Genomic DNA, 49,296 nt, shown 5'->3' with positions numbered 1-49,296 from the left:
GTCCATAACAGTTGTGCTGGCGACAATAGCAAGAGTGAACCACCTGATCCCTTCCCGAACTCAGAAGTGAAACCTCTTAGCGCTGATGGTAGTGTGGGGTTACCCATGTGAGAGTAAGTCATCGCCAGCTCATTATTCTAAACACCCCCTGATTACTCAGGGGGTGTTTTTTTATGCGAGGGTGAAATATCGGAAGTTAAGCATGAAAAGGAATATTGTAAAATTTCGGGTTTTAAGGTTCAGAATTGAATTTAGTATCTTTTATATACATCATTTACAGAAATAATCCGCATAAAATGGGCTAAATATTAAAGTGTAGACATACATTTACAGATTAATTTGTATTTATTTACATCAAACTGTGCTATAAAAATATAATTCGGCACAATTATTGCTTATAAGATGCGTTATTGCATAGGGGTAAAAGATGAAGTTATCGGTTGGATTAAAAGTTGCGAATTCGCTGTCATTAACACCGCAGCTGCAGCAGGCCATTCGTTTACTTCAGCTTTCTAGTCTAGAGTTGGAACAAGAAATTCAAGTCCAGCTAGACAGTAATCCGCTTTTAGAAAAAATAGAAGAACAATCAAGCATAGAAAGTATCACTACATTAACTGAAATTGAGCAGGACCGTAAAGATTTAACCAATGAATTGAATGCCAATCATTTACCAGACGATCTGCCGGTAGATACTGATTGGGATGATGTATATACGCATCAGCCGACAAGTCTGGGCAGCGCAGAATTTGAAGAGCGTGAAGATAACCGCCAGGCGCATATGAATCTGCGTGAGCATATGCTTGAGCAAGTCAATTTATTGCATTTTTCTATGGTGGATAAACTGATTGCGCATTGCATTATCGATTCATTAGATGAGAAAGGTTTTTTAGATTGCGATCTTTCCGAAATTACGCTTTCTGTGCAGCATCTGCTGAAAAGCATGGATTATGATGAAGACGTTGAAGATGATGAAGTCCTGGCTGTTCTTAAATCTATTCAACGGTTAGAACCGATTGGTATTGGTTCCCGAAACCTAGCTGAGTGTTTAAGTATACAGCTTGAAAGTTTAGATGCTGAAGTGCCTAACCGAAAAGAAGCGTTGTTGCTTTTGCAGCATTATGAGTTATTGATTTCTAATGAGTTACCAAAATTAGTAAAGCAAACAGGGTTGAGCACGGATCAGCTTAAATCTGCAGTGGAATTGTTAAAAACATTGAAAGCTCATCCGGGTGTTGAGTTTGAAGATCGTGAATCAGATTATCAAATTCCAGATGTTGTTGTTTCGAAGAAAAATGAACATTGGCATGTTCAGCTAAATCAAGATGTTATGCCTAAATTACGAGTGAATTCTTTTTATGCGAATATGATTAAGCGTGCTGATCAAAGTGATGATAATCAGTATCTGCGGAATCAAATGCTAGAAGCAAAGAATTTTATTAAAAGTATTGATGAACGTCATAAAACGCTTTTAAAAGTTTCAACGTGTATCGTTGAGCATCAGCGTTCGTTTTTTGAAATTGGTCCAGAGGGTATGAAGCCTTTGGTGCTGCGGGATATTGCTGAAGAAGTGGAACTTCATGAATCGACAGTATCACGGGTAACGACGAATAAATTTATGCTGACACCGCGCGGCTTATATGAGCTGAAGTATTTTTTTTCCAGTCATGTAGGAACGACGACGGGCGGTGAAGCTTCTTCTACTGCAATTCGTGCCAAAATTAAAAAAATGATTGCGGATGAAAATACGCGTAAGCCTTTGTCTGATAACGCGATTGCAATTATGCTGAAAGATGAGGGCATTGATGTTGCTCGGCGTACAGTCGCAAAATATAGAGAATCGTTACATATTCCATCATCTTCTGAGCGAAAAGTCTTGATCTGATTTTTAAAATCTGACTATTCTAGAGATTCATTATGACGAAATAATGAATCTCTTTTTTATTTAAGGAACAGCCAAATGTTTTGATGTTAAATGCAGAGCTCCAGTAATTTGCACTGATCCGAACGTTTGGCTGTTTCCTGCTAATCCTAAAAAAGGTGAGGGATAGTGTTATGCAAATTACGATTCGTGGACATCATTTAACCGTTACACCTGCAATAGAACAAGATATTCGTTTAAAGTTTGCCGAAATGACCAAGCATTTAGATCAGGTCAATAGTATGCAGGTTAAGCTCAGTAAAGATCATCAGGTCGATAAGCGTTCCAGAAAAGGAAGTTTAAATCATATAGCGGAAGCGATTATCCGCTTGCCGGGGACAGAGTTTTTTGCGCAGGCGACTGCGGACGATATGTATACATCGATTAAAAAGTTGTCGGAAAAATTAAAAAAGCAGTTGGATAAGCACCGAAAAATGCAATTGATCCATGTGCCCTTGGAGGCCTAGCCCATAATTTGCACAAAAAGAGGTTTTAAATAACCTCTTTTTTTATTGATATAATGTATGTGACTAATGAATTATTTTTTTTATTTATAGTAAAATGGCAAGTTTTACACCGTTAGTCCTATAAAGAGGTCTTGTGATGAATACTGAACAGCTCACTGATATTTTAAAAGCTGCGTTTCCAGATGCTGACGTTGCAGTGAGTGGGCAAGGCGGAAAGTTTGATCTGCGCATTGTCGATGATCAGTTCGAAGGCAAACGTCCTGTTGCCCGCCAGCAAACCGTTTATGCGCCATTAAACTCGTATATCGCGAGCGGAGAGGTGCATGCTGTGACGATTCGTGCAATGACTAAAGAAGAATGGCGCAAAGCCAGTCTTTTCGGAGCTTAATAATTTAATGGATAAATTTTTAATTCAGGGCGGTGTTAAGCTCGAAGGCGAAGTGCGTATTTCTGGTGCAAAGAATGCAGCGCTTCCATTATTGGCTGCAATGATTTTAGCAGACTCTCCAATTACCCTTACGAATGTGCCAAACCTTAAAGATGTCAATACTTTAGTGAAGCTTATTGGCGGATTAGGTGTGCAAATTTCATATGAAGGCGATACCGTTAAAGCGGATACGTCAACGCTTGATAATCAATTTGCACCGTATGAGCTCGTAAAAACCATGCGTGCATCTATTTTGGTGCTTGGCCCATTGCTTGCGCGCTACGGCAGTGCAAAAGTTTCACTTCCAGGCGGCTGTGCAATTGGTTCACGCCCTGTCGATCAGCATTTAAAAGCTTTAGAAGCCTTAGGCGCCGAGATTGAAGTTGAGGCAGGCTATGTGCATGCCAAAGTTGACGGCCGTTTAAAAGGCGGCGAAGTTATCTTTGATATGGTCACTGTTGGCGGTACTGAAAATATCTTAACTGCTGCTGTATTGGCTGATGGCGTGACCACAATCCGCAATGCCGCTCGTGAACCTGAAATTACTGACCTTGCGCAAATGCTGATAAAAATGGGCGCAAAAATCGAAGGCCTAGATACAGATACATTGGTCGTGACTGGTGTGGAAAGCTTGCATGGCTGTGAATATGCAGTGGTTGCTGACCGTATCGAAACAGGTTCATATCTGGCTGCTGCAGCAATTACAGGCGGCCGTGTGAAAACCACGCATACCGATCCCAATCTTCTCGAATCTGTATTGGATAAATTTGAAGAAATGGGTGCGGAAGTCACTCGCGGCGATGACTGGATTGAGCTGGATATGTTGGGCAAACGTCCAAAAGCTGTGAGCTTCCAAACTTTGCCGCATCCAGAATTTCCAACAGATATGCAGGCGCAGCTGATGGCAGTAAATGCAATCGGCCGCGGATTTGCCACAATTTCTGAAACGATTTTTGAAAACCGTTTTATGCATGTGCCTGAGTTGGCCCGTATGGGAGCAAACATTCAGGTTGAAGGCAATGATGCTGTTGTGACAGGTGTAGAAAAACTTTCTGCAGCCCCTGTGATGGCAACGGATTTACGCGCTTCGTTCTCTTTGGTTTTAGCTGCCTTGGCTGCTGAAGGGGAAACGCTGATTGACCGTATTTATCACATTGACCGCGGTTATGAAGATATTGAAGCGAAGTTACAAGGTTTAGGTGCCCAGATTAAGCGAGTAAGTTAATGAGCGATATGAGAAACGATGATCCAAACTTTGACGTTATGGGCAATTTTGATCATGGTTTAACTTTAGCATTAAGCAAGGGACGTATCTTAAAAGAGACATTGCCGCTGTTGGAAACGGCGGGGATCAATTTACTGGAAGATCCGGATAAATCCCGTAAATTGATTTTTCCGACAACACATAAGCGCGTGCGTATTCTAATTCTGCGCGCATCTGATGTGCCGACCTATGTTGAGAACGGCGCTGCAGATTTAGGTGTTGCGGGGAAAGATGTGCTGATGGAACATGGCGCGCAAAATGTCTATGAACCATTAGATTTAAAAATTGCCAACTGCAAGTTAATGACAGCAGGTAAAGTGGGGATGGAACGTCCGAAAGGCCGTTTAAAAATTGCCACTAAATATGTGAACTTAACGCGTCAATATTATGCAAGCCTTGGCGAGCAGGTTGATGTCATTAAGCTTTACGGTTCAATGGAACTGGCGCCACTAGTTGGGTTGGGTGATTATATTGTCGATGTAGTTGATACGGGCAATACGCTTCGCGCCAATGGTTTAGAGCCTTTGGAAGAAATCTGCAAAGTGTCTTCACGATTGATTGTGAACAAAGCCAGCTTTAAGCGTAAGCAGCAGTTATTGAATCCGATTCTTGCTCAGCTGGAAACCGCTGTAGAAGAACGTGAAAAAGCCAAAACAGCTTAATTGACTGTGCCTTAAAAAATCCGCCATTCATGGCGGTTTTTTTATCAGCCTGATGCAGGCTTTATTGATTTAAACATAGATGCTTATTGATAAAACTTGGCAAATGAGTGTGTATTTGCCGTCCACAAAGTAGCTGAAACAAGGTAAACTAAAGTTTTCCAATTCAAACCTTGTGGGTAAATTGATGCGACGTTTATCGACTCAAGATCAAAGCTTTAAACAAGACTTTGCGGACTTGTTGGCTTTTGAGACAGTTAGTGATCCTGAACTTTTAAAGACCGTTGACCAAATTATTGCTGATGTCCGTCAGCATGGTGATGCTCACGTTCTTAAACTCACTCAACAGTTCGATAGACATCCTGCGCATCAATTTTCAGATCTAGAACTGAGCCAAGAACAGCTAAAAACCGCCTTTGATGGTTTAAAAGCTGAAGTGCGTGAAGCTTTGGAGCTGGCAGCCAGCCGCGTACGTGAATTCCACCAAGCGCAGAAGCAGGATGGCTGGACCTATGTTGATGCTTTAGGCAATACTTTAGGCCAAAAAGTAACGCCTTTAGACCGCGTGGGGATTTATGTGCCGGGCGGTTTGGCATCATATCCATCTTCTGTATTGATGAATGCTGTGCCTGCACATGTTGCGGGTGTACCTGAAATTATTATGGTCGTGCCTGCGCCAAATGGCGAGCTGAATCCTTTAGTCTTGGCTGCTGCGTATTTGGCCGGTGTACACCGCGTCTTTACGATTGGCGGTGCGCAGGCGGTGGCCGCTTTGGCTTACGGTACAGAAACGATTCCATCAGTGGATAAGATTACTGGTCCAGGAAACCGATTTGTCGCTGCGGCGAAGCGTGCGGTGTTTGGTCAAGTCGGCATTGACATGATTGCTGGCCCATCAGAAATTCTTGTTTATGCCGAAGGCGTGAATAATGCAGAATGGCTGGCGATGGATTTGCTGTCGCAAGCAGAGCATGACACTGTGGCGCAAGCAGTCTTCATTACCCCAGATGCAGAATTATTGAGTGCGGTTGAGCAAGCCATTGAAATCCATCTTCAAGCTTTGCCTAAGGCGGAGATTGCGCGTACGTCAATCGCGAACCGCGGCGCATTGGTGCTGGTCAAAGATCGTGCTGAAGGTGTGGAGCTGATTAACCAAGTTGCCCCAGAGCATTTAATGCTATGTTTGGATGACGCTGAAGCCATGGCTCAAGATATCCGTCATGCGGGCGCAATTTTCATGGGACGCTATACACCAGAAGCAATCGGTGATTACTGTGCAGGTCCGAACCATGTTTTGCCAACGTCGGGTACTGCGCGATTCTCCTCGCCATTGGGTGTTTATGATTTCCAAAAACGCTCAAGCTTAATTATGTGTTCTGAGCAGGGTGTCAAAACTTTGGCGAGAACGGCAGATATCTTGGCGCAAGAAGAAAACTTGGATGCGCATGCACGTTCTGCTCGTTACCGTTATCAATAAATAATTTAAAACCTCTCCCTGTCCCTCTGCTAAAAGAAGAGGGAAATTGCACGATGAAATTGAGATAAGCTGAAAGATCATGCAAAAGTGAAATCCCTCTCCCACAGGGAGAGGTTAGGAGAGGGCTAAAAGAGATAGGAAAATGTCGATTACGAAAGAACAAATGCGTTTTTGGAGCCCTGAAGTACGCGAGCTAGAGCCGTATGTACCGGGTGAGCAGCCAAAAATTCAAAACTTACTCAAGCTGAATACCAATGAAAACCCTTATCCGCCATCACCAAAAGTGGTCGAGGCTGTTCAGGCGGTATTGGTGAATTCAGCTGATGCATTACGCTTATATCCAGATCCTGAAGCTTCAGCATTAAAACAGGCGATCGCTAAACAGCAAAATATTGCAGTGGAGAATATCTTTGTCGGGAATGGTTCCGATGAGGTGCTTGCACATATTTTTAAAGCTTTTTTCATTCAAGAGCTGCCTGTTTTATATCCTGATATTACCTACAGTTTTTATCCCGTATATAGCCAATTCTTTGGGCTGAAAACTAAAATTCTGCCGCTGAATGATCGTTTTGAAATTATTGCAGATGATTACAAACAGCCGAATGGCGGTATTATCATTACCAATCCCAACGCGCCAACCAGCATAGATTTGGGATTGTCTGCGATAGAGGAAGTGCTCCGAGCAAATCCAAATTCTGTGGTGGTGATTGATGAGGCCTATGTCGATTTTGGTGCTGAATCTGCTGTCCAGTTGGTGGAAAAATACGACAACTTGGTGGTCTGTCAAACAACATCTAAGTCTCGCTCTTTAGCAGGGCTGCGTGTTGGCTTTGCGATTGCTCAGCCGCATTTAATTGCCGCGCTTGAAGCTGTAAAAAACAGCTTTAACTCTTATCCGATTGACCGTTTTGCTATCGCTGCAGCTGTGGCTTCATTTGAAGATCAGGCTTATTTTGAAGCGCAAAATGCTAAAGTGATTGCGAGCCGTGAAAAATTGGTCGGGCAGTTAGCTGAAATCGGCTTTGACGTGCTGCCATCTAAGGCGAACTTTATTTTTGCTACATTGCCATCAAAAGATGCGGGTGAATTAGCTGCCGCGCTGCGTGAGCAGGGAATTATTGTGCGTTATTTCAATAAGCCGCGCATTAACCAATTCTTGCGGATCACCATTGGTACAGATGAGCAAAATCAGCGTTTAGTAGATACTCTAAAAAACACCATCTTGGTTTAAAACAGCGCTTTAATCAAAAAAGCCTAACTTATGTTAGGCTTTTTTATTTTATGAAGATTCGGGATGATGCCATGTATTCAGCAGGTCCAGCATGGCTGACACTTTATCAAAGCATTCCTGATATTCGGCATCGCAATCAGAAGCAATGGTAATGCCGCCGCCAGCCCATAAAGAAACTTCATTCTGATATTTTTGAATAGAGCGGATCAAAATATTCCAAGAACCTGTTCCGTCATCATTAAAGTAGCCTAATGACCCGCAATACGCGCCGCGCGGAGCACCTTCAAGTTCATCAATAATTTGCATTGCACGAATTTTTGGCGCGCCTGTAATGGATCCTCCAGGCAACGCGGACATCAAGACGTCAAATGGATTAACCTCTTCTTTGAGGGTGGCGGTGACTTCACTGACCATATGATGCACTTGCTTAAAGGATTCAATATTGAACAATTGAGGTGTTTTAACCGTCCCGGTTTCTGCAAAAATACTGAGATCATTACGCAGTAAATCCACAATCATGACATTCTCAGCTTGATCTTTTTCAGACTGCTGCAAAGTCAATTTGGATTGCTCATCCAAAAGAGCATCTTGATATCGCGGCATCGTGCCTTTAATCGGCTTTGTAACGATTTTACGATTGGCTTCAAAGTCAATGAATAATTCTGGTGAACAGCTCAATAACTCAAAATCATCAACACGCAGGTAGCCTGAATAGGGTGCATCCGTGAGCTTCCAAAACTGCTCAGCAGCTGAGAGGAGGGAGCCCGTCGCATTTGCCGTAAATTCTTGCGTCAAATTGATCTGATAACAGTCTCCAGCCTTGATGTATTCTTGCACTTGCTCAAAAGCAGTATTGTATTGCGCTCTGTCCCAGCGGGCTGTGCAAGGGGTATTTAAGCTAAAATTTGAAACATCCCGATTGTTGAAGGCAGATAGAATCAATTCTTCGATTTCTGATATAGATTCAGCTGGACAATGCAAGGTCCAGCCATCCTTGGACCAAGCGAGATAAATACTGAAACGCCCTAAAAACAGGCTGGGCTGGCTTTTCTCGGACAGCTGGATTTGACGGGAAGCGCCATGATCATAACTGATGAACCCGATGTAGCCGCCCTTAAATTTTTTGTCATCGTTTGTTTGCGAACTGTTGTAATGGATTGCTGGAAAATGATCCGCTGGGAATTTTTGATAACAATTAAAATCTTGTTTTACAAAATGGAAAAGTTGAGAGTTTTGTAAGATAAAATATTCGTCTGCACACAACGCAATGACTGGGAATCCATTATTTTTTAAATAAGCCACATGCGTAAGCGATGCTAAAGCCTGCAATATTGAATGGGCTTTAACATTATGATTAAAAATATTTTTTTGAGAAATATTGAAGCTATGCATGATTCACAAAAGCAAGGAGCAGGTGGCTGATGGGCTTAGTGTATACCATTAGATTATAAATATTGATTTAAATACCGTTTATCGGCAATCAATACATTGCGACCAACAGCAGTTGAACAAAAAATGACACAGATATAATTTAGTCAAGCGAGCACTACTCAAGGAAAGATGTAACGGCTGTCACAAAACGAATAATCAGCTGTGTATATCGAGTGGTTGACAATCAAAAAAATAATACTCTTGGGAGAGTAAAAGATGAAAAAATTCACTCAACTTGCTTTAGTTTCTTCTATAGCAATCAGCGCAAATGCAATGGCAATGCAAGCAATGGACGATGCTGCGCTAAGTGCTTCAACAGGTCAAGACGGTATCAATATTGGTATCGGTATTTCAAAAGTAACTATTGATAAATTATTTGTTCACGATAATGACGGTTTGAATGGTACACAAGCCAATGCTGGCGCAATTGTGATTAAAGGCGCTAGCGATGCAAATAAAAGTGCAATTACACTAACCAATGGTCAAGCGTATTCTAATGCTGACTTTGGTGTGTATGTGGGTGCGAACTACTCAAACGCTGGCGCTTACCTCCTTGCATCAAGAAACTTGGCTGATTTGCAAATCGATTCTGATGCGGGTACTTCAGCGAAAGGCGGCGCATTCCTGAATATTGCAGCGCAAGTTTCTGGCTTGGAAATTCACTTGGGTGAAATTGGTGTAACTGCATCAGGTACAGCAGGCAGCGGCACAAATGCTGGCACAATCCGTCGCGGTGGTGATGATACTAACTACAATGCAATTTTAAGCGGTTTATCGATTAAAACAGGCACAATGAGTGCAAATGTGCAGTTGGGTGCTGCTCCGCAAGGTGCAATGATCAAATTAAATACCACAATGATTGGCGGTTTGGAAATTGCAAATCTAGGTATTTTGGATAACTCGACAAAACTTGGTACGGGTGATGGTTCTTCAGCTGCCAATCGTGCTGCTGGCGTAATTCATCTTGACAGCATTAAAGTTGCCAATACTGGTAAAACTGATCTAGACATTAAAGCGAGTGTAAATGTTATTGGTGCAACTGGTACAACTGCAGCTGATAAAGGTTATATCCGTATTATCAATGAAGATACAGGCGGTATTGATAACTACGTAAAAGGTATTCATTTGGGCTCTAAGACTGCGGGTTCAATCGGTGATGTGGAAATTCAAGGCTTGCGTACATATTACAGCCCAGCAGCTGGTCAATATACAGCGGGTTCTGTGTTGACAATCTCTGGCCGTTAATTTCAAAAATAGAAAAGCGCGTGATGATCACGCGCTTTTTTTATATAAAAAAGATGAAACAAGTCAAAAAAAATCAAAAAATACTGTTTTATTTTTGAAAAAAAAGGTATCTTGCATATTACATGGAAGTAGAGCATAAGCTCTAAAAAATAAAGATAATAAAGGCACATCATTGCCGATAACTAAAAGTTAGAAGATATGTTAGAGATAGCACTAGGCTCGGCATTGATGTATTACTTTGCCAAAGAGTCTTTCGACATCAAGGAAAAGCCAGCAGGTACAGTGTATTACACTGAAACGCTTGATTCCCGTAATGATTCCTTCACACGCCTGCATCGTGAAACTGTCAAAATAAAGCCAGCCATTGAAGATCAATTCCGCGGTATTGTCCGTCAAGCCTATGATTACAGCTGCGGCTCTGCAGCCTTAACAACGCTGTTAAATGGCTATGTTGGTACTCAATTGACCGAACAGCAGATCATGAATGGGTTGCTGAAGTATGGTGAAACGGAAAAAATTGTTGAACGCCGTAGCTTTTCTTTACTTGATATGAAACGTTTTGTTGGGGCATTGGGTTTGGAAAGCGGCGGTTACCGCGGTGAATTTTCAGATCTGGTCTCTCAAGGCCAGCCAGCAATTGTCCCTATTTCCTATGCAGGATTTAAGCATTTTGTTGTATATAAAGGCTATAAAAATGGCCGAGTTTATGTCGCTGACCCTGCATTAGGCAATATCAGTTTCGATGAAACGCGTTTTAAAGAAATTTGGGAAAATAATACGCTGTATCTGATTAATGTTGCGCCTGAGCAGCGGAAAAATTTATTGGCGATGCAAGAAAGCGATATGCGGCATGTCGATGATGCCACTGTAAACCGTTATGCATTTGTAGATATTCAATATCCTCAGTTTTATATGAATAAGATTGCAGATAAAGCATCGACAATCCGTTTGGATACGAATACGAATAAAGATTCGGACAATTATGGAAAGCAAGAATATAACTATTTACGACTCTACTATAAGAGTAAATAACTTTTAAAAAGTAAATTGAACGTAAAACGTAATTAAAAAAATAAATGCGGTGGGATGGAACATGAATAGTAAATGGATGAACAGAACCTTATTGGCAATGAGTATTCAGCTGGCGATGGGCGCTGCATATGCAGCAGAAGAATCAGCAGTCGGCGAATACGAACAAGCTGAACAGCAAGAAGAAACTGCAGCTGCAGATACATCTCTTGGGGGATATGATGCAGTAGAGGAAGTGAATGCAGATGCTCCTGCTGAACAGGCAGCTCCAGTCAACAACACTCCAGCGGAAGCTTCTAGTGCACTACAGCAGCAGGCTGGGGATGCGAGTCAAGAAACTAATCTGCAAGAAGTTTTTACATCAAATGAACGTCAGTATTCATTAATTAAGAAAAGTGAAATATCTTCTTTTTACGATATTGATTATACCTATTATCGCGATACTCAGCTGGATATGGAGATGGCAAATGGCTCTCTCTATCAGTTACGCGTTCAAGAAAATGCAACACATTCAATTACCAATACATTTACTTTTCAATATGGTGTATTGGACAATTTAACATTCACGGCATCTTTGCCCTTAGTTGCAAAATCGGACTTATTAAAAGATACGTCAACAGCTGGATTAGGCGACATTTCCTTAGGCGCGCGCTGGGAACCATTCCCGCTCAAAGCAGGCCGTCTGCCGTTGATCTTATTTGGCAACCTATCAACAAAAACAGGCGATAGTCCATACGAAGTAAATGCAACGTCAGATTTGGCCACAGGTAAAGGTTATTACTCTGTTGGCGTAGGCGCCAGCACACGTAAATATATCGATCCTGTTGTGCTTTTTGCATCAGTATCTGCAAACTATGGTTTGAAAGAAACAGGACTGAATCAGCGCCGCGGCTCTCGAACAATTAATGAATTTGATCCAGGCATCAGTGGCGGTTTCGCTTTTGGCTTTGCATATTCATTTAACTATGATGTGTCAATGACGATGTCCTATCAGCAAAGTTTTAATACAGGTGCTGAATTTAGCTATAACACGGGTGAATCATACTCTCCAGCAGATCAAACCAGTTCGACCTTGGCAATTTCATTAGGTGTGCGTGTATCTCCAGATACGATTGTGAATGGAACTGTCGGTCTCGGTTTAACAGAAGATGCGCCAGATGTGTCCTTGGGATTATCTTTCCCGCTGGATATCTTAGGTTTTGGTAAAAAACTTCGCTAAGAGGGCTGTTGCATGAATAATATTCGGCTCAGCCCACTCGTTACAGCGATTTTATTAACGGGCTGTTCCAGCGCTGCATTTGCACAGCTGGGAACCAATTTATCTGTAGATGTGCGTTCTTTATCCATGGGTAATGCTGTAACAGCAGATCCTCCAGGTATCAGCGCTGTTCATTTTAACCCTGCAGCGTTAACAAAAATTGAAGGCTTACAGACCGATGTACAAGGGATTTTGGCGAACTTTGATGTTAAGCGCCAATTTTCAGTGCCGGCAGGCTATAACGTATTTGGTTATTCTGATGATCCATTGGTATGTAATGATGGTCCAGAAGTCTCTTCTGATTTATGTACAGATTTTAAAGGTTCAGTCAGCGGTGATGTAGAGTACGCCAGCCTTTATGTGCCAGTTTTGAAAAAGATGGTCGATTTGGGTGAAGGCACGCCTTTGGCTGCGCCGACAGCAGCGATTGCCTATAATCCGCCTGGCTCAAAAATGACTTTTGCTACAGCCATCTATGCGCCGCTCATTGCAGGCTTTGGTGCTGAAAATGGCAATGCTGGCAACTACATGGGGCAGCAGGTTGCGCTTGAGCGTATTACCTATTTATCGCCAACCATGGCTTTTCAGGTAAATGATGAGCTTTCCATTGGTGGCGGTATCGGCATGTCATACCAAGCTATTGGTATGAAAACGGACTTACGCTTTCCAAATGAATTAATCGGCATGCTGCGCATGATCGATGAAGTGGTATGTACACCGTTTAAAGATAACTCAGACATTATTACCGATATCCTGCTACTCGGGATGTGTAATGCGCAGGAAGGGATGAATCCTTTTGGCCGTTTTGGCCAGCTTGAATTAGCAATGGAGCAATCGCTCAGCCCAAGCTATAACCTTGGTGTGCTGTGGGAACCTCGTGAAGATTTCAGTTTTGGTATGGTTTATCAAAGTGCATCTAAAATGCGCTTGAAGGGTAAATATCATATTGATAATGCTAAAGCGCCACAGGAATTAATTAAGGGCATGATGTCCTCACCAACAGGGCAAATTTTAGCTGCAATTTTAGGTTTCCCAAGCTCTGTACCTGCCAGTGAGTCTGGTTTGGTTTCGATGGATTTTGAGTATCCGCAGCATTTTCAAGCCGGCATTAAATACAATGTGATGCCAGACCTGCAAGTCAATTTTGATGTTGGCTGGACCGATTATCGGGCATGGGACAAGTTCAAGTTTGAGTTTGACCGCCAGATTTCAGCTTTAAAAATTGCCAAACTGCTGTCTTCTGATATTAGTGATACCTCTTTGGCTTTGCCTTTAGGTTTCACTTCGCCATGGAATTATGGAATTGGGATTGAATACACCGCGACAGACCGTTTGAAACTGCGTGCAGGTTATGAGCCGCGTACCAGCGCAATTCCTGATGGTAAGCGAAATACCATGATTCCGATTAATGGCGCGCAATTATTTGGTTTGGGAGTGGGATATCGCTTTGATGCGGATACGGATCTAGATTTGTCTATTGGCTTTTTACGCAGTAAAGATAGTATCCCTGCAAACTCCAGTAGCTTGGCGAACCAGACTGGGGTCAATAATATATTGCTGAACCCTTATGCCGGTTTAAACGTAAAGACGGATACAAAAGTGACAATTCTAGGATTGAACTATAGAACACGATGGTAGGAAAGGCTGAAGAATGAAAAGGAATTTGTTCATAAAGTCGGTGCTTGCATTGAGCTTAATGCAGGCATCAATCGCTTACTCTGGCGCATTTCATACCATTATCGGTCCTGATGGGCGGCCGATGGTGGTGCAATTGCCAGATGCTCCTGTGAAAAAAAAGGTGGTTGTACAAAAAACTGAGGCTGTGGAGCACGGTTCGCAAAATTTAAAGAACGTAGAAAAAGCGTTGATCACTCAGTCGAACGCAGTTTCTCTAGATACAGAAGTGCCGGATGAAGTCGTGGTTTCTACTCCACATTTTGAGCCTACGCCTCATATCTCAGCAGCTCAAGAGCAAAATTTACAGCAGGTAGCGCAAAAATTAAAAGCAGAAAAGGCGAATGTTTCTGTCGAGGCGAAACCGAATAATCCATCTAAAGCGGCTGAGGTGAGTAAACAGCAAAGTAAAGTATCAAACGAAGCCACATTAAAAACCGTTGCAGAGCAAGATCTTCAGCAACCTTTGCCTACGTTGCAAATTGAAAAAAATATAGCTAAAACTGAGTCTCAGGCAGCGCCAGTCAAGGCCGACTCTAAACCAGAAACTATTGAAATTTCACATGCAGTTATTCAATCCATTCAAAAAAATGAACAGCCTAAGAACTCGCCATTTAAAGTATTGCCGCAAGATTTAGTGAGAAAACCTGAATCTGCCGTTCAGTCAGTTTCATCCAAAGAGATGAGCACTGGCTTTTCAGCAATGGATGGTGAGCAGTATGTAAATAGTGAGTATCTTGAAGATAAAGAATTTAACTTAGATGGTAAAAAGCGCTTTTATGCTATGCCGGAAGGTGTGATAGACAACAAAATTGGCGCGACCCGCATGCAGATGGTGGAGCGTGAAAAAGGAGTCAGTAAGTCCGTAATTGAATCCATGTTTAAGCGTAATCAGCCCGTGGATACAGGGCCGATAACCCTTGCAACGACATATTATCGGGTGTCTAAAGCTGAAGCGGTCTCAGGTTTAGGGCAGCAATGTTTTCAAGAAAAACAAACGAAAAATGCTAAAAATTTAAAAGCGCATGCGGATGCTAATGTATGGCCGCGTGCGCCGCTTAAAGCTCAGTTTGATTTTGAAATTGTTAAAATTGATGCGTCTATTCAAAATATTCAGATTAAATCCTACGCATCAAAACAGAATAACCCAACATTTTATTGGCCTTTTGTGGTGTTTCTTGATGCAAAAGGCTGCGTACTGGAAGGCGCTGGCGGATACAAAAATAAAGACGGGCAGGAAAATAATCTCCGTCATGAAAGTATCGAAGGCGTGATCCAGATCCCTGAAAAAACACAATACATTTTAATGACACCATTAGCTTCAGCCATTGATGTTGAGCAGCGTGCATTAACCAATTATGGACAATTGAAATTAATAGCAATCCGTTAAGGACAGATTAGAGAATTAGAATGAAAAGTAAAAAAATATTACCTTTTGCATTGACTGCTGTATTTGCTGCCTTGAGTGGATGCGGCGGTGAAAGCGCCAATGTGATCCCAGAAAAGTATGACACCAGTACAGAAAATGGCGCATGCTCAAGTAATTCAGAAGGCTGTATGGAGTTTGTATTAGACTATCCATTTGACGGTCTAAACTTTACCTGTTCAAGTGATACGACTAATAAATTCATCACTTTATTTGATTCAAATGAAAGTGTGTCTACTGGCGCATGTAAAATTGGCGACACGGTCAGCTTCTATTTAATGGGCGATGCTGAGAAAAAGATAGATCTAGGAAAAGTGAATCTGAGCACGATTTCAAATGTCGCCAGCAGCACGTCACCGCCGCGTTTAACGCTGCTGGATATTGCTAAGGGCATAAACGGACAAGTTGCAGCTGAACTCAACCCAAATGATGCAACCGTTAAAGTCGCCATGCGTCTAGCAAAAATTATTCAGGCCATCGGGTTGAAAGATGGAAACCTGAATTCTGCTGCTGATATTCAGCCTGTTTATATGAATGCAATCAATAGAACTGGTCTGGAAAGCATTAATAAATCTATTACGACCACGGATATTACATCTCTGAGTGACGCAGATTTTAATGCGCTATTCAGTCCTTGGCTGGATTTAACAACGGTCAGTGATAATGATGCATTTACAGCTGTTTCTAAGTTGGCCAATATGTCTGTTGCGGCGGTATTCCAGCCTGAATTTGCATTGTTTTCCACCTCGCAAACCGTTGTTGCCGGTTTAAGCGGTTCAAACGGCTTGGTTGGCTGCGATAAAGCGGTATGTGATCCAGCAGATAAGACGAAGTCAAACTCTTTCGGCCATTTTATGCTGATTACAGACCGTCAGGGGATGACCTTCGGCAGCGGCCTGCAGTGGCGCGGTCAAATTACAGACGAATTAGAGACTATCGGCGGCGTCAATTTACATATGATGCGGAATATTAAGCCGAAACAGATGACAGCAACGCAGCAGGATAACTGGATTGATCCAATCACGCATGAAATTGACCGTAAACGTCAATTCGGTTTTAGATTTGATGTGGCGGAAGCCAATGCAGAACCGCTGAAAATTACTCAAGGCACTTTGCTGGCAGATAAGATGGTTGCGGGTACAGATGGAACCATTTACCGTGCGCTTGCAGGATTATCTTCTTCGGCTACGATTACCGACCAAGATCGTGCAAGAATGGGCTTATGGTCGCAGCGCGTAAATGGCATTGATTATAAAGGGACGATTGACCTTTATAAGCAGTATCCAATCAGTTATCTAGATAAGTCGGTCTTTAAAACAGCAGTCAATGCAGCAGCAGGTCAAAATTACTTTTTTCCGCTTTATGCAGACATGACCTTTAAGTTTAGCAATACCGATATTAAAACGGTGAAACTAGGTGTAGTCATCGACAGCAATGGCGACATCCGTACCAATATCCGTCCGAATGTGCCTGCAGATGTCTTTAATACTTCAAGCTCAATTATTGATTTATCAACGGATGATGCGACAGGCTGTCAATCAGATACATTGGCCTATCCAGAGTTGATGCAGGACAGTAATCATACTCAGCAGTACCGGATAGGTACAGTATCCCGCGCTTTTACCAGCGGCTATACAGCTAGTCCAAACGCGCTGTCGCTTCGTATGATTTTAGCGGATGCTGCTTTTGGTAACTTAAATGGCGCTTTAATTGGCATGAATACTACGATCAGAACATCGAAGGATTCGAGTGAAAGTGTGGTTGTTGGCGGCGCTTTATTAAAAGTGAGCAGTCTGATGAATGCTGATGCCGGTACTAAGCCGCCATCAATTGCATTTTCAGATTCGAATGGCAATCCTGTAAAATGGGGCAACACTTTTGCAAGCTTTAACTCTATTTACAATCAGAGCAATACCAAGGATACAGAGTCTAAGGAATTAGCAAAATTGGCAGGCGGTTCGATCAGTTTTGAGCTGGCGCCGTGCTATAAAGTGCTGAAGAAATAATAAAAAAGCCCATCAGATGATGGGCTTTTTTTGCATTTGGAATACATTTAGCCAGTATGGTCTAAACGTGTTCCAAGCGTTTCTAAATGCGTGGTAAATATGCCGCTTTTACGGTCTTCAAAATAATGTCTGAGAGTACGTTCTACACTCGGGAATGCTAAATCATTCCAAGGAATCTCATCTTCGCTGAAGAGGCGCGACTCAATAGTTTCTTCACCTGAGCCAAATTCGCCTTCGATCAGGTCAGCTTTGAACAGCACATAAATTTGCCCAATCCGCGGAATATTGTACATGCAGTACAGCTGCTGAATCTGGACTTCAGCTTCGGCTTCTTCACGTGTTTCACGTGCAGCGCCTTGCTCCATGGTTTCAAATAATTCCATATAGCCGGCGGGTAAAGTCCATAGGCCGTAACGCGGCTCGATTGCACGCCGGCACAGCAGCACTTTATCTTGCCACAGCGCTAAAGCGCCGCAGATGACCTTGGGATTTACATAATGAATATTGCCGCACTGAGTGCAAACACGGCGGACTTGATGGTCACCCAGAGGAATTTTTTCAGCTGTTGCGCCGCCGCAGTTTGTGCAAAAGTTCATATTCAAGGTCAATGATTCAACTTGATGTCAGCATAACTTAAAAAATGAACTTTGACATCATTTCTCAGGCAAGGGCTGTAAATTTGAGCTATGATGAAATCAATGATAGAACAAAGAGAAACATGGATGTCGGATCGGCGATTAACACAAAAACTGCAGCAAAGCTTACGGTTTTCACCGCGGGTGCAATATGCGCAAGCGGCTGTGTTAATTGCGATTACAGATGAAGACGATCCGAAAGTGCTGCTGACGCGCAGATCTGTTTATTTGTCTAATCATGCAGGCGAGGTGTCGTTTCCTGGTGGAAAGCGTGATCCCAATGATACCAGCAATATAGTCGTGGCACTGCGCGAAGCTTATGAAGAAACGGCTTTGAATCCCTTTGATGTCAAGCTTCTGGGGGATTTGCCCATGCAAAAGGCCAGAAACGGCATGCTGGTTAAACCCGTGGTTGGATTGATTCCGCCAAAAGTGGAATTAATTGCGCAGCCGACAGAAATTGACCGGATTTTTTTTGCGTCGATGGAACATTTGATGCATGCGCCGCCGACGCCCTACGAGGTGCGTTATGCTCATCAGTCACTGTATTTTCCAAGTATGCGTGTTGAAAACGAAATTGTCTGGGGATTGACTGCGCGCATGTTGATTTCGCTGTTTCAATACGGTTTGGGCTACCATAAAGAATGGCCTTTTTTAGTCAATTCGCCTGCCTTTAAAAAGCCTTAATTGCCGCTTAATCAGGTTTGTTTTTTTCAGTTTTGTCTTAATTATTTTTTAAATTATTCGAGCATTCAAGGAGGAATGATGCTGTATAAATTTGAAGGTCATGTACCTAAGGCCATGCATCAGCCATGGGATGGCTGGGTGGCGGACAATGCCACAGTGATTGGTCAAGTTGAGCTTGGGCAAAAAGTCAGTGTTTGGTTTGGTGCGGTGATCCGAGGCGATAACAGTAAAATCAAGCTGGGTGACTATAGCAATGTTCAGGAAAATGCAGTGCTGCATACAGATGCGGGTATTGAAATGCATATTGGCAATTATGTCACGATTGGCCATCAAGCCATGCTGCATGGCTGTACTATTGGGGATAACACCCTGATTGGGATTAATGCAGTGGTTTTAAACCATGCTGTGATTGGCAAAAACTGCATTATTGGCGCCAATGCGCTGATCCCTGAAGGTAAAGTGATTCCAGACAACTCTGTGGTGATGGGGTCACCGGGTAAAGTGGTGAAAACATTAGATGAAGCTGCTGAAGCTAAACTGAAAATGAGCGCTTTGCATTATGCTGCGCATTTTCCTAAATTTAAGCATTTAGAACCTGTGCAATTAGATTGATATCAAACTAAAGATGAATTTTCAGCCCAGATATTTCTGGGCTTTTTGATGCGGATTTTTTGTATCTCTAGCGGGAACATCTCGCGAAGCTGCTGCGAGTGGAGTATCATTAAGCCCGTTTTTAAGTTTGTTTTAATTAAGGTTGTGCATGAACGTCCTGGCGCTGGAAACTGCCAATGAGCAGTGTTCCGTCTGTATTGCAGATGAAAATCAAGAGCTTTATTTCCAATTCGATGGTCGGGCGAAAGCACAAACACAAACCGTGCTGCCATTAATTGAGCAGGGCTTAGCGCAGACAGGCATTGAACTGGCCAAACTGAGTGCAATTGCATTCAGCCGCGGACCCGGTTCATTCAGCGGTGTGCGGATTAATGCAGCCGTGACGCAAGCGCTGGCATGGGCGAATGATTTGCCTGTCGTTCCTGTTTCGACACTGCAGGCGCTGGCTCAGGCGGCTCACCGCGTTGCAGGTTTGACACAAGTGACTGCCGTACTGGATGCGCGCATGCAGGAAGTGTATATCGCCAGTTATCAGCTGGATACTCAAGGCATTATGCAGCCTGTCGATGAAGAACAATTATTAAGCTATAGCGAGGCGGAACAAGCAGTTAAATTTACTGTGATTGGTTCCGGTTCAGCTTTGGTTAAGCCAGAACAAATACAATACAAAGACATTAGCGCTAATGCTCAGGATATCGCGACAATAGCGCGTGCTGATATCCAGCAGAAAAAATGGGTCAGCGCAGAATATGCGCTGCCTGTTTATTTGCGTGATAATGCTTGGAAGAAAATCTCAGAACAAGGCAAACCTCATTAGGAATTTGTATGGATCTTTTACTGCTGCTTAAAGCAGCAATCATGGGTATTGTTGAAGGTATTACCGAATTTTTGCCTATTTCGAGCACAGGTCATTTAATTCTGGCGTCAGAATTAATGAACTTCTGGACCAAAGAAAAAAGCGATGTTTTTGTTATCGCGATTCAGATGGGTGCTATTGCCGCTGTAATCTATGAATACTGGTCTCGTCTTTGGGGCGCAGCGACGGGTATGTTTACGGGCGAAGAAAAGGGCCGCCGCTTGGGCTTTAGCCTGATTATGGCTTCGATTCCTATTGTTCTGGTTGGGCTGACATTTGGTCAAGCAGTCAAAGAACTGCTGTTTAATGATGTCGCTGTTGCAATAGGCCTGATTGTAGGCGGCTTTATTATTATCTGGATTGAAAAAAATCCGCCGAAAGTGAATGCGCAAGAAGTCGAAAATATCAGTTATAAAGAAGCGATTTGGATTGGTTTGATTCAGGTGCTTTCGTTGATTCCAGGAACTTCACGTTCTGGAGCAACGATTATTGGCGCAATGTTCTTGGGTGTTTCGCGTAAAGCAGCCACTGAGTTTTCATTCTTCCTCGGGATTCCTGTGATTATTGGCGCAGGCCTGCTGGATTTGTACCAAAGCTATCATGTATTCCAAAGCAATGAAGACTGGGCTGTTTTGGCGACAGGTATTATTGTTTCATTTGTCTCTGCACTTATTTTGATTCGTGTATTGGTGGCATATGTTGCGAAGCGTGATTTCATGGTGTTTGCCTGGTACCGCATTGCCTCAGGTCTTCTGATTTTATTGTTTGCATTTACAGGCTGGAAATTATGGTAAGCGATATGCGCTTATATACAGAAGCCGAGTTTGAACCGAAAGCACAGCAGTTCTCTGCTGTGCTTTCTTCTCGTGGGGTTCAGCTAAATATTGAAGTGGTCGAAAAAGTGAATGCACGTTTTCTGCGCTTGAACCCTGAAATAGCGCTGTGTGTAGATGCTGATGGACTTTGGCTGTGCGCCAATGGCATGAAGATGCAGCCGGATTGGAAAGCTGAAACAGGCCGTTTAAAACGCGCATCATTAAAATCTGAAATGATTGCCCGCGCATGCAACCTTGCAGAAAAGCCACAGCTGATTGATGCAACTGCAGGTTTAGGGCATGACAGCCTGCTGATGGCGCATTTAGGCGCACAAGTGACTTTGCTGGAACGCCATCCAATTTTATTTACTTTGCTGGAAGACTCACACCGCCAAGCGATGCAGGATCCATTTTTAAGTGCGGTCGCATCGCGCATTCATTTGGTTTTTGCAGATTCTGCAGATTATCTGCGTGAGCAGGCCGAACAGCACAATGTAACAGATGTAGTGTATTTAGACCCGATGTTTCCGCAGCGTGACCAAAATCAGCAAGCCATTAAAAAGCAGGCGCAAGTGAAAAAGCAAATGCAGCTGCTGCATATGCTGCTGCCTGAAGACGGTGAAATGGATTTAGGCGATAACCTATTGTTACTGGCGCAGCAAGTAGCCAAACGTGTGGTGGTCAAACGGCCTCGATTAGCGGTATTCTTAGCAAATCAGGAACCTCAGCATCAATGGCAGGGGGATGCCTGCCGCTTTGATGCCTATTTTCAGCATGGTCTGGTAATTTAATGTGAGCAAGGCTTCTAAAACTCCATTGATTTGCTATATTGTTGAAAAATAGCATTGATAAAAACTGCATCAGGCATACACTTGCTAATGCGATAAGCGAGCCACCCACTTCATAAGATTTATATGATCGACTTCAAACCTTCCATCAATTTTTGGCATGATTTTAAAGGCAACCAAACTGCGGGGATCTGGCTGTTTTTGGGGTCGAGGCGTTCGCTGCAAATCGTTCATCCATCCATCATGCAATTGGTGTTTTGGGGGATTTTGGGCGGCTGTGCCAATACGCTCTTCAGCTGGCTCAGTACAGGCCGAGTCGGTGAATTTAACCCGCAGGGTTTGATCAGCTATGCACTGTGGCCGTTTATTGCTTTAATTGTCGGGATTTTTCTGTCGCAGCGGGTTAATAATCCGCGTTTGATGCTGGTGCCTGCATTGCTGTGGCTGGTCTTAGACACGCATATCATGCTGTTCCAATGCCTGATTCAATATCTGGGCGATTTAGATTATCTGCCGTATTTCCTGTACGACTACATTCCGACCTTGTTCATCATCCTGTTCGTGTGGCAAAGCCTTGCTGTGGTTTGGGTATTTTCGCGTGAGCTGAAATGGCCGTGGTGGGAACGTGCGCTGATTATGCTGGCAACCCTGTTCACGTTGGTGGTTTGGCAAATGTCTGTTAAAGACCAGCCAATCTGGAAAGTGGAAGAACTGCCGCCAAGTTTTGCAGAAGACGCCTTTTATGCTCAGAGCAAATTGCTGAATAAGTCGCTGGATGATGTGCAGTACGGAGAGTTTGCCCAGACCCATTGGTATTTTTTGGGTGTGGCTGGCGCCAGTTATCAAGACGTATTCAAACTGGAAATTGAGCGAATTAAAGAACAGTTCGATACCCGTTTTGGCACCTTTGGCCGTTCGGTCGCATTGGTCAATCATCCTGCAACTCGTACAGAGCTGCCAATTGCATCTAAAACCAGTATGGAAATGGCGCTGCGCCGTATCGGTCAGCAAATGAATAAAGAAAGCGATGTGCTGTTTTTATACATGACTTCACATGGCCTGCCGAACGTTTTCGAAATGGAAAATGCACCATTGGATTTGGCGCAGGTTGATCCTAAATGGCTGCGTGAAACGCTGGATGCAGCAGGCATCCGCTGGCGTGTGATTGTCATTTCATCCTGCTATTCAGGCAGTTTTGTGCCTGCTCTGCAAAATGACAATACTTTAATTATTACCGCTTCAGCGGCAGACCGCCAGTCTTTTGGCTGTTCAAATGAGGCGGATTATACATATTTCGGCCGGGCTTTCTTTGATCAGGCTATGCGTGAACAGCCGTCCATTGAGGCTGCTTTTGACGAGACCAAAGCGACTGTTGCGAAATGGGAAAGCGCGCAAGGATTTGAGCCGTCTGAACCGCAATGGTCCATTGGTAAAAATATGCAGCTCATGCTGCCGCAGTTAGAACAGCGTTTATTTCCACCAGTCACTGCACCGCAAAAACCAGCTGCCGCAGCGCTAAACTAAGTCTGCCTCTTTATCCTTTCATTGCAGTGCAAACTTAATTTTGCACTGCATTCATTTATCTATCATCTTTACAACATGACCTGCTGGCGGGTTTAAACCTTAAAGTGCGCCCATTGGTGCTGATTTACTGAAGAAGAAATTTAAGAATTCATCATCAAAACTGCATTGGCATCTGCAGCATCTGCGTTAGTATGTGAGTCAGATGAAATAAGGAGCCATTCATGGAAAGGTTAGAACAACACGCTTCATTTGGCGGTTGGCAAGAGGTGTATCAGCATTCGTCCGATGTACTGAAATGCGCAATGAATTTTTCTATTTATTTGCCGCCTCATGCTGCTGGCGAAAAATTGCCGGTCATTTATTGGCTGTCAGGCCTAACCTGCAATGAGCAAAATTTTATTACCAAAGCGGGCGCGCAAAAGTACGCTGCCGAGCATCGAGTGATTCTTGTCGCGCCTGATACCAGTCCGCGCGGTGCAGCTGTTGCCGATGATGAAGCTTATGATCTGGGGCAGGGTGCAGGCTTTTATGTCAATGCGACGCAAGCGCCTTGGTCTGATCATTATCAAATGTATGATTATGTTGTGCATGAGCTGCGCGCTTTAGTCGATGCCAACTTCCCCAGCAATCAAGAGCAAAGCATTATGGGGCATAGTGCTGGCGGCCATGGCGCATTAGTCATTGGTTTGAGAAATCCAGACATTTATCAAAGTATTTCCGCTTTTTCGCCGATTGTTGCGCCGTCACAAGTGCCCTGGGGCAAAAAAGCGTTTACTGCGTATTTGGGCAATGATGAATCTGCTTGGCAAAATTATGATGCCACTGCATTGGTTAAATCCGGCGCTGCACAGAAGCCGATTTTGATTGATCAAGGGGCTGCAGATACATTTTTGGCTGAGCAATTGAAGCCTGAATTATTTGCCGATGCCTGTCAGGATGTGAATTATCCTATTACGCTGAATATGCGTGAAGGTTATGACCACAGCTATTATTTTATTGCCAGCTTTATTGAGTCGCATATCCAGTTTCATGCAGGCCAACTCAAAAAATAAGTTTGAGTTGCCGCAGGCCGATGATTTGTGATTTCTCAGTTTTTATCGTGCAAAAACCGCAACAGGCTGTTGCGGTTTTTTTATGCGGCTGAAACAGATTTCCCACAGAGCCAAGATTGCAAATGCTTTAAAATTCATTCAGTTTAGATACAAAGCCAGCGAAAACATGAATGGCGAGAAGTCAATTTTGAGAATGATGAAATACCTTTTAGAGCCAAAGGAATTAGGCCGCTGTATATAAGATTTCAATTATTAAAATAAATTTAGGTCACTTTATGCAAAATTCAGAAACTTATCCCCATCAAAGTCCAGAATTCCCCCAAAATTTTACTGAAATGCCTGCACCATATGCCTCAGAGCCTTCTGTTGATTTAGGGCTGCAGTATGCATTCCGTTTTAAAGGCACAGCGTCTGAATATTTTGGTATTTGGATCGTCAATATACTATTGACCATTGTCACTTTGGGCTTATATGCGCCATGGGCCAAAGTGCGCCGCTTGCGTTATTTTTATGGCAATACCTGGTTTATCCAGCGCCGTTTTGACTTTACGGGTTTACCTTCAAAAATTTTAATCGGCCGGCTGATTGCTTTGGCGGTATATGCGGCAATCTCTTTAGCGATGAAGTATTCAGTAGAGTTGCTGCTGGCTGGCATGCTGCTGATCTTTTTTGCTGTGCCGTGGCTAATCCGCTCGACCATCCGTTTCCGCGCGCGCAATAGCAAATTCGGCAATAGGCGCTTTTATTTTTCAGGCAGCAATAAAAGCGCCTATTGGTGTTTTTTTAAATGTATTGCCGTTTCTCTGTTGACGCTTGGGCTGTTTGTGCCTGTAGCGGTGTGGCTGTATAAGCGTGAATGCCTGAATCATTTATATGTCGGCCAATTGAGTTTTAAACTCAATGCAGATTGGCCTGCATATATGCGCGCTATGTATATGCCTGTATTGATTTTTCTGGCCGTTATGGCCGCACTGGCGGCAGTGCTGGCCTTGCTTTTTAGCTTGAGCAGCGGCTTGGGCATAGAACATTTTGCGGGCCTGTTTATGCTGGTCTATCTGGTGGGGTATCTGTTTATTTGGCCCTTAATGTTGGCTCGAATTTTTATCACCACATGGAACAGCACCACGCTGAACCGCAGCCAGTTTACGACAGACTGCAATCAATGGCGCTATGCGTGGATTATTTTGAGCAACTGGCTGGCGAAAATTATTTCACTGGGACTGCTCACACCATGGGCGGCAATCCGTTTATACAAATATCAGTCCGAATCTTTAAAGATGGTGCTGGTTGATAATCCGGATGAGTTGATGAATCAGCTGCAGCAGGACCACAATGCTATTGCTGAAGAGCTCAGCGATATCTTCGATTTAGATATTTCACTTTAAGCGCAGATGAATATGATGAATCATTTTGCAGAAGCGGTTTTTTACGATGGGGTCAGCGCTAAGCCGCAGCTGGCGCAGATATCTAAGTACGATGAAAAGCGCGTGCTGGTCAAATATGGCCTGCAGCTGGATACGCAGCGGGTCTACAGCTATGACGAAATGACCCTGATTGGCGCATTGGGCAGCATTAAGCCCATTGTTGAGCTGAAAGATGATTCGCGGATTGAGTTTAAAGATGTATTGCCAGACTGGTTTAATCTTGCGCGCAAAGATCAGTATCACACGATTTGGAAACTGGAACGCAAGCCAAGCCTAATTTTATTCAGCGTGCTGTTTGTGGCGCTGCTGGTGTTCTCTGTAGTGAAATGGGGGATTCCCGCGGCATCGTATCAGGTAGCGCAGCATTTGCCTGCCAAAACCATGCACAGCTGGGGCGATCAGGCAGAAAAATATGTTCTAGACATGACACAGCCTTCGGCATTGCCTCAAGCGCGTCAGCAAGAGCTTAAACAGAAATATCTGCACATGATTGCAGGCGGACCGCCGGCAAAACTGATTTTCCGTGCTGGCGGACAAATCGGTGCAAATGCCCTGGCGATTCCGAATAACACCATTATTGTGACGGATGAACTGGTGAAACTGGCTAAAAATGATCAAGAGTTGCTGGGTGTGCTGGCGCATGAGCAAGGGCATCTGGTAGAGCGCCACAGCATGCAGCAAGCGCTTTCCAGTTTAGGCTTCAGTGTGATTGCTTTAATGATTACCGGTGACAGTTCAGACTTGATTACTACCTTGCCAGCGACAGTCATTGGTGCAAGCTATTCACGTGACTTTGAATCAGACGCAGATCTATATGCTTTAAAAATGATGGATCAGCAGCATATTTCAACCATACATTTCGCCAATTTTTTACAGCGTTTGGCAGCCGATAGCGGTGAGGAAGTAAGTAACAAACGTTCACTGCTGGATTTTTTAAGTTCACATCCCGCAACGCATGACCGTATTGAGGCTGTAACAAAATATCAGCCACAGCATCCAGCGCCATAAAACGAGCAACATGACCGGGCTGCATCAAGTTTTGCCCAAAACTTGAATGCGGAGCATCGCAGCGCCTACCATGCAAATTGGATTTAAGAAGAGCGCTGCCACTGCGCTGTTAATTCTTCCTGACCCATGCGGATTAAATGATCCAGCACAACTTGCTCTAAACGGGGCAGGTCAGTGTCGGGCTGCAGCGCAATAATTTCTACAGCTAGCGCATTCTTTACAGGGCTTAGCTGCACAGTCGCGCTGGGCATGAAAATTTGAAAAAGATCTTCAGATTCAGCGACTTCAAATTTATGCTTCCAATGGTTCAATAAGCGTTTAGCAATGCGTGCCGCTTGTTCTGTGGCGATGTTGGAGCGGGTGGATTGGGTCATGCTTTACCTAGCGTTGAAATTTATATCAGTACTTCGAACATAAAGGATTTATGTCAATTTGGCTATTTAAAACTGTAATGCGCAGGATTCGTCTGGCGGCGCGCTCAGAACAATGCGCTGTGCAGGCAAGCGCCTCTGAGCCAGTTTTGCTATACTAGGGAAAATATCATTCTTCCATAGCCAGGTTCGTCATGTCCAAGCCATTCCTTATTGCGCCTTCAATTTTATCTGCAGACTTTGCCCGCTTAGGCGAAGAAGTTGAAAATGTATTGCAGGCAGGCGCTGATGTTGTTCACTTTGATGTGATGGATAACCACTATGTGCCAAATTTAACTTTTGGTGCCGGCGTGTGCAAAGCGCTCAAAAATTACGGCATTAAAGCGCCCATTGACGTGCATTTAATGGTGTCGCCGGTCGACCGCATGATTGGTGATTTTTTGGAAGCGGGCGCAGATATTATTACTTTTCACCCTGAAGCTTCAGATCATATTGACCGTTCGCTGCAGCTGATTAAAGCCGGCGGCGCAAAAGCGGGTTTGGTCTTTAACCCAGCAACTCCACTGCATTACCTAGACTACGTGCTAGACAAAGTTGACCAAATCCTGCTGATGAGTGTGAACCCTGGGTTTGGCGGTCAAAAATTTATTCCAATGACTTTGGAAAAATTACGTGAAGCGCGCAAAATTATTGATGCCTCTGGCCGCGATATCCGTCTAGAAGTGGATGGCGGAGTGACCCCAGCAAATATCCGTGAAATTGCAGAAGCGGGCGCTGATATGTTTGTTGCCGGTTCTGCAATTTTTGGCAAACCGGATTATAAAGCTGTCATTGATGAAATGCGTTCTGAATTGGCAAAAGCTGGCGCTTCTGAAGTTTAAAATCTATGGATAAATCTGATACAGCTTGTGGATAACTTTATGGATAAACATATGGATATCTATGTCGATAACTATATGGATAACTTGAATAAATAATAAACAACTGTACATCAAAGGTTTATTAATTAGACTTTATATGTATAAAAAGGACTCATTTGAGTCCTTTTTTAAGCGTTAAAAGTATTTGAATTACTGGCTATTTATTCAGCTTAGCTTAAAAATAAGCCTGTTTAAAATATAACTATATTGTTTTAAATGATTTACAATCCTGTCTAAAGCTGGCCTGTAAACCAATACAAGCCGTTGTGCATAAGCGCACAGTTCTTTATGATAGATAGGACATTCAGGTGCTGTGGAAAACTGCATGGTCATTGGCATAAGTGCTCATTGGCTTATTTGGCAGTTGGCTGATCCATGGTTTGGTTTAAAGCAGAGGCGTTATCATTTTGCTGAAATATTTGCGGCGGTATACCAGCTTTGCATTTCTAATGGCTTTGGTCATTGGATGGAGCAGTGTTGCCTTCGCAGTACAAAAGCCTATTCATACGCTGATGATGAATCCATCGATAGTGCTTCAAATAGAAAAAGAATATTCGCCGCAAAATGCAGTTTCGCAAAAGCCTGAACATCAAATGGCATTGCATCAAGCAGCGGGCTTAGATTCATCAGAATATTCTGCTACAGCTCAAAAGCATGCCGCACATGCGCAGCAGACAGAGCAATCTGTTCCACAGGCTCAGGCGGCCATGCCTCACCAGATGCTGGCAGACTGTAATGACAGCAAAACGCAAACAAAGCCGCATTGTTTAAGTGATTTGGCGCAAAGCAAGGGCAGTGCATCATGTGCAGACTGCGCTTTATGGCATTGCCAAATGACCTCTCAGTCTTTACAGGCTCAAACCTTACAGCTGGCTATGCCTGCCTTAGATCAATTGTCCGAACAGCCCAATACTATTCTTCAAGTTCAGCATCTGTCAGGTTACTGGCAAGCGCTGTTTCGCCCTCCTAAAGCTTAATCCGATTTTAGAACACTTTATTTTCAAAGTTTATTCATAAAATTAGGATTGAGTCATGTCTAATAAATCTAGCCAAAGCTTGCTTGCAGGGCTTTGCATTGTGTCGTCTTCATGGGCTTTTGCTGCCGTGAAAGAATATCAGCTCAATATTGATGAAGGCACTGTGCGTGTCACAGGCAAGCCCTTGCAAAGAATTACGGTCAATGGTCAGTTTCCAGCGCCATTACTGGAGTTTGAAGAAGGTGATGATGCGGTCATACGAGTAAAAAATCATCTTAAAACCAAAGATTCTTCGATTCACTGGCATGGGCTGCTCTTGCCGGGCCTGATGGACGGTGTACCGGGGTTTAATGGTTTTAAAGGCATCGCGCCAAATCAGGAATTTGTCTATAAGTTTAAAGTCCGTCAGAGCGGGACGTATTGGTATCACGCGCATTCTAAGGGTCAAGAGCAAGATGGTTTATATGGCGCATTGGTGATTTATCCCAAAGGCAAGCAACCTTTAGCACAGCATGAAAAAGCTGAGCGTGACTATGTGGTGATGCTGTCAGACTTTCATGCGCAAAGTAGCGATCAAATTCAGAATAATCTGAAAAAATCGGCAGAGTACTATCAAGATCGGCGTGAAACTTTGGGTGATGTTTGGCAGCAGACCAAACGTGATGGTCTAAAAGCCATGTGGTCTGACCGCAAAATGTGGAACCAGATGCGTATGTTGAAAACTGATTTGTCAGATGTTACGGGTTATACATTTTTGGTGAATGGTAAAACGCCTGAACAAAATTGGACAGGGCAGTTTAAGCCAAATGAAAAAGTCCGCCTGCGTTTTATCAATGCTTCGGCTATGTCATTTTTTGATGTGTGGATTCCACATTTAAAAATGACTGTGGTCAGTGCGGATGGACAGCCTGTTAAGCCTGTACCTGTAGATGAGTTCCGCATTGGCGCGGCAGAAACATATGATGTGATTGTGGAACCGCAAGCCAATCAATATCAAATTCAAGCAGAGTCAATTGACCGCTCAGGTTCTGCTATTGGGACCTTGCAGAATGAATTCAGCCCTGCAAAAAAACCTTTAGAAATGCCAAAAGCACGGCCGCGTGCGCTATTAACCATGGACGATATGGGACATGGTGCGATGTCGGGTATGGATCACTCAAAAATGAATCACGATGCAATGGCTGGTATGGATCATTCCAAAATGAATCATGATTCTATGGCAGGCATGGATCATGCTCAAATGAATCATGACTCTATGGCGGATATGGATCACTCCAAAATGAATCATGACTCTATGGCGGGTATGGATCACTCACAACATCAGACATCTACTCCAGCAGATAAAGCTCAAGAGACACCCGTACAAGGCTGGGCCAATGCATCTACGCCTCAAGGCAAAAAGGCGCTGCAATACAGTGATTTGAAATCTTTAAATCCACAGCCTGATACGCGTGAAGCGCAAAGCGAATTGGTCATCCGTTTAGGCGGAACCATGGAGCGCTATCTTTGGACCATTAATGGTAAAAAATTTAGCGAAGCTGAACCCTTAAAAGTGAAATATGGCGAGCGGATTCGACTGAAATTTATTAATGACAGCATGATGGCGCATCCGATGCATTTACACGGCATGTTTATGCAGCTGGAAAATGGTCAGTCTGCGGTTGATATGCCCAATAAACACACGATTATTGTGCCGCCAGGCAAAACAGTAACCGCATTGCTTACTGCGGATGAACTAGGAGAATGGGCAATTCACTGCCATCTGCTGTACCACATGAGTGCTGGAATGATGAATAAATTGATTGTTGCCAATGTATCTGAAGGGCAAACCAATACTGCACCAATTTCAGCGCCAGCAGCGTCACAAGGAGAAGCACATGCGCATCATTAATACTATGTTTAAGACTAGCTTATTAACGGTTGCACTTATGCACAGCGCTTGGACGCTGGCTGCAACGGATACTTCAAAAAAAGCACAGTCCATGTCTCATGATGATATGACGATGATGCAGCATGAGATGCATATGTCATCAGACACTGCTATGCAGAATCATCCAAAGAGTGAAAAGCCAGTACAAAAACCAAAAGATTCTTTAAAAGCTGACACAGCTGAAAAGCAGGCACAAAATTGTTCAGCACATACAGGTCAGATGTCTACAGAAATGCATGCAAACATGCAAAAAAATGATCAGGCGCATGCTTGCGCTATGCCAGACATGAAAGGAGGCCAGCATGAACATCATTAAAATTTGTGCGCAATTTGTGCTGGCAAGTTCAGTGCTACTCATTAGCGCAGGCACGATGGCGGATGACATGCATCATGGTATGTCAGCTGCTGAGATAGAGCAGATGCCGCAAATGGATATGCATCAACATGCTGCACATGCGCAGACCGATGCTCGAAAGACGCATCAGCATGATTCATCAGCAGAACAGCAACCTAATGATTCAGCTGTTGTGTTGCCTCAAGCTCAATCCGGCATGCAGCATGACAGCTCGGCAGGGCAAGATTCAGGTTCTGCTTCTACGCATCAGGCGCATGATCACCGCAAAGAACATGGCGGCCAAATTTATACCTCTACAAGTGTGGATCAGAAATGGCAGGTCAATGGACAAGGCGATGGTGCTTTAAAGACTGAGCTGGAAAGCCGTATTGGAACAGATGAAAATAAAATTTTTATTAAAGTACATGCGGATAAAGCAGAGTCAGAAGATGCTGCATGGGATGCCAAAGTGCTGTATAGCCGTATGATTTCAGACTTTTGGGATGCGCAAATCGGCGCACGCTACCGTGCTGAAACAAGACATTTAGAAAATGATCGCACAGGCTCAGAAGAAGCGCTGGATGCGGTGATTGGCTTGCATGGCATGGCGCCGTATTTTTTTGAAACTGATGCTTATGTCTATGCAGGCGAGGACCGTTATTCTGGGTTTAGCCTGGAAACGGAGCGGGATTTATTGCTGACCCAGCAGCTGATTATCAAGCCGTATTTAGAGCTGGATGCTGTATTTAGCGATGAATCGAAATATGCCAAAAAAACAGGCTTGAGCAAGGCAGCACTTGGTTTTGAGACCCGTTATGAAATCAATAAAAAGGTCATGCCTTATTTTGAGATTGCCTATGAATATGAGAAAGGGCATAAGCAAACGGCTTGGCAAGTTTCGACAGATGCCGAACATGGCTGGCAATATGCTGCAGGTATCCGGTTTAAATTTTAAAGCAGATTCCAAAGGCAATTGAATGCATCATTGCCTTTGAATATTAAGCTATCCGCTCGCGGGTAGCTTTTTTATGTGTTGTGTTTTATTTGGTGCGTACAGTGGGTCTTAATTGGGTCAAATTTTGTAAATCTGCGCAAAAACAATGCGTAAATTGGATATAATCTAAAAATTATAGAGGGGGAACGACCTCCCTTGGTGCGGTTTGAGTCAAAGCTAAATTTTTAGTTTTGCTACTGGATCAAGAAAAAACGTCAGGACGGCCTGACTCTAACCATTGGAGTACAGTGTCATGGCTTGGATTATTCTAATTTTTGCCGGTATTTTTGAAATCGTTTGGGCCTATTCAATGAAGCTTTCTGAGGGCTTCACTAAATTAACGCCTAGCCTCATCACCTTATTTTTTATGATCCTCAGCTTTGGCTTATTGGCCTATGCCATGAAGAGCCTGCCTTTAGGCACGGCCTATACCATTTGGACAGGTATTGGCGCGATTGGATCATTTTTGGTGGGTATCTTTATTTTGGGTGAACCTGCAACAGCCATGCGTATGCTGGCGGCAGTGCTGATTGTTTCGGGCTTAATTTTGATGAAGCTTTCATCCAGTTAATCTGCGGCATCACATCTTAAGTTTTAGAATACATTTTTATTTTATTTAGATTGTTTAATTTTATATGTTCGCAGTTTCAGCAAAAGCGCATTGAGTGCGGCTTTTGCTGGCTGCATGCAGGTTTGTTTATATGGCATGGGTTATTTTAATTATTGCGGGTTTGCTGGAAGTGGTTTGGGCTTACTCCATGAAAGTCTCTGAAGGCTTCAGTAAACTCACGCCCAGCATTTTAACCATTGTTTTTATGATTGCCAGTTTTGCATTGCTGTCTTATGCCATGAAATCTTTGCCTTTAGGTACGGCTTATACGGTCTGGACGGGCATTGGCGCAGTGGGTTCTTTTGCAGTTGGTATTTTGATTTTAGGTGAGCCAGCCAATGCTATGCGCATGCTGGCTGCGGTTCTAATTATTTCAGGATTGGTCTTGATGAAGCTGTCATCTTCTTAAATAATGAGATGAGTATTTGAATCAGGCAGCAGGAACGAACATGAAGCTTTCTTATCTGTTTTTGGCATCGCCCGTCGGGCAGCTTAAACTTGTCGCGAATGAAAGCGCTTTAGTTGCCGTGCTTTGGGAAAATGAAAATCCAGACCGTGTACGATTGGCTGAACTTATTGAAGACTCTAAGCATCCGATTTTGTTGGAAGCAGTGCGTCAGCTGAATGAGTATTTTGCAGGAAAGCGTCAGCAGTTTGACCTGCCGCTAGACTTTGCAGGGACGCCTTTTCAGAAAAAAGTATGGCAGGCTTTGTTAAGTATTCCTTTTGGTGAAACCCGCAGCTATAAGCAAATTGCAGAACAGATTGGCAATGTTAAAGCGGTGCGAGCGGTGGGTGCAGCCAATGGCAAAAACCCAATTTCGATTATTGCGCCGTGTCACCGAGTGGTGGGTGCGAGTGGCAAATTAGTCGGTTTCGCGGGCGGTCTGGAAAATAAAGAAATTCTATTGAAATTGGAATCTGAGAAATAAGCTTAAGTTTATGTTATTTTTATTAAAAATATAATATGAACGAAAATGAATGAATACAACTCAGATGTTTGCACCGCTTTATTCGATGCTGTGGTGGATAATTCCGCTATTTTTAATTGCTGGCGCTTGGAAAGCGTTTAAGCCCTTTATTAAAGGGAAAGTCGGTGAACTAGTCGTATCCGCGCATGTGAAACTTTATCTTAAAGAGCCTTATATCTTGCTCAATGATTTAACTTTGCCAGATGCAGAAGGCGGAACAACGCAAATTGATCATATCGTGCTGAGTCCTTATGGCTTATTTGTAGTCGAAACTAAAAATTATACGGGCTGGATTTTTGGCGGAGCGCGTCAAAAAATGTGGACTCAGAAAATTTATAAAAAGACCTATAAATTTCAAAATCCGCTTCATCAAAATTACAAGCATATGAAAGTGTTAGAAGATGTGCTTGAAGATATTTTAGAACCTGAATTCATGCATTCTGTCATTGTTTTTATGCCTGAAAGTGAATTTAAAACGGCGATGCCTGAAAATCTTTTTCGCGGTGCTGCATGGACGGATTATGTCAAAAGTTTTCAGCAGGAAGTCATTCCTGTCATGAAATTAAAGCGTATTCAATTGCGCATTGAAAAAGAAGTGCTGGAAAAATCTTGGAAAACCAACCGCGCACATGTCGACCATTTAAGACAGAAAAATACAGGAAGCTGAGCGGAAATTTAAAGATGTTAAATGCAAGGCCAGATCTTTAAAAATCAGTGTTTCAGCAATCGCTTCTGCTAAAAAACAGAAGCGAAATTATAAGTGAGCTTATTGGTGGCTTTGCAGTTTCTGTACAATATCTTCGAGCGGTCTCACTTTTTTCACTTCATTCCAAAGCTCTTTGGCTTCAGGATAATGCTTAGACATCATGCCCAGCCATTGCTTATAACGGCCCACCATATTCATTTCTTTTTTATAAGAACCGCTTAAAAAGCGGATTTGCAACTGAATTAACTCATTCCAGCTAATCAGCGCTTCATCACTATTTTGGCGGATACATTGGGTAATATCAGGGGTGGTCACAGCGCCGCGCCCAATCATTAAATCTTCACAGCCCGATTCCAATAAGCATTGTTTGGCATCGGCATTATTCCAAATCTCGCCATTGGCAATCACATTGATTTTTAATGCTTCACGGATGGGGCGCAGCTGATCCCAAAATGCTGGCGGCGTATAGCCGTCGGCTTTGGTGCGGGCATGTACGGTCACCCATGCAGCGCCAGCATCTTCAATGGCATGGGCATTTTCCATCGTAAAATTACGATCCATATAGCCTAAGCGCATTTTGGCCGATACAGGAATATGGCTTGGCACGGCATCGCGTACAGCCTTGACCAGCTGGTATACGACTTCTGGTTCATCCAGCAGTACAGAACCGCCGCGGTGGCGGTTCACTGTTTTGGCAGGACAGCCAAAATTCATATCAATCGCGGGTGCGCCCAAGGCAACGGCGCGAATCGCATTGGCCGCCAGCATTTCCGGGTCATTTCCCAAAAACTGTACGTGTACGGGTGTACCCGCTGCAGTTTTCCCATCATTGAGCAGTTCTGGACAATAGCTGTGATAAACATGGTCGGGCAGGACAGAATTAGTGACACGAATGAACTCAGTCACACACCAGTCAAAGCTCCCGACGGATGTGAGAACATCGCGCATAATTGGGTCAGTTAAGCCTTCCATGGGTGCTAATACAAGTTTCACAGCAGCTGCCTGAACGATGAAAAAACGGTGTTATACGATGTTTTTAGGTGAATGTCTAGCTGAGAAAAGATAGTTTCGAGTAGGTGAGGAAACCCGCTTGAATGCGGAGGCAAAACCGATATGTTGTTTTGATAACACAGCATGAACTCAATATTTTGCAGAAAACTCAGTAAGATGAATTATCGGTGCTTCAAAATATAATGGATCGCATCTAAATATTTGGGGCGGATGTGTTCTTCATCTAGTGAGAGCAGATGCGGTACTGGCATCCAGAAAAAGCTGAAGATATGTCCATAATCATCTAAAGTCTGATATTGCCACTGTTCAGCCAAAATTAAACCATCAATGTTGATGGCTACAAAGTGCCAAGCTAAAGCATCAATAGGATGCTGGCCAATATAGGTACAGTGCTCAGTGCTGCGGATAATGCCGGATTCTTCAAACAGCTCACGCAGTGCGGCATCTAAAATAGCTTCATTGCTTTCTAGCGTGCCTTTGACCAGCTGGATGCCGGATTCAGGGTGCTGAAATACCAGCAATTCAGTTTGCAGTTCTGTATTTTCTCTGAGGATAAAGGGGCAGACTTTTTCCATAGGCACCTCTTTTATTTAGCGGTGTAAAATCATTTCCAATACAAATTTAGAGCCAATAAAGCCTATGGCCAATAAAAAGAATCCGAGAATTGTAAAACGGATGGCTTTTTGACCGCGCCAGCCAAATTGATAATGGCCCAGCAGCAATGCGCCGTATATGAACCAAGAAATGATACTGAATGCCGTTTTATGCGCGAGGTGCTGGCCAAAGAAATTATCAATGGTAAAGAAGCCAAACCCCAGTGCGAATGTCAGTAAGGCAAAACCTGCAATCAGCATATCAAAGAGCAGGGATTCCATCACTTGAAAAGACGGCAGCAGATTGACCCAAACGCGGCGTTTTTGTTTATTCTTTAACTCGCGGTCTTGGAACCACAGCAGTACAGCGTGAATGGTGGCCATGAGCAATACCGCATAAGCCGATAAAGACAGAATAATATGCAGGTCTAGGCCAAAGGAATTACGCGAGATAAACATATCATGCTTGCTGAATGCAAAGCCCATAATGAGGCCAGCAGCAGCCACAGGAATGCCAATTAAACTTAAGGGCAGAACTGGCCGGTAGGTGCTGAAAAGAATGCTCAGCAGCAGCATGAGTGCGGAAGTAAAAGACATAATGTTGAATACATTATAATTTACACCCATGGGTGTGAGCATATCGCTGTAGAGTACGCCAGCATGCAGCAGCAGCCCCAAGCTTAGAATTACACCGACAAACCAATGGTTGGGTACACGTTTTGACATCAAATGCATAAACAGATACCAAAAGGAAGTCGTGTATGCGATCAATGCTAAAATTGTGTAGACCAAGGGCAGGCTAATCATGTCAAACCTTTTTCAGGATGATGAAAATTCATAGATGTAAATTCGATGCGAACTACAGTATCCTATAGCATTCTATGCATAAATTTTCTATTTTAAGAAAGATTTTTTTGCAACAACCATTTTAAGCGGATTTTGCAATGTTTGATACCTTAACAGAACGACTCACGCAGAGTTTAAGAAATGTTACTGGCTCAGGGCAGCTAACAGAAGACAATATCAAAGATACCCTACGTGAAGTGCGTATGGCACTTCTTGAGGCCGATGTTGCATTGCCTGTAACTCGTGAGTTCATCGCGAAAGTTAAGGAAGAAGCATTGGGCCAAGAAGTGATGACTCAGTTATCACCTGGCCAAGCTTTTGTTAAAATCGTTCATGACGAACTGACAAAAATGATGGGCGAGGCCAATGAGAGCCTTGATCTTGCGGCTAAACCGCCAGTCGTAGTATTGCTGGCTGGCTTGCAGGGTGCGGGTAAAACCACCACTGCCGCGAAGCTTGCGCGTTTCTTGCAAGAACGCCAAAAGAAAAAAGTCGCAATGGTTTCTGCAGACGTTTACCGTCCGGCAGCAATTAAGCAGCTGCAAACGGTGGCAGGCGAAGTTGGCGCGATTTTCTTTGAATCGAGTGCAGACGAAAAACCGATTACTATTGCAACCCGCGCCATTGAACAGGCAAAAATTCAGTTTGCTGATGTTCTGATTGTCGATACTGCAGGCCGTCTGCATGTCGATGATGACATGATGGACGAAATTAAAGAGCTTCATGCGGCGATTAAGCCAACTGAAACTTTATTCGTTGTCGATGCCATGACAGGTCAGGATGCTGCCAATACGGCGAAAGCGTTTAACGATGCTTTACCGTTAACAGGTGTAATCCTAACCAAAACTGATGGTGATGCTCGCGGCGGTGCGGCGCTTTCTGTACGCGCAATTACTGGCAAGCCAATCAAGTTCTTGGGTATGGGTGAAAAACTTGACGCCTTAGAGCCATTCCATCCTGAACGTGTTGCACAGCGTATTTTGGGCATGGGTGACGTGCTGTCTTTGGTCGAAGAGCTTGAGCGTAAAGTCGACAAAGAAAAAGCCGAAAAAATGGCGAAAAAACTGCAAAAAGGCGGCAGCTTCAACTTTGAAGATATGCTGATGCAGTTTGAGCAAATGAATAAAATGGGCGGTATGATGGGCTTCTTGGACAAATTGCCGGGCATGAGCAATGCGGGTATTCAAGATGCGCTGGCGCAAGCAAACCCTGAAAAGCAAGTGAAAAAGATGGAAGCGATTATTCAGTCGATGACCATCAAAGAGCGCCGCAACCCTGACCTGATGAACCCAAGCCGTAAAAAGCGTATTGCGGCCGGCTGCGGTATGGAAGTGGTTGAAGTGAATAAGCTGATTAAACAGCATGCGCAGATGGCGAAAATGATGAAGAAGTTTGCTAATCCGTCGGGTATGGCAAAAATGATGAAATCATTAAGCGGCATGCAAAAGCAGTTCGGCGGCGGCGGCGGTATGGGCCCATTGTTTGGCAATAAAGATCAGAAATAATCTGTTCTAATAAAAAAGGCGCTTAATGCGCCTTTTTTATTTATTTCAGCTGCTTATACAGCATTAAAAAATTGATGCAATTCTTGATTTGTCATTTAAAAACAATATTTATCAACTATATTAAACTCATGCTATTTTAAACAAAGCCAGTAATACATAAGAACAAACTCGAAGATGAATAACGTGAAACAGAAGAAAGTTTACATTGTGCATGGTTATCTCGCATCACCGAATGATCATTGGTTTCCATGGCTCAGCCGTAAAGTCCAGCAGGCGGGATACTTATCTAAAAGGGTCATGCTGCCGGAGTCCAGCCAGCCCGATTTTGAAATGTGGCAGCAATCGCTTGCGCTGCAAATCCCGCATTTAGATGAAGACACCATTATTGTGGCGCATAGTTTGGGCTGTATTGCCACACTGCACTATTTAAATGAGCGTTTTAAAACGGAGGCCAAGGAAATCAAGGCCGGCATTTTTGCCGCTGGCTTTAAAGCGCCTTTAAAAGTATTTCCTGAGCTGGATTCCTTTATTGCCAAGGCAAAACTGGATAGCGCGAAACTGCAGAAATATATGCCTTTGGCGTTTTGCCTGCTGTCTTCAAATGATGCGATTGTACCGCCGCCGCTCACTTTGCAATTGGGCCATGTGCTGAATGCGCAAAGCTTTGAAGTGAAAAATGCGGGCCATTTTATGGCGGAAGACGGCTATGAGCAGTTTCAAGAAATTTGGGAACTGTTGAAGCCGTTATTGGTCAATTGATTGCTGAAACCGAAAATCCATCATCTTGGTGTACAAAAGCAGAAAGAGGGTTGCCACTTTTTGCGGTGTGGTTGTTTTTTAGTCTATCTGTGTAAAGCAAACTGAAATTTACGCTTTAGCTTCCGACACAGCTTGAATATAAACCTGCAAACCTTTCAGCAGCAGATCATTTTCTATTTCGGGCTGATAGCGCTGCAGATGTTGAGCAAATAAGGACGCATCGCCGCCAGTTAAAACCAGTTTGCTTGGATATTTATCCATGACTTTTTCAATGGTGCTGAGCAGGCTGAGCAAAATACCGTGATGTACAGCATCGATGGTATTGCGGCCAGGGCTGAGCTCATCAAAAGAAGCATCTGGAATTTTAATGCCTTTGGTGTTCTGAATCAGTGAATCCCGCTGCAAATATAAATTAGGCAGAATGTAGCCGCCCAAATGCGTAAAGCCATCCGTTAAATCAATGGTTAATGCTGTACCGCAGCTGATCACACAGTATTTTTGCTGCGGATCATGCACCACTGCCAGCATTTGCAGCCAGCGGTCTATCCCGAACTTGCTGGTATCTTCATACGCACAGCGCAGGCCTGCAAACTCTGCATGCACCTTGGCAAACACCACAGGAATTTGCAAAAACTTCAGAATTTTTTGAATGCGGTCATTGTTCTTTTTGTCTTGAACCGATGATACACCCACTTGCTGCAGTTCTAAGCTTTTAAAATGCTGAATCAAGCCCAGCAGCAACTCTGCAGGGGACTGCAAATGCAGTTCTGCCGCATGTTCAATGATTTGATCATCTTCGGTAATCCAGTATTTCAGGCGGGTATTGCCAATATCAAGCCATAAGTTTTTCATCTGCAATCCCTAACTTATTTTACAGAGACTTCTGCTAAGCGCAGGCGGCCTTGAAAAAAGTGCTCTTTGCCTTGCTCATTGCGGATTTCAATTGCGCCGTCGTTGCGGATGCCGAGAAAAATCCCTTGGCTGAGGCCTTGCAGATGTTCAATCTCGACAGCCTGATTTTTAAAGGCTGCGTAATGATTGAAGCGCGCAGCTAAATTGGCGCTGTTATGGCTGAACCATTCGCCGGCTTGCTGAATGGCAAGATACAGCTCTGCCGTCAGCTGAATGCGGTCAAATTGCGCCAGCCCCAGTTCGGTCAGTGATGTCACTGCCTGATCAATGCCCTCTTTAGGCAGAGGCAGTACATTTAGCCCGACACCGACCACGGCCTGATGCGCGTTTAGCGGTTCAATTAAGATGCCGCCCCATTTTCCAGCTGCGCTGTACAGGTCATTAGGCCATTTAACTTGCAGATCTAAATTCTGCAGGCTTGGCATTTGCAGGATATTTAACGCAATTTCCAGCGCTAAGCGGCCATCAATCGCTGTTCGCGTATTGAGCAATGTGCTTAAATAGATGTTGCCTTCGGGAGACACCCATTGACGCTGACGCTGTCCGCGGCCCTGAGTTTGCCGAACGCTGGTCACAAGGACTTGCTGGACGCCTTTAAGCGCAATTTCCCGTACATCATCATTGGTAGATGCTGTAACGGGTTTTAAAAGCAATACTTCTGGAAGCTGATTTGCATCGCTCAGCAGCTGCTGCAGTAATCGAGTCTCTAAATCCATTTGAATCTGAGAGTTGTGGAATAATTGATGGAGTTAATCATATATTTGCTGATCGGCGCAATCGCTGGTTTTGCTGCGGGCTTATTTGGGGTAGGCGGCGGGTTAATAATTGTCCCGATTCTTTATGTAGTATTCACCCAAATGCATTATGACCCCTCCATTATTATGCATATGGCGCTGGGTACATCTCTCGCGACCATTATTGTGACTTCAATCAGTTCGGTCAGCGCGCATCATAAAAAGGGCGCAGTGCTGTGGAATGTATTCCGCAATTTAGTGCCTGGCTTGGTTTTGGGCGCTTTTATGGGAGCAGGCATTGCGGACTATCTTTCAGGACAGGGCTTGCAGCTTTTGATTGGCTGTTTTGCGCTGTGGGTGGCTTTTAAAATGTTTAGAGGTGCAGGCATAGCGGTCAATCCAGAGCATCAGCTTCCAGCTGTACCGATGCAAGTCATGGCAGGCGGCGGGATTGGCATTGCCTCGGCGATTTTCGGTATTGGCGGCGGCAGTTTAACCGTGCCTTATTTAAACCGTCATGGTGTCGTTATGCAAAAAGCGGTGGCGACTTCTGCCGCATGCGGCTTGCCAATTGCGATTGCAGGCGCATTGGGCTTTATGTGGTTTGGCAAGCAGTCTGCGGTCACAGCGCCGAATACCATAGGCTATGTGCATATTTATGCTTTTATCGGCATCAGTGTCATGAGTTTTATTACCGCTAAGCTGGGTGCGAAAGTGGCGCATATGCTGTCACCTGCCATGCTGAAGCGCTGTTTTGCCTGCCTGTTGACGGTGGTTGGCAGCTATTTTATGTATAAAGGCCTGAATCAACTTTTTTAAAAAATTCAGGCTGATGCTGCGGATTGGCTTTACAGACACAAGATTGTCTGACAATGTCATATTTAATTGATCAGAAAACCGTTTAAATAATTGCGGATTCGGAGAAATCTATTTTTGCATTGATATAAAAACAAGACGGGAACAGCATGCAGCCTCAAGAAGCGGACAGTTTGTCAGAACAAATCGCCAAGCACATTAGCGAGCAGATTATTCGCGGTGAGCTGGTGGAAGGAGAGCGGATTCAAGAGCTGCGCATCGCCTCTGAGCTGGATGTCAGCCGAGGTTCTGTGCGTGAAGCGTTGCTTATTTTAGAGCGCACGCAGCTGATTGAAATTTTTCCGCGGCGCGGCGCCATTGTTTCGGAAATGTCGGCGATGCAGGTGCGTTCTTTATTTGATATGGCATCTTTGCTGCTTGGGCAGATTGTGCACCGCATGGCTGAAACGTGGCGCAGCCACGAGGCCGAGCGCATTCAGCTGCTGCTGGAACAGCTGGGTGCAGAAACCAGCCAAGGGCATACCGAAAAATTTTATGATTTGATCTTTCAAAGCATGGCGCGCCAGCATGAAATGGTCGGCAATCCCTATCTGATGCGCTATTATCAGGAACTCTTGCCATCCTTGCGCCGCAGCTATTTTTTAACCTTAAATATCTCGCGCCGTGAGCTTCAGGAATCTTTTGAGCTGTTTAAGCTGGTAAGCGATGCTGTTTTAATCAGAAAGTCACAACAAGCCGCTTTATTTATGGAAGATTTTTGTCGACACTTGCGTAACCTTGTGTTGGAATCGCTGACACGGATGAAACAAATTGAACTCGCGTGGGCTCGACGCTCACGACGTTAATCAGGACACTATGCGTTTAAGCAGTTTAAAACTTTCAGGCTTCAAATCTTTTGCCGACAGTACAACATTACAATTTAAAGAGAACCGCACCGCGGTCGTAGGCCCAAACGGATGCGGCAAATCCAATGTGATTGACGCCATCCGCTGGGTGATGGGTGAATCCAGCGCGCGCCAATTGCGCGGCGGCAGCATGCAGGATGTGATTTTTACCGGAACGGTCAAACGCAAACCTGTGGGCATGGCCAGTGTAGAGCTGCATTTTGACAATACCTACGGCAAACTGGGCGGCGCATATAATGCCTACAGCGAGCTGGCGGTGCGCCGTCAGGTCAACCGCGACGGCAAGTCTGAATATTTTTTAAATGGCACCAAATGCCGCCGCCGTGATATTACCGATATTTTCTTAGGCACAGGTTTAGGCCCCCGTTCATATTCAATTATTGAGCAGGGCATGATCAACCGTCTGGTCGATGCCAAGCCTGAAGAAATGCGGGTCTTTATTGAAGAGGCTGCAGGTGTGTCACGCTATCAGGCGCGCCGCCGTGAGACCACGCAGCATTTAGAACACACTACGCAAAATTTATCCCGTTTGGAAGATATTGCATCTGAGCTGAAATCACAGCTGAAGACTTTAAAGCGCCAGTCTGAAACGGCGGTGCAATATAAAGAACTCGAAACACAAATCCGCACCATTAAAATTGAAGTGTTGTCTTTTCAATGTGAGCAAAGCAGCCGCCTGCAGCAGGAATATACGGTGCAGATGAACACGCTGGGAGAAAGCTTTAAGCTGGTGCGCTCTGAACTGAACACTTTAGAGCATGACTTAACTTCGACCAGTGAATTGTTTCAGCGCTTAATTCAGCAGTCGACGCCTTTGCAAAATGAGTGGCAGCAGGCTGAGAAAAAGCTGGCTGAATTGAAAATGACGCTGGAGCAAAAGCAGGCGCTGTATTCACAAAATTCAGAAAGTTTGGTGCAGCTTGAACAGCAGAAATTTCAAAGCAAAGAACGTCTGCAGCTCATTGATTTGCAGCTGGAAACATTGCACGCTCAGCAGGACGAGTTTGAAGAGCAGCTCAAGCAGCAGGAAAGCCATAGCCAAGCGCGTACACAGGGTTTTAGTGACCTAAAAGCACAGCAATCGAGCGTGCTGCAGCAGTATGAGCAAATTAAAGCGCAGGTGGAAAAACAGCAGCAGCAAAAAATGCAGATGCTGGCGCAAAGCGAGCAGCTGAGCAAAAATATTGGGCGCTTAGAGCAGCAAAAGGATACCTTGAAACAGCAATCCGCTCAGATTGTCAATCATGCGCAGCAAGATGAACTGGAGCAGCTGGAACAGCTCAAAGTGCAGCTGCAGCAGATTTGCGCGAATAAAGAACAGCAGATTACCGATGTGAAGCAGCAGTTAGAGCAGCTGACTGACGAATTGACGCAGCAGAAATCTCGGATGCAGGAACTGAAATCTGAAATTCAGGTATTACAATCTGAGCAAAAGAATTTAAACCAGCTGCTGATTAAAGCCACCCCTAAAGCCAAAACCGACACGTTACGCCTGATGCAGGCGCTGCAGCTGTCGGCACAAGGCAAAGTACATGCGGCGCTGATTGAAAAATATTTAGCGAAATGGCTGCATGCACAGGTCTTGGAGCATGCGGATGAGTTTCAAGACAGCGTTGCGCGTCAGTTAAAAGCTCCATCCAGCATGGCGAAAATTTCTTTGCCGAAATTGGCGTGTTTGGCGGATTGGATTGAAGCGCCGCAGTCTTCACTTTGGCTGCAGACAGGGGTAGCTGACACGCTGCAGCAGGCTTTGCCGTATCAGGCACAGCTGCAGGCTGGACAGTCTATTTTGACGCTGGAAGGCTATCAAGTCGGTGCCGATTGGGTGATTGGCCTGCATTATGATGAAGACAGTCAAGCGGGTCAGGGTGCATTGAGCCACCGTGTCCGCTTGGATGAAATCGAACAGTTGTTGGCTGAAAAATTGCCGGCATTTACTTTGGCAGAACAGGCTTTGCCTGCACTGCTGGAACAGCAAAAAGAATTGCAAAAAGCCTATCAGGCAGACAGCGATATGCTGAAAAATCTGCAAAAAGAATTGCAGCAGGCCGATGTCGCTGTGGCTAAAGTGCAAAGCGCGGCGCAGGCGTTTTCTGTGCATAAGCAGCAATTGAGCGACCAGCTGATGCAGGTTGATGCGCAGCTGGAAGAAGATGCGATGCAGAAAGATGATCTTGAAATTGATCTGCATGCGTTGAATATGAAGCTGGAACAGGCGCTGCCCAACTTTAAAACACTGCAATATCAAGCCGAAGAGCTGACAGGTCAGCTGGAAGATTCCCAGCAAGTAACGCAAAAGGCGCAGCAGGAACTTGAGCTGATCCGCCGCCAAGCCTTGCAGGCTAAGCAGCAAATTGAATTGCTGGAAAAAGATAGCATGTTCTTAAAAGCCCAGCGTCAGCAGATTGCTGTGCAGATGGAGCAGGCCAAGAAATTTGTCGATCCAATGCAGCTGGAACTGCCAAGCCTGCAGTCACAGCATGCAGAGCAGGCAGAAATCACTGAAAAACTGCAAAAGAAATGGACGGAATGGCAGCAGGAGTTGAACAGTGTCCAATCTAAGCAAAAAGAACTGACGGAGCAGCGCCACAGCCATCAGCTGCAGGATGAAAAACTGCGCACTGAGCTGGAAGAGAAGCGTTTAGCTTGGCAGGCAGCCAAGTCTGACTTGCAGCATTACAGCGAACAGCTGAAAGAGCTGAACAGTGAAATGCTGACAGGGCTGTCCATCGATGTGGCAGCGCACCAGCAGAAGCTGGAAAAAGCGCAGCAGCAGTTTGATAAATTAGGCGCAGTGAACTTGGCGGCGTCTGCTGAATATGAAGAAGTGTCGAAGCGCTATGAAGAACTGAGCCATCAAATTGAAGATTTGGAAAAAACCGTAGATCAGCTGCAAGGCGCCATGAAAAGCATCGATCAGGAAACCCGTAAACTGTTCATGACCACCTTTGATCAGGTGAATGCTGAGCTGCAGGAGCTGTTTCCAAAAGTATTTAATGGCGGTGAAGCGAGCTTAAGTCTTGAAGATGGGTGGCAATCGGGTGTAAAACTGATGGCGCGGCCGCCGGGTAAGCGCAACAGTTCATTGGCGCTGCTTTCTGGCGGCGAAAAAGCCCTGACCGCATTGGCTTTGGTCTTTGCGATTTTCCGTTTGAATCCTGCGCCATTCTGTGTGCTGGATGAAGTGGATGCGCCTTTAGACGATGCAAATGTAGGAAGGTTTTGTAATTTGGTAAAAGAACTATCTGAACAGGTTCAATTCATTTACATTACACATAACAAACTGGCGATGACCATGGCAACTGACTTGCTCGGTGTGACCATGCCGGAACCGGGAACTTCAAAATTAGTGACTGTGAATTTAGAACAGGCAAAAGAATACGGGTTAGTTGCGGAGTCATAACATGGAAATCACCACAATCGTTGGGATTGTCGTCGCGGTCATTTTAATTTTAGTTGGCCTCAAGCTGATTTTAAGAAAGCCATCCGATGCAGCGCCATCCTTAGATTCTGAGCTGCATATCGACCCAGACAGCCAGCAGCCGGTGATTCCGCGCCATGTGCGCAGCCAGCTGAATGCTGCAGATGCGCCAGTCGAGCGGGTAGAGCCGACATTGGCGGCTGTGGAAGCAGAAGAAACCGCGCCAGCAGCGCAGGCTGTAACAGCGGCTGATGCCCAAGCTGCCGATCCTGCTGCTGAGCAGGAAGCTCCTCAGAAGGCTTCTGAACAGCCAGCCATCGAAACAGGGCCTGTTGCATCTGAAGAGCAAGGGCCTGTGCATGCAGAAACATCTGCTGAGAAGAAACCAGAAGCGCCAGCAGCAGAAAAAGCGCCAGAACTGAGCCTGAATCAAATCGAAAAAGCTGAAATCAGCGAGTTTGAAGATGAAAGCAATATTTTAGATGCGCATTTGTACGAACAGAAATTGGTGGATGACGAAAGCGCATTAGCGACCGCAGAAACCTATATTGCCTTGAATGTCTATCCAGACAGCCGTGCTTTGTCGGGTGAAAAGGCGTTGAAAGTGCTGTTGAAATACGGTCTGCGCTTTGGCGAAATGGCTTGCTTCCACCGCTATAGTGAAGATGGCAGCCGCTTACTGTTCTCTGTGCTGCAAATCAGCAATGATGGCGCTGCAGGTTTTGATTTGGAAACATTGTCTACTGAACAAGTTAAAGGCTTGGCGTTTTTCTTGGCATTGCCGCATGGCGATGTGCAGATTGCTTTTGACACCATGGACAGTGTTTCGCGTTTAATCGCGCGTGAAATTGAAGGCACGGTCTACGATCAGAATAATCAGGAATTTACCCCGCAACTGCGTGAGCATTGGCGTCATCAGGCGATTGATTACCGTCCAGGCCAAGCGGCAGCAGAAGCATAAGACTGCATTTTTTTCATTGCAGTCAATTCTGCGGATTTTTATAATATCTGCAGAAGACGATTTTTTTGAGGGCGGAGAATTTACCGCCCTTTTTTATGGTGAATATATATGACACAGCAAAACACTGTGGTTGCGCAAATGCGTCAGCTGATTCAAATTCTGGCCAAGCATAATCATGCCTATTATGTGATGGATCAGCCGACCATTGAAGACAGTGAATATGATCAGTTATTTCATCAGTTGAAAGCGCTGGAACAGCAGCATCCTGAATTAGTTCAGCCAGATACGCCAACCAATACCGTTGGCGGCAAGCCTTTAGCTAAATTTTCCAGTGTGACGCATGTGGTGCCGATGCTGTCTTTGGGCAATGTCTTTAATCAGGAAGAACTGTTTGCCTTTGCACGCCGCGCCGAAGAGCGCCTGCCAAATCAGAAAATTGAATACGATGTCGAGCTGAAATTTGATGGCTTGGCAATTTCGCTTTGGTATGAACACGGTGTACTGGTGCGCGGTGTGACGCGCGGTGACGGCGAAACGGGTGAAGACATTACCCAAAATGTGAAAACCATCCGCAACCTGCCAAAAGTGCTCAGCAGTGCTGAAACAGATGTACCAGAGTTGCTGGAAGTGCGCGGTGAAGTGCTGATGCCGAAAGCGGGTTTTGACAAGCTGAACGCAGAAAATGAAGCGAAGGGCGAAAAAACCTTTGCCAATCCGCGTAATGCTGCAGCGGGCAGTTTGCGCCAGCTTGATCCGAATATTGCTGGAGCACGCCCACTCGCATTCTATGCCTATGGGATTGCGCAGTGTCAGCCAGATCATGGGCAAAGCACAATGTCGGCAAGTTTGGAATGGCTAACCCAGTTTGGTTTTGCTGTTGGGGAGCGTCATTTTATTTGCGAAAATATTCAAGATGTACAAAAAGCTTATGAGCAGATTAATGCAGAACGCCCAGATCTAAGTGTTGAAATTGACGGCATGGTGATTAAGGTCAATAGCTTGAAACAGCAGCAAACTTTAGGCTTTTTAAGCCGCGAACCGCGCTGGGCCACAGCTTATAAATTTCCAGCAGTGGCGGCGTTGACCACGGTAGAAAATATTGATTGGCAAGTTGGCCGTACAGGGACATTAACACCTGTTGCGCGATTGAATCCTGTTGCTGTGGGTGGTGTGACGGTGTCTAACGTGACGCTGCATAATATTGGTGAAATTCACCGTTTGGATGTGCGCATTGGCGATACCGTCAGTGTTTACCGCAGCGGCGATGTGATTCCAAAAGTTGAAAAGGTGTGGCCTGAATTCCGCCCAGATGAAGCGGTAGAAGTGCATTTGCCAGAGTGCTGTCCTGTATGCGCATCACCAGTAGTAATGCCAGAAGGTGAAGCCTTGGCGCGCTGTTCTGGCGGCTTATACTGTGCTGCGCAGCGTATTGAAGCCATTCGCCACTTTGTATCGCGTAAAGCCTTGGATATTGAAGGCTTGGGCGACCGCTGGGTGGAGTCGCTGCTGCATTTGGATCTGCTGAAAGATGTGGCGGATATTTACAGCCTGCATGAACATCGTGAACAGCTGCTGACCATTGAAAAAATGGGTGAAAAGTCGGTTCAAAATCTGATTGATTCGATTGAGAACAGCAAGAAAACCACTTTGGGCGCATTTATTTATGCCTTGGGGATTCGTGGTGTGGGTGAAACGACAGCCCGTATGCTGGCCAATACATTTCAAACCTTAGATGCCATCCGCCATGCAGATTTGGACGCCCTGAAGAAAACGCCTGACGTTGGCGATATTACGGCAGAGTGGATTGTAGACTTCTTCAAAGCGCCGCATAATTTAGAAGTGGTCGACCGGTTATTGGCTGCAGGCATTCATTGGGATGCGCCTATTGCGCCAACCCGCCAGCCTTTAAATGGCGAAAGCTGGGTAGTGACAGGCACGCTGAGCACGATGGGCCGTGATGAAGCCACGCAGCAGCTTCAAGCCTTAGGTGCGCGGGTCAGCGGCAGTGTTTCAAGTAAAACCAAATGTGTGGTTGCAGGTGAAAAAGCTGGCTCTAAACTGGAGAAAGCCGAAAAACTGGGTATTCCTGTGCTCAATGAGCAGGAAT

At 44.6% G+C, this 49,296-nt stretch carries 46 protein-coding genes and 1 rRNA gene (1 of these 47 running past the window's edge); 39 read left to right on the top strand and 8 right to left on the bottom strand.

Translation table 11 applies throughout. The features are described 5' to 3' along the window. The first annotated feature begins 15 nt into the window (after nt 1-15). The 8 genes from rrf to hisC all read left to right on the top strand — a co-directional run bounded on the left by rrf (nt 16) and on the right by hisC (nt 7,443). Nucleotides 16-130 (top strand): 5S ribosomal RNA (gene rrf, locus B9T34_RS13420). A 297-nt stretch (nt 131-427) separates the two neighbouring features. After that, nucleotides 428-1,882 carry an RNA polymerase factor sigma-54 gene (locus B9T34_RS13415; protein WP_086213628.1) on the top strand — a complete coding sequence of 485 codons (1,455 nt, stop codon included), beginning with the start codon at nt 428-430 and terminating at the stop codon, nt 1,880-1,882. Between the two features lie 170 nt (nt 1,883-2,052). Further along, complete coding sequence (gene hpf / locus B9T34_RS13410) at nt 2,053-2,385, top strand: ribosome hibernation-promoting factor, HPF/YfiA family (RefSeq protein WP_086213627.1); 333 nt, start codon at nt 2,053-2,055, stop codon at nt 2,383-2,385. 136 nt (nt 2,386-2,521) lie between these two features. Then, nucleotides 2,522-2,773: a BolA family iron metabolism protein IbaG gene (gene ibaG, locus B9T34_RS13405; protein WP_086213626.1), complete on the top strand. Its 252-nt coding sequence runs from the start codon at nt 2,522-2,524 to the stop codon at nt 2,771-2,773. Between the two features lie 7 nt (nt 2,774-2,780). Beyond that, nucleotides 2,781-4,037 (top strand): UDP-N-acetylglucosamine 1-carboxyvinyltransferase, encoded by a 1,257-nt coding sequence (gene murA / locus B9T34_RS13400; RefSeq protein WP_086213625.1) that lies wholly within the window; start codon nt 2,781-2,783, stop codon nt 4,035-4,037. Beyond that, entirely contained in the window at nt 4,037-4,738 is a 702-nt protein-coding gene (gene hisG, locus B9T34_RS13395; RefSeq protein ID WP_086213624.1) for an ATP phosphoribosyltransferase, read from the top strand. The genes murA and hisG overlap by 1 nt, the downstream gene beginning before the upstream one ends. A 172-nt stretch (nt 4,739-4,910) precedes the next feature. Continuing rightward, nucleotides 4,911-6,212: a histidinol dehydrogenase gene (gene hisD / locus B9T34_RS13390; RefSeq protein WP_171265209.1), complete on the top strand. Its 1,302-nt coding sequence runs from the start codon at nt 4,911-4,913 to the stop codon at nt 6,210-6,212. A gap of 142 nt (nt 6,213-6,354) precedes the next feature. Further along, a complete protein-coding gene (gene hisC, locus B9T34_RS13385) occupies nt 6,355-7,443 on the top strand; it encodes a histidinol-phosphate transaminase (RefSeq protein ID WP_086213622.1) in 1,089 nt (362 codons plus the stop codon). 48 nt (nt 7,444-7,491) lie between these two features. Here the strand turns inward: hisC and B9T34_RS13380 are convergent, their stop codons facing one another. Beyond that, nucleotides 7,492-8,835 carry an anthranilate synthase component I family protein gene (locus B9T34_RS13380; RefSeq protein WP_086213621.1) on the bottom strand — a complete coding sequence of 448 codons (1,344 nt, stop codon included), beginning with the start codon at nt 8,833-8,835 and terminating at the stop codon, nt 7,492-7,494. A 255-nt stretch (nt 8,836-9,090) separates the two neighbouring features. Between B9T34_RS13380 and B9T34_RS13375 the strand changes: the two genes are divergently transcribed. The 6 genes from B9T34_RS13375 to B9T34_RS13350 all read left to right on the top strand — a co-directional run bounded on the left by B9T34_RS13375 (nt 9,091) and on the right by B9T34_RS13350 (nt 17,512). Further along, nucleotides 9,091-10,119 (top strand): DUF6160 family protein, encoded by a 1,029-nt coding sequence (locus tag B9T34_RS13375; RefSeq protein WP_086213620.1) that lies wholly within the window; start codon nt 9,091-9,093, stop codon nt 10,117-10,119. 198 nt (nt 10,120-10,317) lie between these two features. Beyond that, nucleotides 10,318-11,151, top strand: a complete 834-nt coding sequence (locus tag B9T34_RS13370; protein ID WP_086213619.1) for a C39 family peptidase — start codon at nt 10,318-10,320, stop codon at nt 11,149-11,151. 61 nt (nt 11,152-11,212) lie between these two features. Continuing rightward, nucleotides 11,213-12,367: a hypothetical protein gene (locus tag B9T34_RS13365; protein ID WP_086213618.1), complete on the top strand. Its 1,155-nt coding sequence runs from the start codon at nt 11,213-11,215 to the stop codon at nt 12,365-12,367. 12 nt (nt 12,368-12,379) lie between these two features. Next, entirely contained in the window at nt 12,380-14,044 is a 1,665-nt protein-coding gene (locus B9T34_RS13360; RefSeq protein ID WP_086213617.1) for an OmpP1/FadL family transporter, read from the top strand. Nucleotides 14,045-14,057: 13 nt separating this feature from the next. After that, nucleotides 14,058-15,470 carry a putative pilus assembly protein FilE gene (gene filE, locus B9T34_RS13355; RefSeq protein ID WP_086213616.1) on the top strand — a complete coding sequence of 471 codons (1,413 nt, stop codon included), beginning with the start codon at nt 14,058-14,060 and terminating at the stop codon, nt 15,468-15,470. 20 nt (nt 15,471-15,490) lie between these two features. Then, nucleotides 15,491-17,512 (top strand): hypothetical protein, encoded by a 2,022-nt coding sequence (locus B9T34_RS13350; RefSeq protein ID WP_086213615.1) that lies wholly within the window; start codon nt 15,491-15,493, stop codon nt 17,510-17,512. A 47-nt stretch (nt 17,513-17,559) separates the two neighbouring features. On the opposite strand, the gene B9T34_RS13345 is transcribed toward B9T34_RS13350, so the two are convergent. Then, on the bottom strand, nt 17,560-18,108 hold the full coding sequence (locus B9T34_RS13345; RefSeq protein WP_086213614.1) for an NUDIX hydrolase: 549 nt from the start codon (nt 18,106-18,108) through the stop codon (nt 17,560-17,562). A gap of 126 nt (nt 18,109-18,234) precedes the next feature. Between B9T34_RS13345 and B9T34_RS13340 the strand changes: the two genes are divergently transcribed. The 9 genes from B9T34_RS13340 (at nt 18,235) to B9T34_RS13300 (ending at nt 26,913) form a co-directional block, all read left to right on the top strand. Further along, complete coding sequence (locus B9T34_RS13340; RefSeq protein WP_086213640.1) at nt 18,235-18,834, top strand: NUDIX hydrolase; 600 nt, start codon at nt 18,235-18,237, stop codon at nt 18,832-18,834. A 78-nt stretch (nt 18,835-18,912) separates the two neighbouring features. Beyond that, entirely contained in the window at nt 18,913-19,446 is a 534-nt protein-coding gene (locus B9T34_RS13335) for a gamma carbonic anhydrase family protein (RefSeq protein ID WP_086213613.1), read from the top strand. Nucleotides 19,447-19,594: 148 nt separating this feature from the next. Then, entirely contained in the window at nt 19,595-20,263 is a 669-nt protein-coding gene (tsaB, locus tag B9T34_RS13330; RefSeq protein ID WP_086213612.1) for a tRNA (adenosine(37)-N6)-threonylcarbamoyltransferase complex dimerization subunit type 1 TsaB, read from the top strand. Nucleotides 20,264-20,271: 8 nt separating this feature from the next. Next, complete coding sequence (locus tag B9T34_RS13325; RefSeq protein WP_086213611.1) at nt 20,272-21,096, top strand: undecaprenyl-diphosphate phosphatase; 825 nt, start codon at nt 20,272-20,274, stop codon at nt 21,094-21,096. A gap of 5 nt (nt 21,097-21,101) precedes the next feature. Further along, on the top strand, nt 21,102-21,908 hold the full coding sequence (locus B9T34_RS13320; RefSeq protein WP_171265208.1) for a class I SAM-dependent methyltransferase: 807 nt from the start codon (nt 21,102-21,104) through the stop codon (nt 21,906-21,908). Between the two features lie 123 nt (nt 21,909-22,031). After that, nucleotides 22,032-23,429, top strand: coding sequence for a C13 family peptidase (locus B9T34_RS13315; RefSeq protein ID WP_086213609.1), 1,398 nt, complete (start codon nt 22,032-22,034; stop codon nt 23,427-23,429). Nucleotides 23,430-23,650: 221 nt separating this feature from the next. Further along, on the top strand, nt 23,651-24,481 hold the full coding sequence (gene fghA / locus B9T34_RS13310) for an S-formylglutathione hydrolase (protein ID WP_086213608.1): 831 nt from the start codon (nt 23,651-23,653) through the stop codon (nt 24,479-24,481). A 275-nt stretch (nt 24,482-24,756) separates the two neighbouring features. Then, nucleotides 24,757-25,866: a YjgN family protein gene (locus tag B9T34_RS13305; protein WP_086213607.1), complete on the top strand. Its 1,110-nt coding sequence runs from the start codon at nt 24,757-24,759 to the stop codon at nt 25,864-25,866. 12 nt (nt 25,867-25,878) lie between these two features. Next, the gene (locus tag B9T34_RS13300; RefSeq protein WP_416202716.1) at nt 25,879-26,913 is read left to right on the top strand and encodes a M48 family metallopeptidase; all 1,035 of its coding nucleotides are present in this window, start codon (nt 25,879-25,881) and stop codon (nt 26,911-26,913) included. An 83-nt stretch (nt 26,914-26,996) separates the two neighbouring features. On the opposite strand, the gene B9T34_RS13295 is transcribed toward B9T34_RS13300, so the two are convergent. Beyond that, complete coding sequence (locus tag B9T34_RS13295; protein WP_086213606.1) at nt 26,997-27,287, bottom strand: DUF2218 domain-containing protein; 291 nt, start codon at nt 27,285-27,287, stop codon at nt 26,997-26,999. A gap of 191 nt (nt 27,288-27,478) precedes the next feature. On the opposite strand from B9T34_RS13295, the gene rpe reads away from it, so the two are divergent. From rpe to B9T34_RS13250, 9 genes are all read left to right on the top strand, one after another. Beyond that, nucleotides 27,479-28,165, top strand: a complete 687-nt coding sequence (gene rpe / locus B9T34_RS13290; RefSeq protein WP_086213605.1) for a ribulose-phosphate 3-epimerase — start codon at nt 27,479-27,481, stop codon at nt 28,163-28,165. Nucleotides 28,166-28,653: 488 nt separating this feature from the next. Continuing rightward, nucleotides 28,654-29,181, top strand: coding sequence for a hypothetical protein (locus B9T34_RS13285; RefSeq protein WP_086213604.1), 528 nt, complete (start codon nt 28,654-28,656; stop codon nt 29,179-29,181). Between the two features lie 55 nt (nt 29,182-29,236). Further along, nucleotides 29,237-31,072 (top strand): copper resistance system multicopper oxidase, encoded by a 1,836-nt coding sequence (locus tag B9T34_RS13280; RefSeq protein WP_086213603.1) that lies wholly within the window; start codon nt 29,237-29,239, stop codon nt 31,070-31,072. Then, nucleotides 31,059-31,427, top strand: coding sequence for a hypothetical protein (locus B9T34_RS13275; protein WP_086213602.1), 369 nt, complete (start codon nt 31,059-31,061; stop codon nt 31,425-31,427). The genes B9T34_RS13280 and B9T34_RS13275 overlap by 14 nt, the downstream gene beginning before the upstream one ends. Beyond that, nucleotides 31,414-32,400, top strand: a complete 987-nt coding sequence (locus tag B9T34_RS13270; RefSeq protein ID WP_086213601.1) for a copper resistance protein B — start codon at nt 31,414-31,416, stop codon at nt 32,398-32,400. The genes B9T34_RS13275 and B9T34_RS13270 overlap by 14 nt, the downstream gene beginning before the upstream one ends. 292 nt (nt 32,401-32,692) lie before the next feature. Next, on the top strand, nt 32,693-33,010 hold the full coding sequence (gene sugE, locus B9T34_RS13265; protein ID WP_086213600.1) for a quaternary ammonium compound efflux SMR transporter SugE: 318 nt from the start codon (nt 32,693-32,695) through the stop codon (nt 33,008-33,010). Nucleotides 33,011-33,140: 130 nt separating this feature from the next. Beyond that, nucleotides 33,141-33,458 (top strand): quaternary ammonium compound efflux SMR transporter SugE, encoded by a 318-nt coding sequence (sugE, locus tag B9T34_RS13260; RefSeq protein ID WP_086213599.1) that lies wholly within the window; start codon nt 33,141-33,143, stop codon nt 33,456-33,458. A gap of 40 nt (nt 33,459-33,498) precedes the next feature. After that, the gene (locus tag B9T34_RS13255; RefSeq protein WP_086213598.1) at nt 33,499-33,981 is read left to right on the top strand and encodes a methylated-DNA--[protein]-cysteine S-methyltransferase; all 483 of its coding nucleotides are present in this window, start codon (nt 33,499-33,501) and stop codon (nt 33,979-33,981) included. A 49-nt stretch (nt 33,982-34,030) separates the two neighbouring features. Further along, complete coding sequence (locus B9T34_RS13250) at nt 34,031-34,687, top strand: nuclease-related domain-containing protein (protein WP_086213597.1); 657 nt, start codon at nt 34,031-34,033, stop codon at nt 34,685-34,687. A gap of 99 nt (nt 34,688-34,786) precedes the next feature. Here B9T34_RS13250 and B9T34_RS13245 read toward each other — a convergent pair whose 3' ends face one another. The 3 genes from B9T34_RS13245 to B9T34_RS13235 all read right to left on the bottom strand — a co-directional run bounded on the left by B9T34_RS13245 (nt 34,787) and on the right by B9T34_RS13235 (nt 37,137). After that, nucleotides 34,787-35,719: a tRNA dihydrouridine synthase gene (locus tag B9T34_RS13245; RefSeq protein WP_213034163.1), complete on the bottom strand. Its 933-nt coding sequence runs from the start codon at nt 35,717-35,719 to the stop codon at nt 34,787-34,789. Between the two features lie 179 nt (nt 35,720-35,898). Next, entirely contained in the window at nt 35,899-36,312 is a 414-nt protein-coding gene (locus tag B9T34_RS13240; RefSeq protein WP_086213595.1) for an NUDIX domain-containing protein, read from the bottom strand. Nucleotides 36,313-36,327: 15 nt separating this feature from the next. Further along, nucleotides 36,328-37,137: a cytochrome C assembly family protein gene (locus B9T34_RS13235; RefSeq protein ID WP_086213594.1), complete on the bottom strand. Its 810-nt coding sequence runs from the start codon at nt 37,135-37,137 to the stop codon at nt 36,328-36,330. 137 nt (nt 37,138-37,274) lie between these two features. Between B9T34_RS13235 and ffh the strand changes: the two genes are divergently transcribed. Together ffh and B9T34_RS13225 are read left to right on the top strand one after the other, a co-directional pair. Next, on the top strand, nt 37,275-38,681 hold the full coding sequence (gene ffh, locus B9T34_RS13230) for a signal recognition particle protein (protein WP_086213593.1): 1,407 nt from the start codon (nt 37,275-37,277) through the stop codon (nt 38,679-38,681). Between the two features lie 174 nt (nt 38,682-38,855). Beyond that, entirely contained in the window at nt 38,856-39,440 is a 585-nt protein-coding gene (locus tag B9T34_RS13225; RefSeq protein WP_086213592.1) for an RBBP9/YdeN family alpha/beta hydrolase, read from the top strand. A gap of 108 nt (nt 39,441-39,548) precedes the next feature. Here B9T34_RS13225 and B9T34_RS13220 read toward each other — a convergent pair whose 3' ends face one another. Both B9T34_RS13220 and B9T34_RS13215 read right to left on the bottom strand, forming a co-directional pair. Next, nucleotides 39,549-40,292 (bottom strand): type III pantothenate kinase, encoded by a 744-nt coding sequence (locus tag B9T34_RS13220; protein WP_086213591.1) that lies wholly within the window; start codon nt 40,290-40,292, stop codon nt 39,549-39,551. 14 nt (nt 40,293-40,306) lie between these two features. Continuing rightward, nucleotides 40,307-41,068 carry a biotin--[acetyl-CoA-carboxylase] ligase gene (locus B9T34_RS13215; RefSeq protein ID WP_086213590.1) on the bottom strand — a complete coding sequence of 254 codons (762 nt, stop codon included), beginning with the start codon at nt 41,066-41,068 and terminating at the stop codon, nt 40,307-40,309. A 27-nt stretch (nt 41,069-41,095) separates the two neighbouring features. Between B9T34_RS13215 and B9T34_RS13210 the strand changes: the two genes are divergently transcribed. The 5 genes from B9T34_RS13210 to ligA form a co-directional block, all read left to right on the top strand. Next, the gene (locus B9T34_RS13210; RefSeq protein ID WP_086213589.1) at nt 41,096-41,905 is read left to right on the top strand and encodes a sulfite exporter TauE/SafE family protein; all 810 of its coding nucleotides are present in this window, start codon (nt 41,096-41,098) and stop codon (nt 41,903-41,905) included. Between the two features lie 146 nt (nt 41,906-42,051). Then, on the top strand, nt 42,052-42,747 hold the full coding sequence (locus tag B9T34_RS13205; RefSeq protein ID WP_086213588.1) for a GntR family transcriptional regulator: 696 nt from the start codon (nt 42,052-42,054) through the stop codon (nt 42,745-42,747). Nucleotides 42,748-42,757: 10 nt separating this feature from the next. Next, nucleotides 42,758-46,210, top strand: coding sequence for a chromosome segregation protein SMC (gene smc, locus B9T34_RS13200; protein ID WP_086213587.1), 3,453 nt, complete (start codon nt 42,758-42,760; stop codon nt 46,208-46,210). A 1-nt stretch (nt 46,211) separates the two neighbouring features. Further along, entirely contained in the window at nt 46,212-47,189 is a 978-nt protein-coding gene (locus B9T34_RS13195; protein ID WP_086213586.1) for a cell division protein ZipA C-terminal FtsZ-binding domain-containing protein, read from the top strand. A gap of 108 nt (nt 47,190-47,297) precedes the next feature. Further along, nucleotides 47,298-49,296 carry the 5' portion of an NAD-dependent DNA ligase LigA gene (ligA, locus tag B9T34_RS13190; RefSeq protein ID WP_086213585.1) on the top strand. It continues 26 nt past the right edge of the window, so 1,999 of the gene's 2,025 nt are visible here — the first part of the coding sequence; its start codon is at nt 47,298-47,300; its stop codon lies off the right edge, out of view.

The organism is Acinetobacter sp. ANC 3813, assembly GCF_002135435.1.
Lineage (GTDB): Bacteria > Pseudomonadota > Gammaproteobacteria > Pseudomonadales > Moraxellaceae > Acinetobacter.
This window is presented reverse-complemented; position numbering and strand designations above follow the sequence as displayed.

Excerpts from the sequence above, each read along its gene's own strand:
- rpe (WP_086213605.1), top strand. The coding sequence starts at position 27,479 with ATGTCCAAGCCATTCCTTATTGCGCCTTCAATTTTATCTGCAGACTTT.
- B9T34_RS13315 (WP_086213609.1), top strand. The coding sequence starts at position 22,032 with ATGATCGACTTCAAACCTTCCATCAATTTTTGGCATGATTTTAAAGGC.
- B9T34_RS13240 (WP_086213595.1), bottom strand. The coding sequence starts at position 36,312 with ATGGAAAAAGTCTGCCCCTTTATCCTCAGAGAAAATACAGAACTGCAA.
- hisC (WP_086213622.1), top strand. The coding sequence starts at position 6,355 with ATGTCGATTACGAAAGAACAAATGCGTTTTTGGAGCCCTGAAGTACGC.
- B9T34_RS13220 (WP_086213591.1), bottom strand. The coding sequence starts at position 40,292 with ATGAAAAACTTATGGCTTGATATTGGCAATACCCGCCTGAAATACTGG.
- B9T34_RS13205 (WP_086213588.1), top strand. The coding sequence starts at position 42,052 with ATGCAGCCTCAAGAAGCGGACAGTTTGTCAGAACAAATCGCCAAGCAC.
- B9T34_RS13210 (WP_086213589.1), top strand. The coding sequence starts at position 41,096 with ATGGAGTTAATCATATATTTGCTGATCGGCGCAATCGCTGGTTTTGCT.
- B9T34_RS13370 (WP_086213619.1), top strand. The coding sequence starts at position 10,318 with ATGTTAGAGATAGCACTAGGCTCGGCATTGATGTATTACTTTGCCAAA.
- B9T34_RS13235 (WP_086213594.1), bottom strand. The coding sequence starts at position 37,137 with ATGATTAGCCTGCCCTTGGTCTACACAATTTTAGCATTGATCGCATAC.
- B9T34_RS13300 (WP_416202716.1), top strand. The coding sequence starts at position 25,879 with ATGATGAATCATTTTGCAGAAGCGGTTTTTTACGATGGGGTCAGCGCT.
- B9T34_RS13255 (WP_086213598.1), top strand. The coding sequence starts at position 33,499 with ATGAAGCTTTCTTATCTGTTTTTGGCATCGCCCGTCGGGCAGCTTAAA.
- B9T34_RS13225 (WP_086213592.1), top strand. The coding sequence starts at position 38,856 with ATGAATAACGTGAAACAGAAGAAAGTTTACATTGTGCATGGTTATCTC.
- ffh (WP_086213593.1), top strand. The coding sequence starts at position 37,275 with ATGTTTGATACCTTAACAGAACGACTCACGCAGAGTTTAAGAAATGTT.
- B9T34_RS13345 (WP_086213614.1), bottom strand. The coding sequence starts at position 18,108 with ATGAACTTTTGCACAAACTGCGGCGGCGCAACAGCTGAAAAAATTCCT.
- murA (WP_086213625.1), top strand. The coding sequence starts at position 2,781 with ATGGATAAATTTTTAATTCAGGGCGGTGTTAAGCTCGAAGGCGAAGTG.
- smc (WP_086213587.1), top strand. The coding sequence starts at position 42,758 with ATGCGTTTAAGCAGTTTAAAACTTTCAGGCTTCAAATCTTTTGCCGAC.
- B9T34_RS13250 (WP_086213597.1), top strand. The coding sequence starts at position 34,031 with ATGAATACAACTCAGATGTTTGCACCGCTTTATTCGATGCTGTGGTGG.
- sugE (WP_086213600.1), top strand. The coding sequence starts at position 32,693 with ATGGCTTGGATTATTCTAATTTTTGCCGGTATTTTTGAAATCGTTTGG.
- B9T34_RS13415 (WP_086213628.1), top strand. The coding sequence starts at position 428 with ATGAAGTTATCGGTTGGATTAAAAGTTGCGAATTCGCTGTCATTAACA.
- B9T34_RS13195 (WP_086213586.1), top strand. The coding sequence starts at position 46,212 with ATGGAAATCACCACAATCGTTGGGATTGTCGTCGCGGTCATTTTAATT.
- B9T34_RS13270 (WP_086213601.1), top strand. The coding sequence starts at position 31,414 with ATGAACATCATTAAAATTTGTGCGCAATTTGTGCTGGCAAGTTCAGTG.
- B9T34_RS13295 (WP_086213606.1), bottom strand. The coding sequence starts at position 27,287 with ATGACCCAATCCACCCGCTCCAACATCGCCACAGAACAAGCGGCACGC.
- filE (WP_086213616.1), top strand. The coding sequence starts at position 14,058 with ATGAAAAGGAATTTGTTCATAAAGTCGGTGCTTGCATTGAGCTTAATG.
- B9T34_RS13275 (WP_086213602.1), top strand. The coding sequence starts at position 31,059 with ATGCGCATCATTAATACTATGTTTAAGACTAGCTTATTAACGGTTGCA.
- B9T34_RS13320 (WP_171265208.1), top strand. The coding sequence starts at position 21,102 with ATGCGCTTATATACAGAAGCCGAGTTTGAACCGAAAGCACAGCAGTTC.
- B9T34_RS13325 (WP_086213611.1), top strand. The coding sequence starts at position 20,272 with ATGGATCTTTTACTGCTGCTTAAAGCAGCAATCATGGGTATTGTTGAA.
- B9T34_RS13380 (WP_086213621.1), bottom strand. The coding sequence starts at position 8,835 with ATGCATAGCTTCAATATTTCTCAAAAAAATATTTTTAATCATAATGTT.
- B9T34_RS13350 (WP_086213615.1), top strand. The coding sequence starts at position 15,491 with ATGAAAAGTAAAAAAATATTACCTTTTGCATTGACTGCTGTATTTGCT.
- B9T34_RS13305 (WP_086213607.1), top strand. The coding sequence starts at position 24,757 with ATGCAAAATTCAGAAACTTATCCCCATCAAAGTCCAGAATTCCCCCAA.
- B9T34_RS13215 (WP_086213590.1), bottom strand. The coding sequence starts at position 41,068 with ATGGATTTAGAGACTCGATTACTGCAGCAGCTGCTGAGCGATGCAAAT.
- hisG (WP_086213624.1), top strand. The coding sequence starts at position 4,037 with ATGAGCGATATGAGAAACGATGATCCAAACTTTGACGTTATGGGCAAT.
- B9T34_RS13365 (WP_086213618.1), top strand. The coding sequence starts at position 11,213 with ATGAATAGTAAATGGATGAACAGAACCTTATTGGCAATGAGTATTCAG.
- B9T34_RS13340 (WP_086213640.1), top strand. The coding sequence starts at position 18,235 with ATGTCGGATCGGCGATTAACACAAAAACTGCAGCAAAGCTTACGGTTT.
- hpf (WP_086213627.1), top strand. The coding sequence starts at position 2,053 with ATGCAAATTACGATTCGTGGACATCATTTAACCGTTACACCTGCAATA.
- fghA (WP_086213608.1), top strand. The coding sequence starts at position 23,651 with ATGGAAAGGTTAGAACAACACGCTTCATTTGGCGGTTGGCAAGAGGTG.
- tsaB (WP_086213612.1), top strand. The coding sequence starts at position 19,595 with ATGAACGTCCTGGCGCTGGAAACTGCCAATGAGCAGTGTTCCGTCTGT.
- sugE (WP_086213599.1), top strand. The coding sequence starts at position 33,141 with ATGGCATGGGTTATTTTAATTATTGCGGGTTTGCTGGAAGTGGTTTGG.
- ibaG (WP_086213626.1), top strand. The coding sequence starts at position 2,522 with ATGAATACTGAACAGCTCACTGATATTTTAAAAGCTGCGTTTCCAGAT.
- B9T34_RS13360 (WP_086213617.1), top strand. The coding sequence starts at position 12,380 with ATGAATAATATTCGGCTCAGCCCACTCGTTACAGCGATTTTATTAACG.
- B9T34_RS13335 (WP_086213613.1), top strand. The coding sequence starts at position 18,913 with ATGCTGTATAAATTTGAAGGTCATGTACCTAAGGCCATGCATCAGCCA.
- B9T34_RS13280 (WP_086213603.1), top strand. The coding sequence starts at position 29,237 with ATGTCTAATAAATCTAGCCAAAGCTTGCTTGCAGGGCTTTGCATTGTG.
- B9T34_RS13375 (WP_086213620.1), top strand. The coding sequence starts at position 9,091 with ATGAAAAAATTCACTCAACTTGCTTTAGTTTCTTCTATAGCAATCAGC.
- B9T34_RS13285 (WP_086213604.1), top strand. The coding sequence starts at position 28,654 with ATGGCTTTGGTCATTGGATGGAGCAGTGTTGCCTTCGCAGTACAAAAG.